The following is a 57,671-nucleotide window of genomic DNA, read 5'->3' as shown; positions in this document are numbered from 1 at the left end:
CGTTGTGTGGGATGCGGCATCGGACCGCCGTTGTAGCCCTGCAGCCATCCCTGATACTTCCACAGCATGCGGTTGAGCAAACCGTTGGCGGCGATAGGCAGACTCGCGAATGCCTTTCGCGCGGGGTCCATCTTGTACCAGAGCTGCGTCGCCTGATCGTATTCGCCCGCGCGGATCAGCTTGTGAATCTGCGGCAGCAGTGGGCCATAGTAGGCCGAATAGTTAGTGCCGCAAAAGGGGATGTCCATGACCTGCGCCAGAGGCACGTATTCGTATTCCAGCGGCGACGAGATGACGACTTCCTTGTGGAACTCGCGGTGCACCTCAATCGCGGACATGATGTAGGGCATGCCGCCTTCTGCCTTGATCGCGACGACATTGGGAATCTCGTCGACCATCCGGCGCAGCACCGACAGCGGAATGTCGGCGGGATGCAGGCGGGAAAAGCCCCACGCCGGCAAGGGAAACACGATGACGCCGAGGGTCGTCGCCTCGCAGATCGCCTTCGTGTACTCGAACACCTCGTCGTAGGACTTCGGGTAGAAGTACGGAGGATAGCCGAGCAGCACCAGGTCAGCGCCGCCCGCTTCTGCCAGCCTGATAGCCTCGATGTTGTCCTCAAGCGTATTGAAGACGGCGTGATGCACGATGACGAGGCGTCCCGCCGCCTGGTCGGCCATGATGCCGCAGAAATCCCCATACTGCTCATGCGTGATGGCCACTTCCGAGCAAGACAGCGAACCGACAAAGCCGTGCTGGATGGCCAACTCAACATCGTGGCGCACCGCTTTTTCGTTGATACGCTTGAAGTCCGACGTCATCGTCGGAATGGTCACGTTGGCGACGCCAACGAGATGCTCACGTGCCCATTCACGGGCTTCCTTTTTGGTGTAGCGGGCCATGTGCAGTGCTCCTTTAGTCTGCGTTGGTATTTAGTGTCGAGCGCATCAGCGCTTGGTTTCGAATTCCATTGGCAACGCCGTTGCAAGTCCAGCCTCAATCGCCTTCTTCAGGATCAGCTCGGCCACCACGATGTCCTGCAGCCCTCCTCCGACCGATTTGTACATCCGGGTTCGAGCGTCCTTCAGATGCTCGTCGAGCGCGCCCGTCATCAAATTTGCCAGGCTGAACGATTTGTCGTTAAAAGCGATGCCCGCCTTGTGGGCAGCGAGCATGTCGCCTGTTTCTTCCAGGACTTCGTCCAGCATGTCGCACACGATGATGTCGCTACGGGCAACGACGGAAACGTCGATCTCACGCTGCTCTGGAATCGTCGAACCGATTGATACAACCGTCGCGCCAGGCTTGAGCCAGTCGCCAAAGAGAATCGGCTGCTCATCCCGGGAGCGGGCTGCCGCAAGCACGAAATCAGAAGCTTCCACTGCCTCCTGCGCCGACGCGACACCGCGAGCGGGAACGCCCAGGTCGCGCGTCACGGCCTCGGCGAACGCGGCTCGCCGCTCGGGCGTCGGACTGAACACAAAGACCTCCGTCAACTCCCGCACGGCAGCGATGGCGCGCGTATGCATCGCGGCTTCAAGGCCACTGCCCAGCACGGCCAGACGTGCAGCCCGAGCGGGCGCCAGCCGGTCGAGAGCCGCTGCCGATGTGGCTGCCGTGCGGAAACCCGTCACGAGGTTGCCGTCGATGAACGCCGCAATCCGACTGGTTTCCTGATCGAACAGCACGATGACGTACTCAACACCGGGAGTTGAAGAACCCATCGCCATGCCCATCACCTTGGCGCCGTAGTAACGGCTGCCGACGGGCACGGCCGGCAACGTCCTCAGCCAGGTCTTGCCGGCAACTGCCACAGTTCGCGGCGGAGTGCTTTTGGGCGGAATGGGACGGGCGTACGCCGTCTGGAGCGCACGAATAGCGTCCTCCCAGACGAACACGGCACGGGCGGCCTCGCTAGAGACAAATACGGGGGCAAAGGCAGAGGTAGTCATGAGCAGAAACAGAGAGTGACTTGAAGGGCTCGATCAGTCGCACGTCATGTCGGACCAGATGGCGAGCGATTCGAGAGCGATAAGGCGGCCCGGGTTGTTGTCCGACCGTGCATGAGGAATCGGACCACATCCAGAATGAACCCAATGCTAACCGCACAAGTTACTCAATGCAAGCATTACTGCGCATCATTCTATCTATTGATATCTTCAAAGCCGATCTCGAAACGCGTCAATCGATGTAAACAATAAAGTCGGGCATAATGCTGGATTGATTGATGCGTTCAATCGCGCATCAATTGACCGGCGTCAGGTGCGATGCCATGCTGTTCCCATGAATGGCGCGTGGCATGCAGTCTGGCCGGTCGCGTTCATCAGCGGATGCCATACAGGCAAGAGAGCCTCCCGGCGTGAGAGGTCAGGGATATGTCGACACAAACAAACATGATCGATGACGATGTGCTGCGATTGCGTGAGTACATCGAGGGTCACGTGGTCAGCACTGGAGACCAGCGCCTTCCACCGGAACCGAAGCTCAGCGAGGCACTCGGCGTCTCGCGCGGACGGCTGCGTACGGTGCTCAAGAGGCTGGAAGACGAGGGACTCATCTGGCGACACGTCGGCAAGGGGACGTTTGTCGGTCCCCGGCACGTCAAGCTTGACGACGAGAGCTGGTCCTCGTCGATCAGCGTCGACGACATCATGGACGCCCGGCTCGTGCTGGAACCGCAGCTGGCCGCGCAGGCTGCCGTTCACGCCACGCCCGCCGACATCGCGGCGATGGACCAGTGCCTGGCCGACATGGCGGGCACGGAACCATTCATACCGTGGAAACGCCTGGACGAACACCTGCATCGGATCATTGCAGAATCGACCCACAATGCCCTGCTTCTTATGCTGTACGACACGATGCGTACGCAGGTGCGTCTGAATCTGGACACGAGGATGGAGGAGGTGTTCACGTCCCAGACGGCCCCACGACACGATACCGATGGTGAGCATCGACTACTGGTGGACGCAATCCGGACACATAACCCGGCGCGAGCCGAGCAGTTGATGCGCGAACATCTGCGCTCGGTGAGAACCAGACTGTTTGGTCTTCGCTAGACGACGGCAATTGGGCCAGTAGTAACGTCGTCGTCATGCGGAGGCAGCCGTTCGGGCGGGTCACAGGAGAAAGGCGTCGAGCCGAAGCTGGCTGCGCCCACACCACTACGACCGTCGCATCATGACGATGCCCTGCTTCAGGACAACCCATGCTGTAACGCCCCGCTGGCCCGGTCTGTGCGGCGCTCAGATCGTCGGCGTTACCGCAGACGCGGATGGACCAACTCCTGCTCCGCCTATCCCTGGAGGACCACCCGGAGCCTGTGCTGCAACCCGAAACACCGCCACGCTCGCACCGAGCTGGGACGCCTGATCTTCGAGCGCACTCGCCGCAGCAGCAGCCTGCTCAACCAGTGCGGCATTCCTTTGCGTCATCTCGTCCATATTCGTGACGGCCCGGCAGACCAGTTCAATACCACGACTCTGCTCGTCCGATGCCGTCATGATCTCGCTAACGATGGTGGAAACGTCACCAACCGCCTGCTTCACCTGTCCTATAGCCTGGCTCACCTGGACAGCCTGCTCGGCGCCGCCTCTGATCATAGAAACGGATGAACTGATCAGCTCCTTAATCTCGCGCGCGGCCGCAGCCGAGCGTTGCGCGAGCCCCCGAACCTCACTTGCAACCACTGCAAAGCCCCGCCCCTGATCGCCAGCACGCGCTGCCTCGACCGATGCATTCAGCGCCAGAATGTTCGTCTGGAACGCGATGTCTTCGATGACCCCAGTAATCTCGGAGATTCTGCCCGAGCTAGCGCTGATCTTGCCAATCGATTCAAGCATGCCCTGCACCGATTCGTTGCCCGTGTGCGCGAGGTTGCTCGCGTTCGTGGCAAGATGATTGGCGTGTCTCGCATTGTCGGCATTCTGCTTCACCGTCTCAGTCAGCTGAGTCATACTGGCCGCAGTCTCCTCGAGCGAAGCGGCCTGTCGCTCGGTGCGCATCGACAGGTCCTGGTTGCCTGCCGCGATTTCCCTGGATGCGACGGCGATCTGGTCGGAACCATCTCGTACAGCGCCCACCAGTTGTGCCAGATTTGAATTCATGCGGCCCAACGCCTTTATGACCTGTGCCGGCTCGTCGTTATGCGGAGTTGCGATGAGACTGGTAAGGTCGCCCGAGCCCACCGTTTCGGACACGCGAACGGCATCAGACAGCGGTCGCACGATCGAGCGTGTAACGATCCAAGCCAGGCCGATCCCGGAAAGAAGCGCACCCAGTCCGCATACCAGCAGCCACAACAGGCTTTGCTCGTATGCCCCGGCAATCTTCACGCGAGCCGCCGACATCTGAGACTCGGTATAGACAGCAAGCTTGTCCTGTGCAGACAGATACGCGTCTTGGAAGGTCGAGCCCGGTCCATAAAGCGCCGTCGCGGCCTCGGCTTTCCTGCCCTGCAAGGCAAGCTGAATGACCTTGCCGATATAACCGCCATAATGCTCACGTGCAGCGATAACGTTGCCGTAAAGCTGCCTCCCCTCCCCCGTGTCGAGCACCTTTGCGAGTTGCGCCAGTTGCGCGTCGGACTTTTTCCGATCGTCTTCAAGCCCCTTCAGATCGCCGGCCATCGACTGACTGTCCGTATGGAGGATCAGGTTGCGGACGAGACGCGCGCTATCGAGGTCGAGCAACGCATCGGCGTGGACAGCGGCCAAGGCCGCGTAGACCTGGCCAGTCGCATATTCGGCGCTGCGGCGCTGCGCATAGAGACCCGACAGGCCAATGCATACCGCAATGCTGTTCAGAACAAGCACAATACCGAACCCCACAGCGAGTCGGGCACCGATTCTGAAAGAATGCAGATTCATTTCTATTCGTAATCCTTATCACATAAGGTGGAATGACTTTTTCTCCACCGCACTCATCAGCCACGCGGCGTACGGCGCGATCAGGAGACTGGCGCGACGCTATAGAGGCCGAGCCTGGATCGGAACGAGGCAATACGATCTGAACGGTAGCCGCAACCGCTGCTGCGCCAAAACCTCCCGCGCCCAGCCTCAGTTAGCGCTTCTCATATCCGCTACGGTTCGTATTGTATATGATGAAGAGCGCTATAACAGGGGTATCGGTCGTGCCCGGCGCTGGTGATAACCCTGGGGATCTACGCTGTTTGAGCTAAATTCCAGCTTCGCTAATAGTAAAGAAGCTATGGGTGTAACCGCGTTTCGGCTTGATGGGAGTGGTCGATGTGATAAAGATCCTTGCGAGCATCACTCGCAAGGATCCTCATGGACACTGTGTGCGTCAACCGGTCGTCTCACACTTCTGTGCTGATGCTTTGCTCTCTTCCTCGAGTCGTTGGTTCACCGTCCAGCGAAACTGCGAAAGAGCCGCGTCGATCCCGAACGCCATCATCTCGAAGCTCGGATCGAGAGCAAGATTGCGGTGTTGCGCGCTTACCATTTCCCTGTCTTCGTCGAACGCATCTACGACTGCCTGATGGATCGAACGCGTCACTTCCGGCTTGTCGAGCGAAAAATTGTGAGGATGCGCAAAAAAGTAGTGTGTCGAGTTCTCTGTCTCCGGGGTAAGCGCCTGGCATCCATGGAACTCCGCCGCATCGACACGCGCACCCTCCGGTGCCCCGGTACCGACGGGCGCCATACCGGAATCCATACGCAGGATGGCAGGAATAGTAAAGTCGTAGATGTTCCAGCGATCCACCTTGCCCGGCCAGTCGCGGACCGCCTTCACGAACGGGGGTGGCTCAGTATTCAGCGTCCAGCGCGTGATGCGAACGCCATCCTTGATCCGCTCCACTTTCGGCCGCACTGCGGCGTAGTCCTCTCCACCGCCCAGTGTTGTGGGGTGTACATAGGGCAGATGCGAAAAATCCAGCAGGTTATCGCAGATGAGCAGATAGTTGACGTCGTAATGAATGTAGCCAGGCAGCGAACGCCATTGCGGATCGTCGACCCAGTGCGTATCGGGAATCGTCGATGGATCGGCGAGTTCAGGCGCACCCATCCAGATCCAGATCCAGCGGTGTTGTTCCACCACTGGGAACTGCTTCACCTTTGCCTGGGGCGGAATTCTGCCCTGTGCGGGTGCCTCGACACACGCCCCTTGACTGTCGAACTTAAGCCCGTGATACAGGCAACGCACGCAATCACCTTCGCGCCGCCCAAGCGAGAGCGGCGCACCGCGATGACAGCATCGATCCGCGAGTGCGACAACCTCGCCGGACTCCTTGCGGTACAGCATGACGGGCGTGTTAATGATGGTACGGGAGAACAGCTTCTCGCTTTCCACTTCGTGTGACCAGGCGGCCACGTACCACGTGTTCCGGATGAACATCGATTGTCTCCTGTTTAGTTCTACGATTTGCTTTCTCAATGCGTCATGCAACGATAGAATCGCACCGATGATGCGTCAATCTAATGGGATTAATTCGACGAATGCGTGCCATGCATATACGTGACCTCGACCTGAATCTGCTGGTCCTCTTTGACGCGATGTTGCGCGAGCGCAGTGTCACGCGCGCGGCAGCTGAAGTCGGGCTGTCGCAGGGCGCCATGAGCCACGCGCTCAATCGACTGAGAACGTTCTTCGACGATCCGCTGTTTGTAAAAACACCGGCCGGTATGGAGCCGACACAAAAGGCCGTACAGATGGGCACAACGATCACCGAAGTGATGACTGCATTGAGGGAGCGAGTTGTCTCGCAGGCGAGCTTCGATCCCGCGACGGCACGCCGTACATTCGTGATATGCATGACCGACATGGGAGAACTCGTCTTTCTGCCACCTCTTGTTAGTTGCCTGCGCAAAGTCGCGCCCCATTGCACGGTACGCTCTGTCCAGGTTCCCCTGGAGCACATTGAGGCGACGCTCGCCGCCGGAGAAGCCGATCTCGCGCTAGGCTCGGTTCGCACGGCCCCGGACGGCCTGTATCAGCAGCAACTCTTTCTGCATACGTTCGTCACGATGGTCAGCGTGCACAACAAGACTATCGGCACGACTATCAGCCGTGCTCAGTTTGAGCATGCGCCGCAGATCGTCGTCTCTTTGACGGGGCGAGCGAGCGCAGCCTACGACAGCGCGTTCGAAGAATACGGCATCAAACGGAAAGTCTTTCTGACCACACCACACTTTCTGGTGGTCCCGCATCTTATCCATGCACAGCCAGACCTGATCGCTACCGTCCCGCTCGAACTGGGAAACGTCTTCGCAAAACTGGGCACGGTCAGGATCATTCCTCCACCCGTACCCTTACCGCCCTTCGCACTTCGCCAGCATTGGCACCCACGGTTCCACGACGATCCCGCCAACATCTGGCTGCGCCAGCTGGTCAAACTGACGTTCGACCGCTACCCAGAGATAGACGACGACTCGTGAATTTGCGTTCATGCTGGCGGCCCGTGTCGCTTGCCGAATGACGATGACCGGCGCCCAATCCCCCCCCCCCGTGAACAGAGAGGTCAGAACATATGCATTATCCCGATGGTGGCCCCGGTTGTGGTCCCAGACGGAGCAAACAGGGAAGTCAGACCAACGGCAGGAGTCAAACCAAGGTTCGCCTTGCCATGATTGTTCACTATGCCTACCTGAGCGTAAAGGCCAGTTGCCTTCGACAGAAAATACGTTGCTCCCAGAGCGCCCATCAGCGAGTGACTCGATGTGTCATTGCGATCGCTGACATACCACACACCGCCATTTAGATCCAACTGTGGCAAAGCAAGGAAATCGAGACCACCACCGTAGACGTTATTGCTCGGTCCGCCTTCGACCTTGAAACTGGTAAATGACGCCTTTGCGGTAACCGAACCGAATTTGTACGCCGCGGCAAGCATCCGGCCTTCGAATCCAACGTTGCTCGGCGGCACGGTGTTTACCGATCCCCCGGGATTTCCGTCATAAAATGCAGCGCTCAGTGTCAGTCCGCTCCATTGATACCTCAGACTCGCCGAATACTGACGGCCAGACTGGAAGTTTCCGGCCACACCGCCGAACCCGAACATCGCGCTGGCTTGCAGTCCCGCGATGACCGGACTCGTATACGAAATCGCGTTTGAGTTGAATGCACCTGTTGCAGTGACATTATTTGCGTAGATCCCGATGATACTTCCGAACTCAGAAAAAGCTCGCGGATCAAGGTCCCAGATTGACTGAAAGAATGGAGAGAACTGGAGACCAGCCTTGACTTCGCCGAACCCTCCTTTCAATCCCACGTATGCTTCCCGGCCAAAAAGATTGCCGTTCGAATTGTTGAAGCCTCCATTGGTGAGGTCGATCCCACTTTGAAGATTGAACTCTGCCTGGAGCCCTCCGCCAAGATCCTCTGCTCCCCTGAGTCCAAATAGCGATGGAGCAATGCCTGCGTTCTGCAAGCCCACAAACTTCCCACCGTCGCCACCCGTAGCCAGATTTAAGGTCTTGCTCAAGTAGAGGAGACCAGTGTCCGCAATACCATATAGCGTGATGCTACTTTGCGCATGGGCCGATACCGCAAACATAAGGCTCGACGCTACTGCGGTCGCCGTCCCGACAACGCACCTCCGATGCATGACTGTCTCCTTGATATTTTCGTTGCAGATCGCAACATTAATTTGGATTACAAAATATTTATCACAATACTTAAAACCTTCAAACAACAACCGGCTACCACTCAGCCCCCCCTTGTCCCGCTTGAGATCAACCACTTCCAGCCACAATCGCAGGCCCTTTTTCAGCGCATGCGCCTCACCGCCTACTGCTGCTTCCGAGCAACAAACGATGCAGCCATTGTGTTAGTTTTACGCCTGCTGCGATTCATTGTTATCCCCTGTACAGCACACTGGCGTTTTACCGCAAAGACGTGCAGCGGCCAGCAACCACATCACGTCGGATCAATATCGATACGATGTGGATCATAATATGCCGATCAGGTTTTGCGGACAAGCCCAATTTGCTCGCTGAACGGCCTTATTCGCGTAGGAAAAACCCCACGTACTGAAACGATTCGGCTCGTATCTTAAAAACCGGAAACAAGTAAAAAGGCGAAGAAGCGATGTCGAGACGGGTGCAGCCGCGGCTTGTCGCGTCTTCAGTCAGCGCAACATGCGATGCGAGCGTCGTTGTGATGGATCAGCTGATCGAGGATAAGGGGAGCAGGCGCGCTTCCGTAGCCGCATGGGTGTGTGAAACGTGAAACGCCTGCGCTAGGTTCTGCATCGACATGATCGATCCGACGACATCAGTATTGCTCTTATATCGCCGGCCGTCTGTTCATTGGTAGCCTAAGAATATCGGGCGCAAAGAAAACGCTTGGTTCATTTCAGCGTTCGTGAACTAGTCAAGACCTCACAGCGCCCGCAGGACTCGGGCGTGATGCCGGATATGATCTTCGATGAAGCTCTGAATGAAGAAGAAGCCATGATCGTAGCCTTCGTGCCGGCGTAGTGTCAGAGGCTGGCGTGCAGCTTCGCATGCTACTTCGAACACTTCAGGATTCAGTTGCTGCGCGAGAAACTGGTCGGCCAGTCCTTGATCGACCAGGATTCCTTCCTGAAACTTGCGCGTTGACCTACCGACGAGTTCGCTCGCGTCGTACTGCTTCCACGCTTCGCGATCCGCGCCCAGATAGCCATTGAACGCCTTCTCGCCCCACGGACAGCGCATCGGTGCGGCAATCGGCGCGAACGCCGACACCGACCGAAAGATGTCCGGATTGCGCAGCGCGAGCATCAACGCACCATGGCCCCCCATCGAATGCCCAAAGATGCCGAGCCGCGCGCCGTCGACAGGTAATTCGTTGACGACAGTCTCTCGCAGTTCGTCCCGCACGTACGAGTACATCCGATAGTGCTTCGACCAGGGCGCCTGCGTCGCGTCGACATAGAAGCCCGCGCCGACGCCGAAGTCCCACGCATCCGTCTCGCCCTGCGCGCCCGCGCCACGCGGACTGGTATCCGGCGAGATCAGCGCGATGCCGCGTTGCGCGGCGAAGCGTTGCGCGCCTGCCTTGATGGGGAACGTCTCTTCGGTACAGGTCAACCCGGCAAGGAAAAACAGCGCCGGCACCTTCTTCTGCGGCGCCGCTTCAGGCATGAAGACCGAAAAGCGCATCGGCAAACCGATCGCCTTCGACTCATGCTTGTAGATACGCTGCGTGCCGCCGAACGACGCGTGCGATTCGATCAGTTCGAGCATCGCGCCACTCCTTTAGTAGATGACGACCGAGCGGATCGACTCGCCCTTCTTCATCAGATCGAAGCCTTCGTTGATCTGGTCGAGCTTCAGGTGGTGCGTGATCAGATTGTCGATATTGATCTTGCCTTCCATGTACCAGTCGACGATCTTCGGCACATCGGTGCGGCCGCGCGCGCCGCCGAACGCCGAGCCCTTCCACTGACGGCCCGTGACCAGCTGGAACGGCCGCGTGCTGATCTCTTCGCCCGCCGCCGCCACGCCGATGATGAACGACTGGCCCCAGCCCTTGTGCGTACACTCGAGCGCCTGGCGCATCAGCGTCGTATTACCGACGCACTCGAACGAATAGTCCGCGCCGCCCTCCGTCAGCTGCACGATGTGATCGACGACGTTCTCGACTTCCTTCGGGTTGATGAAGTGCGTCATGCCGAACTTCTTCGCGAGTTCGACGCGGCCCGGATTGATATCGACACCGATGATCTTGTCAGCACCTACCATTTTGGCGCCCTGGATCACATTCAGGCCGATGCCGCCCAGACCGAACACGACGACATTCGCGCCCGCCTCGACCTTGGCCGAATAGACGACAGCGCCGACACCCGTCGTCACACCGCAGCCGATCTAGCAGACCTTGTCGAACGGTGCGTCTTCGCGGATCTTCGCGACGGCGATCTCCGGCACCACGATGTAGTTCGAGAACGTGGACGTGCCCATGTAGTGGAACAAAGGCTTGCCGTCGAGCGAGAAGCGCGACGTCGCATCGGGCATCAGGCCCTTGCCTTGGGTCGAGCGGATCGCCTGACACAGGTTCGTCTTGCGCGACAGACAGAACTTGCATTGCCGGCACTCGGGCGTGTAGAGCGGAATCACGTGATCGCCCCTCTTCAGCGTGCCGACGCCCGGAGCGGTATCAACGACGACGCCCGCGCCTTCATGGCCGAGGATCGCCGGGAAGATGCCTTCCGGATCGGCACCCGACAGCGTGTAGTAGTCGGTGTGGCAGATGCCCGTTGCCTTCACTTCGATCAGCACTTCACCCGCGCGCGGACCTTCGAGGTCGACTTCTTCGATCGTCAACGGTGCGCCTGCCTTCCATGCGATTGCTGCTTTTGTTTTCATTTCAATCCTGTCTGAATCACAGATCAGATGAGCCCTGCGCTGTTGACAACGTATACGCGCCGGGCGGCGCGAAGATCAGTTCGTCACCTGAAGTTGCCGGTGCGTCAGTTCGGACTGGATCAGGTTATCCAGCAGGCGTCTCACCCGCACACCTGCGGCATCGCCAACCAGCAATACCGGCTTGAGCGACCAGAACTCATCGTCGCCGATAGACTCCTGCTGCCTCTCGAGCATCGGCGTGTCCTCCCGATCGAATGTGCTGGCGAACGTCTCGACGACACGCTCGGCGATTTCCCGGGCTTGTGCCCCACCCGCTTTCGGCTGACACATCGAAAACCAATAATGGGACGTACTCTGCGTCTCGGGAGTGAACAGGTGCGGGTTGGTAAAATTGAGGCCCACTGCTTGGATGCGAGGACGTCCGGTGGGCGTTCCACCGCCCAGCAGCAGCAGGTTCGAGGGCGCACTCCACCGTACATCAAGCCAGCGATCAACGCGCAGGCCACGCGGAACACCAAACTGATCGCAGGCCGAGTCGGGCAGCACTTCGTTCTCGATGAAGCGCATCGACCACACGTAGTCGCCCTCCTGGCGGACCTCCGTTTGTGCATGCCTCACCGACTGACTGCCCAGCGAATCGGGGTGGAGAAATTCGATATGGGACAGATCGAGGATATTGTCGACCTCGAGCCGGTAGTTTGCGCGAGGTCGTAGATATGCCTTACCGACGTACCAGTTCTCCGGATCCATACAGGAGAAGTCCGGGATGCTGGCCGGGTCAGCCCGCCCTGGATCTCCCATCCAGATCCACAACACACTGTACCGTTCGACGAGAGGGTACGAGCGTACCTTCGCAGCGGCAGGAATCTTCCCATCTCCGTGCGGATTGAGGACACACTGCCCGGCGCCATCAAACTCCAGCCCATGATATCCACATTGCACCGCACCTTTCTCTGCCAATAAACGACCACAAGACAGCGGCGCGAATCTGTGCGGGCATCGGTCATGCAGCGCATGAGCCACATTGGCGGCATCGCGGAACATCACGACTGGCTGGTCGAGCAGTTTTCTCGCCAGCATTACACCCTTTTCAAGCTCACTACCCCAGCCAGCCATGTACCATGTGTTGAGCAGATACTCCATGCTGTTGTCTCCTCGGGTTATTAGCGTGCCGATTCCGGCAGCGTCTGCCTGCGTCTAAACCGCTTTGCTTTGTAGTAGGCGCGACATCTGCGCGACGAGCGCACTCATTACACTTCGCGTTCCATCCAGCGCGCCACAATGCGGCGTGCCTGGATGCCCGCAGCGTCGGCCTTGACACTTCGCTCGCCAGTGCTTACACGACGCGGTCCACGGCTTGACTGCGCCTGGATTGCTTCAAGCACAACGCGGTCTTCGTCAAAGCCTGTACGGATCGCCCCGACCAGATGATCCATCGCTTCCGGCACAGTGGCGAAATCCCGGGCGATGACCCAGAAGTACAGCATGTGGGACTGATCAACCGGCGTTGTGGCATGTGCAACGCGGAAACGGGCTGGCGCGCGTTCGGGTTGCGACGGATCCTGGAAGTCCACACAACCTTCCTGTAGCGCCGGCGACAGGAATGATCCGCGGTGTTCGCGATTCCACGGTGTGCCGGGAGGCACGCCAAGCGACATCGCATAGCCCGGCGCAAGCGGCTTGTTCACGAAGCGCTGCCGGTAACCGACGGTTTCGCCGTCACCGCTTACTTCGGGTGGATTGGTCCAGTCTTCAATCTGGAATGTCGACGCATGTACATACCCGAAGTGCGTCAGATCCAGCACGTTTTCTTTCAGCAACATGTAGTTGGCTGAAATTTCCATCTGACCAGAACGGGTCGCAAACGTCGGGTCAGTCATCCAGGGCAGTTCGGGCGGCGGCGGCGCCGAACCAATCATCGATGCGTCCCCAAGCCAGACCCAAACAAACGGGCCAACCTCTTTCACCGGAAAGTGCCTGGCAGAGAAAGAAGGCGCGGCATCCGCAGATGGCACGCGCACGCAGCGACCCGTGGCATCAAAGCAGATACCGTGGTACCCGCATTCGACGGTGTCGCCGCGAAGCCGGCCGAGTGAAAGGGGGGCCTGGCGGTGCGGGCATCGGTCCTCAAGCGCTGCGACGGTGCCGTCCTGCTGCCGAAAGAGCACCACGGGCGTATCGAGAAGCCAGCGAGCCAGCAGCGAACGCCCCACCTCGTTTCCGAATCCGGCAACCCACCAGCAGTTGTAGGGATAGTTACGAGTTTCCGCGATGCTTTCCGCAATATTCAGCGTTGCCACGATGTCTCACTCCATTGTTAGAAGATTGATGTCTTTCCCTCTGATATCGCACCGGCCACAGACTCGGCATCCGACATCCCGCGCTCTGCGGCGCGATCATCTTTCAACACACACGACATCACTGCGTCAAATCAGCTGGCGGGGGCGAACCGCCATCAGTTGGGGAATATATTTATTAAACGATTCGTATCGTTTCACTTTAGCCTAAGGATTTTCTATGTGCAAGTGTGATTCCGGGACGATACGCTCCTGTGTTCTGACGCAGATTTGCCAAACGCGGCGATGCGCCGCCCCTACCTGAGATGGCAAAATTAACGTACATCCGTCAGACCGTTTCCGTGGCACATCCCAAGCTGATGCCGCCACCACCCGGGAGCCAGGGTAAATCCCGGTGACGCCAACAACGCGACTCACTTATATTGCGATACGTTTCGTTTCGTTTATAAAAATGACTTGCTGCGGAGATCAGTTGCACGGGATGCGGATAGCGGGAGCGCGTCATCTTCCGTCGGCCCAGCACGCGACTCCGTATGAGTGAAGCTCAGAGCAGTTCGTGACCCTACCTAGAGACTCGACCCGCCGGTCCTCCTTCACGGTACCGGGTTATCAATCAGGAGTTTTGACATGGACGCAGTAACACGCGCTGTGCGCGTCGTCTCCAAGGTGATGGAAGCTCTTGACATCTGCAGTTTCGAATTGACTGCCATTGACGGCGATACACTTCCTCCGTTTTCTGCCGGCGCACATATTGATGTGCAACTGCCCGCCGGGCTGACGCGTCAATATTCGCTGTGCAACAACCCGACTGAGACGCATCGCTACCAGATCGCCGTACTCCGCGACACACATTCGCGCGGTGGATCCGTCGCAATGCACGCACTTGAAGTTGGCCAGATCATTCGCGTCAGCGACCCGAAGAACCATTTTCCACTGGTACACGATGCGCATCACACCGTGTTGCTGGCAGGTGGCATCGGCATTACGCCGCTGCTTTGCATGGCAGAGCGGCTGGCGAGTGTCGGTTCCTCATTCGAACTCCACTACTGCACGCGCTCCGCGGAACGCACGGCCTTCTCTGAACGTATTTGCGCCTCCCCGTTTGCGGGGGTCGTGCACGTTCACTACGACGACGGTCCCCCGTCCCAGAAGCTCGATCTGACCGCAGTGCTCGAACGGACGCGTTCCCAAGCGCATCTCTATGTCTGCGGACCAACAGGTTTCATGGACTGGTCGCTCGGGATTGCGAGGGCGACGGGATGGCCGGAGGAACGTCTGCATCGCGAATATTTCGCGGCCGCGCCCCTTGATACGAGCGCCGATGGCAGCTTCGACGTACAGATAGCTTCGACGGGCAAAGTGATCCGTGTGGATGCGGACCAGACTGTGGTCGCGGCGCTTTCCGCCCACGGCGTTAGCGTGCCAACATCCTGCGAGCAGGGAGTCTGTGGCGCCTGCCTCACACGTGTGCTGGAAGGCACACCTGAGCACCGGGACATGTTCCTTACCGTCGAAGAGCAGGCGCTCGGCGAGCAGTTCACGCCGTGCTGCTCACGGTCAAGAAGCCCAAAACTCGTTTTGGATCTTTGACCAATAGCAGCGGAATGCACTCCGATGCAGCGCCAAGCGAAATGCACGCGGTGAGCGCCGGAGCGACGCCGCGCATGAGGGCGGCGTGATTCCCTTGTGCGGCTGCCCATCCTGAACGGTGGCGGGGGAAATCGCAGGGCCGGGAAAGACGCCGCGGACACGGATGTGCGGATCCGACCGGCGACGAGAAACCTACGGAGGGCCTTCTCGTTTCAAGACACCGGTCATCTCGAAGAGATACTTGCCCATCCTGGTGGTCATCCGCGAATCTTGTTCTTTCCACAAACGCGGCCTGCTTTACCTGGCGGCGGCATATGCAATGCGTAAAGGCATGTAATGCACCTCGCCCGGCACGGGATGATGCTTCCATGGATACACCTACAAACCTTTTCAAGAAACGCCTTTCCTCCAGTGAAACCCTGATTGGGCTCTGGCTCGCGCTTGCCGATCCGTACAGCGCTGAACTTTGTGCAGGAAGCGGATTCGACTGGCTGCTGATCGACGGTGAACACGCACCATTGGACCTGCGCACAACGCTCGCAACACTGCAAAGTGTCGCTCCCTACCCGTCCCACCCCGTAGTACGTCTGCCAGAGGGCAGTCCAACGCTGATCAAACAAGTACTCGACATTGGTGCAACCACGCTGTTAATTCCAATGGTCGAGTCAGCGGCGCAAGCGCAAGAGCTTGTCCGGGCAACACGCTACCCGCCGAAAGGAATCCGCGGAGTCGGAAGCGGTATCGCCCGTTCCTCCCGCTGGAGCCGATTTCCGAACTACCTGCATGAAGCAAACGATCGAATATGTCTGCTCATCCAGGTCGAGACGCTTGCGGCGTTGGAGCAACTCGATGAAATCTGCGCGGTTGCAGATGTGGACGGAGTATTCATCGGGCCGGCTGATCTGTCAGCATCGATGGGGTATCTCGGGCAAGCGACTCACCCAAACGTCGTTGCACGTATCGAAGCGGCGTTGGCTGTCATTCGTAAACACGGAAAGGCGCCTGGCATCCTGTGTGCCGACCCGGATCTGGCAAGGCGCTACATCGCCGCTGGCGCGCAGTTTGTCGCAGTCGGTGTCGACACATCGTTGCTCGGCACCGAGACCAGGCGACTCGCCGCCGCATTCGGAACTTCACCGGGCGAAAATGCCGAGCCCACCCGCGCAGGCTATTGACCTTGAATGGGCGCAGGCTCAGAACCCCAAAAACAGGAGGCAATACAGTGTGAAGATCATCGTGGCGGTGGAGGAACGCGCAATCCAGTCGTCGACGGACAACCCGGCCATTTCCTGGCCCAGCCCTTTTCATCCAGACACAGCTCGGCCGCGATGTAATCTCCATTCCCGGCGGATCGGAGTTGGTGGACGACCGCATCGTCGCACGCACACGCCATCCGGCAGTCGTGGATTTACAGCTTCTCTCGTCGACCAAATCCGGCCAGCCGATTTCGCAGATATCAAACCCGCACGTTTCGGGCCTCGGCGCCGGGTTCTTTCGTACCTTCAGTAGCTGCGTGACGTCACCGGTGTTGAATTAAGTCTCATCGAACTGCATGCTGAAAACCTCGTGTTCGCCATCAATTCCGATGGAGATCATTCAATCGGGAGGAAAGGAAATCTATGAAAGTACGAACCTTGGCGGAGAGGTACTTACGGCTCGGATAGACTGCATGCAGGGTTGTTCCGAACTGTACTTCGTCGACCAGAACATGCTCTAGAGTGCCTTTGGCGATATCAGATTGCGTCATCCATGCCGGCAAGAAAACTAGCCCCATGCCTTCCAAAGCAGCCAGGTGCAGCAGGGTTTCGTTCTCGCTGCGCATGACGGAACGAAACTTCACCGCTTCCTCGCCGTCCCGTCCCTTGAGGATCAAGCTCCCGCTGAAGTTGATGCCGCTATACATAAGCAACGAATGGCCGTTGAGATCGCTCAACGCTGCTGGCCGACCGGCTCGCTCCAGATAGGCGGGTGAAGCCACGAAATGAAAAGGAACGTCTATCAACGGGCGGGCGACAAGTCCAGGATCGAGGCGCGCGGACGTCATTGCCCGCAAGGCGAGATCAAAACCCTCATCCACCAGATTGACGATGCGGCCGCTCAAATCCACGTCCAAAGACACATCGGGATAGCGCTGATGATATTCGGCAAGTACGCGAGCAACGAGAGTGTTGGCAGCCCACACAGGCGCACTCAGTTTCAATGTTCCACGCGGGGTCACCGTCACATTGCTCACTGCCGCCTCGACCTCATCAAGCCCCTCTAGCATCGGTCGGATCTGGCTGAAATAGAGCCGGCCTGTTTCGGTCAGGCTGACATTGCGGCTGGTCCGGTTCAGGAGTCGGGCGCCGACCCGACTCTCCAGATGATGCAGGTGCTTGCTGGCCATCGCGGGTGATAAGCCAAGGCGACTGGCGGCAGCCGTAAAGCTCTTATGCTCTGCCACCGTGCAGAACACCCGCAAGCTCAGAAGTGTGTCCATTGATCATCAACTTTCAGGAAATCATGCTTCAATAAAATGCCGATTGTTTAACCACCGGGAAATGATAGTCTGCTGGCTAGATGTCGTCAGCAGCTTTCTCCGTTATTCCGTCGCAAAGTCTCCCGATGAATATCCACCGTCTTCCCACATACTTCATCAGTCATGGCGGTGGCCCGTGGCCCTGGATGACTGGAGATTTCCGTAGCTACTACGACAAGCTGGAACAATCGCTGGTCGAAATGCGTGCCGAATTGGGCGACATGCCGGAGGCAATACTCGTGGTTTCCGGCCACTGGGAAGAACAAGGCTTTTCAATTTCATCCGATGCCCGGCCCGGCATGGTCTACGACTATTACGGATTCCCCGAATACCTCTATCGCATCAGCTACGCCGCACCGGGCTCACCTGAGTTGGCACAACGCGTGCGCGACCTACTCATGGACGCCGGCATCCAGGCGAAGCTCGACCCGACGCGTGGATTCGATCATGGCACCTTTAGCATCATGAAGCCGCTCTGCCCGGATGAGAACATTCCGGTTGTGCAGCTTTCGCTCGATTCGCTGCTTGACCCTGAGCTCCACCTTGCGGTTGGGCGGGCGATCGCGTCGCTACGCGACGAGGGCGTTCTGATCGTCGGCAGCGGCCTCAGCTATCACAACCTCAGCGCCATGCGGGATTCCAGCGGATATGAACCGTCGCGCCTGTTCGATGCCTGGCTGCAGCAAACGCTAATCGACGCATCCCCTGATGAGCGGACAAAGCGATTGATCGGGTGGGCACGGGCCCCCTGCGCCCGTGCCGCTCACCCGCGGGAAGACCATCTAATCCCGCTGATGGTCGCAGTCGGTGCTGCCGCCAACGAACCGGGTGCAGTGACCTACCATCAGACTGACTTTGCCGGCGGGATCACCGCATCGAGTTTCCGCTTTGGGAATCTCGGTGCACCAGGGCTTTGCTGATGCCTCGTCGCTTTTAGCCCATCGGTTCCATCGCGCATCTAAGCTTGGTCTTACATGTTTATTAATTTTGTTTTCCTAACTACATTGAAAGGAACATCAACAATGCCACCCTCCTCCACCGTTGAGACTTCCCGTTCCGGCAGTCTCCTGAATATAGGCATCTGGATCGCCCAAGCCCTCATTTTTGTCGGTTTCGTAGTGATCGGATGGATCAAGTTGTCAAAACCGATTCCCGAACTTTCTGCCATGTGGCCATGGACCGGACAGTTGCCCGGAATCGTCGTACGCACGCTCGGTGTCGTCGACATCGCCGGTGGCGTTGGCATATTCCTGCCCGCCCTGCTGCGGATCCGTCCGGGGCTTACCGTATTGGCGGCGCTCGGCTGCGTCGTACTTCAGGTGTGTGCGCTAGTGTTTCATGCGGCGAGGGGCGAGATCGCCGTGACACCCGTTAACCTGATCTTCCTGGCACTTTCTGCATTTGTGCTGTGGGGGCGCCGCACGCGGCCCATAACCTCGCGCTGAAAGTTCACCACGGCTGATGTCTTCACACCTGCGGTAAGGCGCATGGTGCCGAGGCCATTCCGCTGCCATGTCGTCTCTCCACGCCCAACTCTTTACGGTGCCGCCTTCCGCTCGGCCGCGCGGCTGTCAATCAACCTGAGCGACGACCGTGAACTCACCAGCTCAATATACTGCTTCGACGGTCTATTCGACAGCAAGAAGCATTTTGCGCTGCGTTTCGGAGATGTCCCACTGGAGGCCCCGCTCGTGCGCGTACATTCCGAACGCATTACGTGAGATGTGTTTAGCTCGGCACACTGCGACAGCGGTCCGCACATAAACGAAGCCATTCGTCGACTTTCCGACGAAGGTGGTAAGCGGCCCATTGCCTGCAAGACTCCCACTGCTCCCACAATTCGAGCGCCACCGTATAAACCCCGCGCGCGAGCACCCAGTTGGCCTCGCATTGAGGTCACAGGTCATCTCCCCGAATTCCCGGACCGGCTAATCGGCCGTCCCTTTGGGCGCGGCCGCTCAGTGGCCCAAGCTGCCTACATCTATCCCCGGAGCGTTTGGAAACACCTCGACACTGTCTACGCGCGCACCGCCGTGGTTCACCTCATGATCGTGGCTGAACGGCAGCGGCATGTGAAGCGTCGGAATTGACTCAATCTCACGAACGGGATGCGGCTTGCGCTGCTCGCCACTGTCGTCGACAAATCCCGACCTCTCGCATCAACCGAAATGGCTAACCACGAGGTCTATGAACTCCCTCACCTTCCGTGGCACGAAGTCCCGACTCGGATACACGAGCGAAACGGCCACGTCCGTATTGCGGAGCGAAAATTCGTCAAGAACGTGGACAAGCGTCTTTGCACGAACCGCATCCGCAACCAGCTCGTAGGGCAGCAGGGCAATGCCCATGCCGTTGAGCGCTGACTGCATTTGCATCACGAGGCTGTTGACGGTCATCGACGGTCGAACAGTTACGACTTCTTCGTTTTCCTCACGGTCAACGAAGACCCACTCTTGCTGAGCGCCGTCGGTGGGTACTGAAATCACCCTGCATTTCCTCAGGTCCGCAGGCGTTTTCAGATTGCCCGCCTGGGCAAGATAATCGCGCGACGCTACCGGAATGGCGAACGAACTGATCAGCCGCCGCACGATCAATGTTTCGGAGCGGACCATCTGCTCGCTCACGATCCCCACGTCGAAGCCCCCTTCGAGCATGTCGACACGCCGCTCCGTCAGCGTGACGTTGGGGTTCACTCGCGGAAACCTTGCCTGGTAGTCCGCGAAGAGCGGGGTGAGCTGCAAAAGCGAAAAGCTGCCCAATGCAACGATGCGAATCTCACCGCTCAATTCCATTTGCTCCGTCGTCGCGCGGGATTCGGCTTCTTCGAGTTGTTTCAGGAGGTCCCGGCAGCCGTCAGCGTACTCAGCGCCCGCCTGGGTCAGCACGACTTTGCGCGTGGTGCGCTGAAAGAGACGGATGCCGAGATGTTTTTCCAGGCTCGATACATGGCGCGTGACGACGGACGTCGACGTGCAGAGCCGCTCCGCCGTCTGCACGAAGCTCCGGCAATCGGCGACCTGGACGAAGACCTGCATGGCTTGAAAGAGATTCATAGCTGGGGACGCACACGGGAGTCGGCTGTCAGCGTCGCTGGTTGTTCACCCGGCCGTCCCGCCAGGCAATGCGCATCGCGCATTCGAGGTCGTTCACGTACTCGTTCACCACCTTTTCGTATTCGGCGGTGTTTGCTTCGCAGTCGGACGGATTGCGTTTGCCCTGCGCCTTGCGAATCGCGCAGACGCTCGTGTGGAGCATCGTCATTTCGTCCCACATTGCGCGGGAACGTCCTGTGTCGTCGTCGTTCATCATGGCTGATCCGTCTGGTCGCGGCATGGCTGGCCGCTGCGCTAATGCGGGCAATGCGTCGTCAACTCAGCCTGATCTTCGGCTGGACCAGTCCGTTGATCTGCTCGGCTGTCCACATCAGCGCCGCCCTTCCGAAACCGTGAAGCGCCTGCTGATGGCGTCGATAAAGCATGGCGTGGCTCAGTTGCGCAAACCGCCCACGAATGAAGCCGCCGGGCAAAAGGCCAAATCGGCCCAGTGTGCCGAATGCGCCGTAGTCGCTCAGCGATACGAGCGAGCCGAAGTCCCGAAACGCGAATTCCGGCATCGGCACGCCAGCGAGCCAGGCAGGTAGATGACGTGCCAGATGCTCGGCCTGTTGCGTGGCCACTTGTGCGGTGGGCGGTAACGGACGCTCATGGTTATCAGGCGTCAAGCTCGCGCAATCGCCGAGCGCGAACACCCGGTCGTCGCGGGTCGACTGAAGCGTTGCATCGATCACGATCTGATTCGCGCGATTGGTCTCCAGCCCGGCCAGCTCGCTCATGAAGTCCGGCGCCTTAACGCCCGCGGCCCACACCATGAGATCCGCCTTCACCAGGCGGTCGTCGCCGTGCCGGAATCCTGCCTCCTGCGCCGCCGTGACGCGCGCCGAAGTCAGTACGCTAAAGCCGATGTGTTCGAGCTGCTGCTGGGTCGATGCGGAAATCGCCGGCGGAAACGAGGCGAGCACGCGCGGGCCGCTTTCGAGTAGCGTGAGACTCAGCCGGCTACGCAGCGTCAAATCGCCGTATCCTTGCGCGATTTCGAGCACCCGGCTCAATTCGGCGGCGAGCTCGACGCCGGTGGCGCCGGCGCCGACGATTGCAACGCGCAGTCTTTCGTCCCGGACCGCCGCACGCAGCATGCGCGCTCGCAACACGCCGTTGAAGGCTTCGGCCTGCTTCTGGCTGTCGATGAAATGACAGTGCTGCCTGACGCCGGGAACACCGAAGTCGTTTGCCCGACTGCCCAATGACAGCACCAGCACGTCGTACGGAACCGCTCGTGCCTCCAGCACCAGTTCGCCTTCGGGCGTCCTGACTTCATTGAGCAGGACTTCCTTGCGCTCCCGGTCCAGTCCGCACATCTCGCCTGGCTGCCAGGCGAAGCGGTGTGCACTCGCATGCGCGAGGTAGCTCACCTGTTGTTGTTTCACATCGCGCGTGCCGGCCGCGATGGTATGCAGCATCGGCTTCCAGATGTGCGTGTGGCTGCTATCGATCAGCGTCACGGACACCTCGTGCGAATGCGCAAAATGGTTGCCAAGCCGCGTGGCGAGCAGAATGCCGGCGATGCCGCCGCCGACGATGACAATGCGTGTTGCGTTGGACATAACCGTTCCCTGTTGATGACGGCTTGCGAATTCCGCGCGAGGACGAAGAAAGCACGCGGCTTCCGTGCGCCCGTAGTGCATCCTCATGCACCTCACCTTCAGTGCGCCTGTGACGTATCCGCGACCCGCGTCGGTTTCGGCGCCAGCCAGACCGCCAGCGCGGCGAAAATGAAGCACGCCCCTGCAATCGTGAAGAGCTGATTGGTCGCGAGCATCACGGCCTGCGACTGCACCACGTCGCTGATCTGTGCCTGTGCCTGACTCGCGCTCCAGCCGGAATTCTTCAGCATGGTCGAGAAGTGGCCGGCCTGATCGACGAGTCCCGACAATTCCGCACGGTTATACTTGGTCCGGTCTTCCCAACCCGTATTGACCAGCGACGTCGCAATCGCGCCGCCAAAGGTCCGGCAAAAATTCATGAGCCCCGCCGCCGATGCGGTTTCAGGTTCCTCGACGCTGCTCAGCGCAAGACCCGTGAGCGGCACGAAGAAGAAGGGCAAGCCGACGCCTTGCAGCAGCAGCGGCAACGCCACCTGCCAGAAAGTCATGTCGGTGTTCGCATGCGTGCGCAACAACGTGATCGCGCCGAGCCACATCACGCCGGCGAACACCAGCCAGCGGCCGTCGAATCTGGACGACAGGTTGGCCGCGAGCGGCGCCGAGAGCACGGCGAGGATGCCGGTCATCGCCGTGGCGCACCCCGCCCACGTCGCCGTGTAGCCCATGTAGTTCTGCAACCACAACGGCGTCAGCACTGTCGCGCCGAAAAACGCGCCGAACGCCAGCGTGATCGTGACCACGCTAGCGCTAAAGCCACGATGACGGAACACCCGTAGATCGACGACGGGGTGACGGTCCGTCAGCTCCCAGATCAGGAACGACGCAAAGCCGATCACCGCCGTGATCGCGAGCACGCGGATTTCCGTCGATGCGAACCAGTCGTGATCCTTGCCTTCGTCGAGCAAAATTTGCAGCGCACCGACCCACACGACCAGCAGCGCGAGACCCACGGCGTCGATTGGAACGCGCATCAGGCTCGTCTCGTAGCGCTTGAGCAAACGCCATCCGAGATATCCGCAGATCAGCGCGACTGGAACGTTGATGTAGAAGATGTACGCCCAGTGCATCCGGTCGCAGATCACGCCGCCGAGGATCGGGCCCATGACCGGCGCGACCAATGTCGTCATGCTCCACAAGCCGATCGCCGCGGCCGCTTTCTCTTTCGGGAAAATGCGCAGCAGCAGCGTTTGCGACAGCGGCATCAGCGGCCCGCCGGCGAGTCCCTGGAACACGCGGAACAGCACCAGCATGTCGAGCGAAGTCGCCATGCCGCACAGCGCCGAACACAGGCCGAACATGATGAGCGACGTAATGAACACGCGCACCGTGCCGAAGCGGCTTGCCAGCCAGCCGGTCAACGGCACGGTGATCGCTTCGGCCACCGCGTACGACGTAATGACGTAAGTGCCCTGGCTGGACGACGCGCCAAGTGCGCCGGAGATGGTCGGCACCGACACGTTGGCGATCGTCGTGTCCAGCACCGCGACGAAGTTGGCCGCGGCCAGCAGCAGGGCCGCGCCGATCAGCATGCCGCCGCTGAGTGGCGGCAACGGGATATCCCGCGTTTGGCTGGAAGACATGGTCGGCGCGGCCTCAGCTTGCGGGCGTGGCGTTGTCAACGCCGCCGTGGCGCGTATCGACGGTCGCTTCCATCGACAGGCCGACTCCCAGCGGATGCGCGCGCAGATCGGCCGCGTCGATGGCCACCCGCACCGGCAGGCGCTGGACCACCTTGATCCAGTTGCCGGTCGCATTCTGCGCGGGAATCATCGCGAACGCCGAGCCCGCGCCGCCGGCCAGTCCCGCGACCTTGCCGTGGTAGACGACCTTGCCGCCGTACAGGTCGGACGTCAGCTCTACGGGCTGACCGATCCGCACCTTGTCGAGCTGAACTTCCTTGAAATTCGCGTCGACGTGCAGCGAATCCACCGGCACGACGGACAGCAGCGACGCGCCCGGCTCGACCCGCTGACCCACCTGTACCTGGCGGCGCGCGACGACGCCGTCGACCGGCGCGCGCAACACCGTGCGCTCGAGATCGACGCGGGCCTGATCCCGCTTTGCACGCGCGAGCAGCACTTCAGGATTGGTGTCGACGGTGGTGTCCACGAAGAGCACCTTGTTGGCGCCCTGTGAACCAATCGCCGCCGCACGGCTCGCCTGCGCCTGCAATGCGGCGGCTCGGGCCGCCATCAACGCCGCCTGGGCGCTCGTGAACGAAGTCTGCGCGTTGCTGAGTTCCTCGCCCGAGACCGAACCTGAATGCGCAAGCGCTTCGCGGCGCTTCAGGTCGATCGCCGCGCGGTCGAAGTCGGCCTTGGCCGACGCGATCTGCGCGTTCATGCGCGCTTCGTCGGCCGCGCGCGCGTCCACCTGGGCGGCGAGACCCGCGTCGGTCGCGAGGTAGCCGCGCACCCTGCGCTCGGCGCGTCCGACTTCAGCTTCAGCCTGCTCGAGCGCGAGCTTAGCATCCGTGTCGTCGATCACGACGAGCACGTCGCCTTTGCGGACATGCTGCGTATCGACCGCGGCGACGCTCTGCACGATGCCGCTCACCGACGGCGTGATCGACGCGATTTCAGCAGCGGTGTAAGCGTTATCAGTCGACACGTAACGCGAGCCGACGAAGTACCAGTAGCCGCTGTAAGCGAGGCCGACCAGGACGATAACCACGCCCAGCAAGCCGAACATTTTCTGGCGGCGAGCAACTGGCGGGGCAGCCGTCGCCGTCTTGTCGCCGGCAAATGTGGAACGGTCGGTGGCCGGTACGGACGGCGCGTCGGCGGCGGAAGAATGGCTTTGAGACATGTTCTGGTCCTTGGGATCAGCTTTGATTTTTCGGGTTCGTTTCCGGGTTCGTGGTGGCGGCGGGCGGGGTGGCGGCCGATGCATTGGCAGAGCCGGCGGCGTTCGCCTGATAGCCGCCGCCGAGCGCGCGCACGAGCGCGACATCGAGCGTGAAGGTGCGCGAGCGCATGTCGGCGAGCTGACGTTGCGCGCTAACCAGCGTGTCGGCGGCACTCAATACGTCGAGATAGCCGGACAGACCACCCTGATAGCGCTGAAGCGCAACATGGTGCGATTGCGCGGCCGCGTCGTAGGACGCCTGCGTTGCCTGCAAGCGGTCGTTGAGCGCGCGTTTGCTGACGGCGACGTCGGCGACGTCGCGCAGCGATTTGGTCAGCGTTTCGTCGTAGTCGGCGACGGCTTCCTCGTAAGTCGCTCGCGCACCGCGCAACTGGCCGCGCAACCGGCCCCCGTTGAAGATCGGCAGCGTGATAGCCGGGCCGACATTGCCGACCGCCGAACCCGCTTGCGTCAGCATGTTCAATCCGAGCGACTGGAAGCCGATCATCGCGGAGAGATTTACGTTCGGATAGAAGCCGGCCTTCGCGACGTCGATCCTCTTGCTCGCCGCTTCCGCGCGCAAGCGTGCCATCACGACGTCGGGACGGCGGCCCAGCAGGCCGAGCGCAAGATCAGCGGGCATGCCTACCGGCTGCGTCAGATCCACGGCCGGACGGCCGATGCCGAGGCCTCGATCGGGACCATCGCCCATCAGGGCGGCAATCCGGTTGCGGGTGAGCGCGATCGATTCGTCGAGTTCGAAAAGGTCGGCGCGCGCGCTTTGCTGCCTCGATTCAGCCTGCTTGACGCCGGCCTGCGTCTCCAGTCCGTTGGCGAAACGTTCGGCGAACAGTTGCGCGGACTGCGTGCGGACCTTGACCGCCACTTGTGCGCTGTCTCGTTCGGCGAACAGACGCGCGAGATCCGCGTACGCGTCGGCGATCGACGCCGCCAGCACCATGCGGGCCTGGGCGACATCGGCGCGCGCCGCGTCGAGTTCCGACGTGGCGGCGGCAAGCGACGCGCGGTTCTTGCCCCAAAAGTCAATCTCGTAGCTGAAGTTAAGTTCAGCGGAGCCGTACGGACGCCATCCGTGCGGTACCAGCGCAGGCGGGAAGCCGTTGTTGTAGCTCTGCTTCTCCTTTTCGACAGACCCTTGTGCACTGACTTCAGGCAACAGCGCGGCGCCCGCTTCCTGCGCCGACGCTTCCGCATTGTGCAGACGCGCTTGCGCGGTCGCCAACGTCGGCTCGCCCTTGAGTGCTTCCGCGATCAGCCCGTTCAACTGCGGATCGTTGTAACGCAGCCACCACTGTTCCGCGGGCCATGCCGATTGCGCGTTCGCGCCCGCGCTGAAACTGTGCTCGGTCTCGTAGGTGCTGACATCCTTCGGCGACGGCTTTGGCGGCATGTCAGGCAGTGGCGCGCATGCGCTCGCCAGCACGGCCACGGCAAGCCCCACAGCAAACCTCATGACCGACTTCGTCGTTCGTACCGGACGCGCCCGCCCCCCGATCAATACTGCGTCTGCCACGATCCACACCTCTTTCTTTTATAACCATACCGTACAGTCTATTTAATGACAGCGTACAACGTCAATGAAAATAAACTCATCCGTACAGTTTTGGTACTATCCCGCTCTACGATATTGAATAGACGTTGCTCGTCAAAGCGCAGGGAAATCCCGTAATGAGAAAGAAAACAGAAGAGAAGCGGCAGGCCATCATCGACGTTGCTTTCGAGGTATTCAGCGAAGTTGGCTTCGAGCAGGCGTCGATGTCCTTGATTGCCGCGCGAGTCGGAGGGTCGAAGGCAACGCTTTATAGCTACTTCGAATCGAAGGAAGATATGTTCGCCGAGGTCATGGTCGGCTCCGCTTCGCAGGAAATCAAGGCAGCATTCGCCTCACTCAAGCTATCCGTGCCGCTGCGCGATGCGCTGACAAGCTTCGGCAAGAACTATCTGGCTGCCATGCTTACGCCACGAATGCTGGCCATTCGCAGGCTGGCCAACAACGAAGGCGGCCGTTCGCGCGTGGGGGCCCTGTTCCACGAAAGAGGACCGAAGTTTGGCTGGCAGATGGTGACGGACTTTCTGCAGAAGTCAAGCGAGGCCGGACAGCTACGCAAATGCAATCTGACAGTTGCGACTGCGCACCTTCGCGCGCTCTATGAGGCTGAATTGCTCGAGCTTTGCCTGCTGGGAGTGCCGACGGACACATCGCCGCGCAACATCGCAAAAGTAGTCACGCGGGCGCTCGACGTTTTTATAGCCGCCTATGGTGGTAACACCGATAAAAGCCGCTAGGTCAGGACGCACGCGCGTCGATATGTGACTGAGAGGGCCCTCGTCCTGCTCGAGCCTGCCGGCCGTTCGGCACGTCGTAGCGGCCACGCCGTCCACATGGCGCTGACCTCCAACACACTCCAGTCGGGTCTCACAAATCGTCGTCACGCCAACTTTTTTGAGGCGGCGTTTGCGTCCCAAGCCATATTAACCTGAGATTGCATTCGACATCTGTCCGGCTTCGCCGAATTGCGCAGGCAGGTCCAGGAAAACTCAGATTCCCGGCCCCCACGGATGTCCGCGAAGCGTTCCGCAGTCGCGTGCCCCAACTGACGGGCAAGTCGTACTTGAGGCCGCACAGGCGTGGTTGGGGGCAGCCGTATGTGGTTTGCCGCTGCATCTCCATACACCGCCTTACACTATGTTGATGAATCGGTCCTGCGCCTGAACTCGTGTGGCGAGCAGCACCTCATCACCTCATGAGGATACTCCTCGCTGCAATACTTGAATGCAACGGCGAGCTCAGTCACGTGCAGCGGTCACGGCATCGGGTTTAGCCACAAAAAGCGACGTAGTCGCGTTTCATCGTCGTCGCAAAGCTCTCCGCCATTCCGTTACTTTGCGGGCGGCAAACTGGCGCGGTCAATGGCGTTAGTGCAATGGATGCAGCAAAGCTTCGGGTCTTATCCGCCTTGCACCCCGAACCGCTGTCCGTCAGCACCCGATTTCAGACGGCCCCTTCAAGACGTTGAAAGATCGCTCCTTGATGGCTGCGAGCATTATGTTATCCGGGGGACCTCTCAAGATCTCGGGGCAGACGTTGCGATTCGCCCTCGCATGACGCCATGCATCCATGCGACGCTGTGGAGACTCGCCTGCATCACACGAAACCATGCGTCGTCGGTACCCTCACCTGGTGGGACGACGGCCCCCCGGATGCCCGCATCGCAAACCAGTGCATCGATACGCCCATTGTGCTGCAACGCCTGATCGACCAACGCTGCGATTCGGCCGCGCTCGGATACGTCGCAGGCAATGCCGGACGGCATTTTCTCCGTCCCCCGAAAAAGGCGCATTGCCGTCCCGGAACATGCCTCATCATCCAATCCCGTTACGGCAACAGCGGCGCCGTGAGTCGCCAGCCCATGAGCGCTGGTCAGACCCAAGTAGCCTGTCGCGCCAGCGATCGATACCACATTTCCGGACAACCAAGGAGGTTTGCCAGCCAGCTATTCAAACAGGTCTTCTTTCCAAACGATCCTGCACCATCCAGGCATTGCGGTTCAATCGTCGGCCAGCGCGCGCATAATCAGCGCATCGATAGTGCCATCGTGCTGGAAACCGGCCTCGATTGCGCGACGGTCGACCAGCGACGGCTGACGCCCAAACAGCCGCTCGATCGCTTCCTGGGGGGCATAGTCGATCGGCGCTGACCCGAATCGATTAACCAGCGCATCGACAATCGCTCCAACTTCCAGTCGCAGCGTAGGCGGCGCCCAGACACGCTCGGTGTGCAGGCCATCGGAAGGGATACGCGCGGCATGCAGCAGGTTGTCGACGCAACAGGCACGCGACATCCACCAGGCGGTCGCCGACGGCGATACTGGGCACGTATAAGGCCGACCGAGTTGTGCCGACCGAAAGATCGCGCTCATGAAGGCCGAGCCGTGCCCGGTCGACAGACCCGGCCGCGCCACAATCCCCGGCAGGCGCAGTGAACGGCCATCCAGCTTGCCGCGGCGCGTCCAGTCGTAGAGGATCTGCTCGCCGATCAGTTTGTGCACGCCGTAACTGGTCGTAGGCCTCGGAAGCGTATGTTCGTTCATCTGCAACGGTAGCGACGCGCCGTATACGCCCACACTGCTAGCGAAGACGACTCGCGCCACTCTTGCATGCGCTTCTGCCTGTTGCGCGAGCCGCTCGAACAGCGCCAGTGTGGCGTATAGATTGATGCGGTCGCCTTGCACATGATCGGCTTCAGCCTGAGCACCGGGCATGCTCGCCAGATGAAAGACAATATCGATGGCTTCCGACAGCAATGAGTCGAGCGTGCATGGCGCACCGATATCACCTGTGATGACCCTGACGCGAGCGTCCGCGGGAACCGCGTCGACTTTCTGGTCGACGAGCAGCAGTTCCGTCACATCGCCGGCGCAAGCGATACCTTCGCGCAATAGCCGGCGAACCAGCGCGACACCGACGAAGCCGTTGGCGCCCGTTACCAGGACTCTCATCGTTGGGCCTCGCCGTTGCTCGCAATTGCCGCCGGCACAACACGCTGATCGATTGCCCCGAAGGGCGCCCCTCCCTCCTCGTCACGCGCTATCATCCTGACCCGATCGCCGAAACACATAAAGCCAGTTTTGGCTTGTCCTTCATCGAGGATCTCGATCACCCGTCGCTCGGCAATACACGTCGACCCCGCCGCGCGGTCGACATTCGATACAGTGCCTGAACCGATAATTGTCCCCGCCGACAAGCGGCGCGTTCGAGCCGCGTGTGCAATGAGTTCACCGAAGCCAAAGTTCATCTCGCTGCCGCAAGGGTAGCCAAACCATTCTCCGTTCCACTCGACATGTAATCGCAGGTGCACGCGGCCATCGCGCCACGTCGCTCCTAGCTCATCAGGCGTGAGCGCGACGGGCGCGAAACTCGTCGAAGGTTTTGCCTGCAGAAACCCGAAGCCAGTCCTCATTTCCCGCGGCCCGAACCCGCGCAGGCTCCAGTCGTTGATCTGCACGACGAGACGAACATGGGCCAGTGCGGCTGTCGCCGACACACCCATCGGTACCCCGTCAACTATCACGCCGAACTCGCCTTCGAAGTCGATGCCGTCGTGCTCGTCCGGTAATGGGACGTCGTCTGTCGGACCCAGGAAGTCGTCGCTCGCGCCCTGGTACATGACCGGCACCGTTTCGAATTCGGGAATAGGCGCCGTGTTGAATGCACGCTCCATCAAGCGGCCGTGGTTCAGGAACGCAGAACCGTCACACCATTGAGGACCGCGCGGCAGTGGCGCGGCGCATGCTGCCGGGTCGAACGGGAAGGCCTCGGCCGCACGGCCATCGTTCAACTCTTCGTATAGCGTTTGCAACAGCGGCGCCACTTCCGCCCACTGTTCGATCGCATCGAGCAAGGTGTCCGCAATTCCACGCGCCTTCACGACATGACGAAGGTCGCGCGAGACCACCAGCAGCGCGCCGTCGCGATGACCGCGCAAAGTGGCAAGTTTCATCGTGTTTCCGCCCCCACGGTCGTGTTGAGAGCCGTAGCAATGGCACTGTGATACGCCCCGTCGACAAGGACGAACAACATGCGGCACACCCGGTTCGAGCGGTTAGCCCACGCGTGATTGGTCCCGCGTTGTATCACAACGCTGCCGGGCGCAAGCGTCACTTCCCCTTCGTCGAGAATCAACGTCACTTCGCCGTCGATCACGACCCCGTAGTCGAGCGTCTCGGTGCGATGCATGAGCGGATGTGGAGAATCCCCTTGCACCGTCGACACATTGGCGTCTCCCGTCTCGCTAAACGCGGCGTGCATCTTCGATGCGCCCTGTGCGAGAAACTCCTGCGTATCCGGTGGTATGTCAACGAAACGGAAGCGCGTACCACGTTTTGGAGGCGGCAGCATCAGGGGACCGGCGCTCGGGTCCGGCCCGTTGTCCAAGCAAGCTGGACTGTCCGCAGTCGACCAGACTTCATGGAATACCGTGCCCGGAATGGCCTGGATTTCGACCACAGTCTGCAATGGGCCATCCGACGCGACGACGGCGCGTCCTCGCGCGTCGTGGGCGGTGACGATCCGGCGTATGGGTGGCAAGCTCATGTCGTTCCCTCATGGAATATTGCAACGGCGCGCGTCCAGCCGGCCGACGCGCCACGAATCTTGTGCGGAAAGCAGCTGATGGTGAACCCATGTGACGGCAGCGCTTCGAGGTTGTGCAGCTTTTCGAGATGGCAATAGCCGATGTCGCGCCCTGCCTTGTGGCCCTCCCAGATCAGCGAGACATCGCCGGTCTCGGCGATCTTCTTCGCCGTGTAGGAAAAAGGCGCATCCCAGCTCCATGCATCAGTGCCTGTCAGCCGTACGCCGCGCTCCAGCAGATACATGGTGGCCTCGTAACCCATCCCGCAACCGGCGTTAACGTAGTCACGATGTCCGTAGCGCGAACCCGCGTGCGTGTTCACGACGACGATGTCGAGAGGTTCCAGCTCATGGCCGATCCGGGCTAGTTCCCTCTCGACATCGGCGGCGGTAGCGACATAGCCATCCGGGAAATGTCGAAAGTCCAGCTTCACGCCCGGCTGAAAGCACCACTCGAGCGGGACCTCGTCGATGGTCGTGGACGCCTTCGGGCTCCCGAGGCTCGCGTCCATCGTGGAATGGAAATGCCACGGCGCGTCGAGGTGCGTGCCGCTATGCGTCGTCAACGTGACCCATTCGGCAGCGGCGGCTTCGCCGTCCGGGAAGTCTTCGACCTTCGTTCCCGGCAGCATGGCCAGGAATTCGCCCACGGTATCCGCATGTCCCTGGTAGGTGATTTTCGGCGCGAGCGGCGGCGGGTCGGACAACACGTCGTTTTCGAGGTAAATCGAAAGATCAATAAATCGGCGATTCGGTTTCATGCGGAAACTCCCGTGTTCCGTACATCGTGTGAAAGCCGGGAAAAGCAGAAGGTCGCGATCGCGGCAACCGCCACCGCCGCCGTGCCGAGACTTCCGTAGCCGAATTGCTTGACGAGGGTGCCTCCAAGAATCGGCCCGATGGCGGCGCCTGTCATTAGCATGGCGGGCGTAGCCGCAACGGCGCGGCCGGTCCTGTCGAGGCGCGCGAGGATGCCGAACGCGAAGGTGTGGGTGAAGATCATCACCGCGGCGAACACCGAAGCGCAAACCGCATACGGCGCAAAGGTGCTGCTCTGCGTAAGCGTCACCGCGATAACGGCCTGCGCCAGCGGCCCACATTGCACGACTCGCACCCCGCGCAGGCGCGATTCGAGGAAGCCCGCGAGCGGTGCGGGTAGCAGGTTCACGAGACCCAGAGCGATGAGCACACCTGTGACCGCGGAGAAACCGAAGCCGCGATCCAGTCCGATGCGCTGCATAAAAGCAAACACCATGGCCTGCGTCAGTCCCATGCAGGCAACGCCGATCATGCCAAACCAGACAGCCCGGTCAAGCCGCGAGCCGGCGCTCGCCGCGCCGATATCGCGTGAGCGGGTCGTCGGAAACGCCACCGCGCAGATGAACGCGGTGACGGCCATCACGCCAGCGAACACGTTGAAAAGCGCCCTGCCGCCGTGAGCCGCGATCAGGCCCGGCGTGATGCCAAGAAATGCGATGGCGAAACAGCCTAACGACAAGCCGGCTACCGCGAAGAGCCGGTGCGGGTTAAGACTGCGGCCCATGGTTCCGTGCGTGACGCTCAGACTGCTTCCAACAGAGAGCCCGGCCACGAGATGCAGGCCGGCCATCAACTCATAGCGGTCGATCGCCGCTGCCACGGCGAATGCGGCCGCGGCAACCGCGAAGCCCGCCGGTGCAATGAAGCGTGCCTGCAGGCGGTTCAGGCGCGGTGAGAGGAACACGCTGCTCGCGACCGCGCCGACGAGAAACAGTGTGACCAGCGCGCCGGCGCGCTGCGGGTCAAGATGGTAGTCGCCTATCAGCGTGCCCACCCAGACGGGCAGAGCGACCAGGTCGACCATGCCGGCGCAGTGCGCGGCGAGCAGCGCCAACACGCCAAGGCTGCCGTATCGCACTACCACGGGAGCGTCGGCTTGCGCGGCCGGCTTTTGCACAACGTCTGCTGTGATGTTCTGTACCATTGCTTGCTCCTTCGCCTCAGATCGGTTGTGCCAGGCTCATGAGCGTCTCGCGCATGATCTGGGCGTGTTCTGCCTTGTCGCATCCGCAGATCTCAATGTCGCCAAGCCGACCGGAGTTTTCCACGACGATGCGACATCGTTCCCAACGGCGTGACTGGAACGCATGCAAGGCCGCGTCGAGCGTCGCGCCGCGCCCTAGTTCCTCGGCGAGCACGATGCCATCCTCGACGCCGATGCCTGCTCCGGCAGCCATATGAGGCGTCGTGGCATGCACCGCATCGCCGATAAGCACCACGCGACCCGCAAACCACGGTTGGGGCACAAGCAGCCGTTCCAGCGGCCGGTAGATAACGCTCGAATGCGGGCCGATCTGGTCACGGATGGACTGAACGAGCGGGGCGCTGAAAGACGCCAGCAGATCGCACAGCATCTGCGGCCAGCGCTGCGGGTCGACGCGCTCGTTGGTCGGACGGTCCTCGGTGACGAAGACATACATCTCGTCGTGCGAAACGGGATTCACGCCTGCCTTTACCTTGTGGCCCATCCACATCGTTGCGCATGTGATCTGCGCCGGGCGCGGCACGACCGCACGCCAGATGCCCTGGCCGGTATAGCGGGGCTCAGGCGCGTCAGGAAACACGGCCTGCCGGACTTTCGAGTAAAGGCCATCAGCGCCGACGACGAGGTCATACGTGGCCTGCGTACCGTCGGTCAGCGTCACCTCGACGCAGTCGTTCCGTTGCACGATTTGAGAGAAGGTGCATCCCAGGCGTACGTGCACACCCGCCGCTCTCGTCGCCTCGGCAAGAATGTCGGCCAGAATCGGTCGCATGATCGCGCCGCCGCCCGGAATGTCCGGTCCCGCCACGCGAGGCGTCGGCAGTTGCCCCAACGGAGCGCCGCTCGACGCAAAGAGGTTGACGCCGTCGCCGCAGTAGCCGCGCGCCATCACCGCTTCGACCGCGCCGATCGTCTTCAGCGCGCGCAGCGTCGGACCGCCAATGCTGATGCCGGCGCCATAGGCGCGCCACTCGCGATCGATCTCCACGAGATCGACCTTCAGCCCCTGCTTTGCGCACTGAATCGCAGTGGCCATGCCGGAAAAGCCGCCTCCAACTATGAGGACATGCCGAATGGAAGTCATGCTGACCGTCTCCTGATTTCATCTGGCGCCCGCCTTCGTCATACGCGTGCGCGCTTTCTGTGTTCGAATGTTGTGCGGCTGTTGTGCGAATATGCTCTTACCGCCGCACTTTTTCGTCCCCAGCTTCGTCGCACGTTGGTGCAGAGTCCGGGGACATGAATATGCATACGTTGCCGTCTTCTGTCACAGCCGCGTCGAGCCTCGTCAACCGCTGCCCGATGCACGGCCCGGCCAGGCACTCACCGGTCGCAATATCGAACTGCGCCCCGTGCGCGTGGCAGACGATCCGCGTGCCGTCGCCGTTCAGATAGGCGTCCTTGCGCCACGCCATAGGCGTACCACCGTAGTGCGGACACGCGTCGAGATACGCAAACACCTCATCGCCGCGGCGAACAAGCAGCAACGTATCGCGCCCCTGTCCGCCGGGATCGAAGCCTCGCGACCCGGAGTCCTCGAGGTCATCGAATCGGGCGAGGCGAACCGGCAAAGCAGCAACTGACATGACGGCGCCTCGTGCTAACCGGTGACCTTCGCAGCGGCGTTCGCCGTTGCCGCGGCAGGCGCGCCGGGCGCCCACTTCTCGCGATGCTGGAACAGGAACAGTTGCGAAGCGTCCGCCCCCATCGGCGCAGTTCTCGCAGTCCAGCCATCGTCGTGCAGGTCCATGTCCGCGTCGTACTCGACGTGGCAGCCCAACGGGCTGTTGAAGTACCAGAACCAGTTCGATCCGAACCGGTGACGCCCCGGACCCCAGAACGACTGGTAGCCCTTCTCGACGAAACGCGTACCGGCTTGCAAGACCTCGGTGGGTCCACCCATATGGAAAGTGAAGTGCTCACAGCCTTTCATGAACGACGGCGTCTGGATCATGAACAGCGTGTGATGATCGAGCGTGCCTGCTGGCCGCAGGAATGGCCCAACACCGGTGAAGCGGTCCGAGCAGCGAAAGCCCAGACGTTCGACATAGAACGCTTCGGCCTTTTCAGCGTCGGGCACGAAATAAACAACGTGGGACAGCGAGCGAGGCGTGAGCTCGACGTTGTCGTCAACGCCAACCACGTTCGGTCCTCGCTGCGCGGGCGCGCCGGGGGCATTGACGGGCTCCGCAGGCAATGTAAGCGAACGCCTTGCCGTAATCTGAAAACCGAGTGCAAAACCCATGTCGTCGACCGATTCTATCGAGCCGTCCGTAAGCTGTCTTACTTCACGGTCCCGCCGCAGTTCCACCTCGATGGCGTTCAGCGTTGCGGCATCGGCCACACCATAGGTTGTCTTGCGCAGCATGCTCCCCGTGGCGAGCGCGGGCGGTAAAGCCGGGTCGTCGGCACGACTTATTTCGATGGCAGTTCCATCGAGCGCTTCGAAGCGGCCGCCGGCCTCATCCGCACGGACGGGCACGAGACCGTAGTCGAGAAGGTACTGGTTACAGCTTGCCACGTCGTCCACGCCGAAGACGAGCGTGTCGGGTCCGATGATGTTCATGAGCGCGAGTTCAAGTTAAAGGAATGGGTCAGAGAGCGGTACGCCCGCCCAGCGTTTCGGCCACCCAGTCGGCGATGTAGTGGCCTGCGTTGATCGAGTTGTCGAAGCTGGAGTGCTGGACGCCGCCTTCGCGATCGGTAAAGATCTTGAGCTCGCGCTTCGGACTATTGACGAGTTGCTCGTAAGTGCGGTGCGCCCACGTCACGGGGATCTGCGAATCTTTCTCCCCGTGTGTCACGAGAAACGGAACCTTGATGCGATCGAGCACCCCGTCGAGGTGAACGTTTTCCGCGATTCGCATGAACTCATCGACATCCCTCGCGCCCCACACCCAGCAAACGTGGCTCCAGTAATGTGGCACCGGAAAATCTCCTTCGCGTTGCAGGCGCTTTTTCTGAACGTCGCGCCAGTCGTGATTCGCGCCCCACACGACACCGCAGGCAAAGCGCGACTCGAACGCGACGGCGCGCGGACAGTAATAGCCGCCGAGTGACACGCCTTCCATGCCGATGCGCGTGGGATCAACGTCGTCGCGCGTCTCCAACCAGTCCACGATGGCGCTCGCCCACACCTCGGTGTTGTACACGGCGTGCAGGCCGTCGAGGCGCAGCGCTTCGCCCGTGCCGGGCTGGTCCACGATCAGCGACGACACGCCGCGTGCCGCCAACCATGCGGGCAGTCCTACGAGGTATTTCATTTCCTTCGTGGAATCGAGTCCGTTGACCTGAACCAGCAAGGGACTACGCGCGCTGGCGTCCTTCGTCTTCACCAGCAGACCGGAAAGGTGGCCGCTGCCGTACGGAATCGTCACCCGTTCGCAGTTCTCGCCGAGGAGCCTCACGCCCCTCGCGAATGTCTCGAGCGAGCGTCGATACAGATCGATGCGCGCCGGAGCATCATGCGCCAGCAATCGTTCGGCGGTAATCAGGTAGATCGCAGCCCGCTTGAACTTTTCGCCAGCCGATAACCTCCGGCCATGGGCCTCGTCTTCGCTCGCGAGGTCACAGAGGCGATCGGCCATGTTCGACCATACCTGTCTGAAGGCGCTGGTTCCTTCAGCATCGGGCTGCTTCGAGGCCTCCTGCAAGGGCGCACACATCTGTTCGATTTCGCCGATACGCGCCCCCATCTCGATGGCGAGGTCGACAGACAGGTTCCAGACGTAGTTGGTGGGAAAGTAGCGAAACATGTAAGTCCTTCGGAGTTCTATCAGTATCCCGCAGCAGCTTCCGGCGGTTTGGCCCACAACGGAATCGCGACGTTCAGCCAGATCGCGTTGCTCTTCGAGGTGTTGGCCGCATAAAGGCCCTGCTGATAGTTGAGGTTGATATTGAATTTGCCCGCGTCGAAGACGATTGAAGGACCGAGCGCGAGTGTCTTCGCTCGATTGGCGGCAATTACTGAACCGTTCTGCCGGTCGTCCGTATACTGGTTCAGGTACGCTCCGACAAGGCCCAGTTTCCATTTGCCGATGTTCCATCCGGCCTCGAATTCGCCCACGTATGCCGTGCCGGACCGGTAGCCCGTTTCGCCGTTTTCGCGATTGATCAGCAGGCGGTTGGCGACGCCCAAGTCGATACCACTGGGATCGTTGTAGCGCAGCGAGACGACCGGTTGCAGCGACATGTACCCCACCGCCACGCTGGGCTTCGAGGGGCTGTACGAACCCGTCTCGAAAGCAAAGTCGAAACCGCTGGTGAACGTCAGATGCCGCGCCAGGCTCCAGCTCAGAAGCACGGGAGTCAGCGTGATGTTGGAGAGGCCGTTCTGGGTGCCCTGCTGACCGGCGATATTCGTATGCAGCGATACGACCGGCAGGACAAGCTGCGAATACACGTTGGCGCCGAGCACGGTGAACGGGTACGAAGCAAGCAGGCGCGTCGTCGCTGAAAACGCAGACGTATGAAACGGAAGCGGCAGCTTCTCGCCGTTGTTGCCGTAAAGCCCGTTGGAAAAGCTGTAACTGAGCTGTTCCAGAGCGAAAAGTCCGGGGATGGGCGGCATCTCCGCGATGTTCGTTCCCACCGCGCCCGCCGGATAGGGAGAAACCCCGCCTTCGAGAGCACAGGCGTTCTTCGAGCCGAGCGCGACAAACATCATGCAGCCTGCGGAAGCGGTGACGACCGCGGCGAATCCTCTACGCAATTTCCGTCTCCTCATTGCCGACGCCTCATGGGCAGGTCGGACATGTCTTTTATCGATCAATGGGTGCAGCGAAACTCAACTACGGCGGCGTGAAACACTGCAGCGGCATCCCGACGTGCAACCGCGATCTGGTCGTATCAGGACAGGCTTTAGATTAAGATGCACTCGCGTAGCACTCAAATGGATTGCATCCATTCGCTATATGGGTGGCCTGAATACTTTTGGGAGAAACCCTTATGCCGGACCACGTTGCTGGATGCCGGCACTGGGAGACGATATTGAACGGAGATGGCGCGCATGCGCTTTAACAAACTCGATCTGAATCTGCTCGTGGCACTCGATGCTTTATTGACGGAAGAAAGCATCAGCCGGGCAGCCGAGAAAATCCACCTAAGCCAATCCGCCATGAGCAACGCGCTGGCGCGGCTGCGCGAATACTTCGACGACGAGTTGCTCGTGCAGGTTGGGCGCAGGATGGAGTCGACGTCACGCGCCGACGCCCTGAAAGACGCCGTGCGCGACATCCTCGTTCGGATCGACGCGACAGTCGCCGCTCAGCCAGAGTTCGTTCCCTCGCAATCGAACCGGCTTTTCCGGATTCTGGTTTCCGACTACACGATGATGACGCTCATGCCGCACGTACTGGAGCTCGCCTATCGGCAGGCACCAGGCATGCGCTTCGATTTGCGGCCTCAGGTCTCCAACCCGCAACGCGTGCTCGAGCGTGGCGAAGCTGACCTGCTGATCATTCCCAAGGACTTCTGCTCGACCGAGCATCCGTCGGAAATGTTGTTTGAAGAATCGTTCTGCTGCGTGTTGTGGAATGAAAGCAACCTGGCGAGCGATGACATGACAGCCGCACGATATACGGCATCCGGTCACGTGGTCGTCCATCCCGGTGACGGCATTGCGCTCGAAGATACGTTCATGCAACGACTCGGCATCATACGGCGCGTCGAGGCGAGCACATTCAGCTTTCTGTCCCCGGCGCACCTCGTGGTCGGCACGCACCGTATCGCGACGATGCACACCCGGCTCGCGAGGCAAGCCGCGCGATCCTTACCGGTCACCATACGCGCCATGCCAGTTGCAATGCCGAAGATGGAGCAATGCGTCCAGTGGCATAAGCATCGCACGTCGGATCAGGGAATCGCGTGGGTACGCTCGCTGCTGAAAGAGGCGGTTCTCGCCATGGACAACGCGTCGGCCAAAGTGTTATGAAAGCGGTCTCCAGCAGAAAGCGCGCGGCGAGCACGAAAGTCGACGTGCTCGCCGCTCCCGATGCGCCCTCCCTTCTCGACCCGCGATGGCTGGTGTTTGCGCGCGTGGCGAATCTGTGCGGTCTCAGCAAGGCCGCCATTGCGCTCGACATGCCCCAGTCAGTCGTCAGCCCCGTGCATGGAAAAGGATTGTTTGCTCTCCAGCCTGTTGAAGCAGGCGAACGCCTCATTGAGTACAAGGGAGAAGTCACCAGCTGGCGACGCGCGGCCGCGCGTCAGCGATCGGAGGCCGGACACACGTTTGTTTTCGGCCTCTCGGACGGACGGGTCATTGACGGAAGCCGAGGCGGCAACAGCCCGCGGTTTCTGAATCACGCGTGCGAACCCAACTGCGAGGTAGTCGAGGTCGGCGAAGAGCTGTTTATCGACTACACACTCGTCATTGACGGCGAGATCACCGACGAAGTCAGCGCACAGTATGCCTGCCACTGCGGCGCTGCGTTTTGCCGTCACTCGATGCTGGCCGGGACGACAGCTGTCTGACTCTTGCTTTCAACCAGCCTCCGAGATCGCCAATTGCGCGCCAAGGAGGCCGGGCGAAGGCTTAAGCAGCTCCGCCGTCGACGGGCATCAAGTCGACATAGTGATCATTGGGTTTGAGATGAACGTATAGGATCGATTCCGCCATTTAATTCGGTATACATATCATGTCAAAGCCAGATCCAGATGTCCGCCTCCCGGCCAGATAGAGATGCCCGGGTTTAAGGGGTTAGGATTTGCTTTTCATGGGTTAAAGATCACGCAGTGTCGAAGGATGGCGTTTGAATGGGCAGGGCGCTTACGCCTGTTCCACTGTCCCTTGCAGACCGCCGGCCAGGTTTGCGGGATTGCGGTTGCGCCTGTCTTTGCTGGGCAAGATCCACAATCGCATGTTCGACGTCGGCCTGAGTGAACTCGCGTTGTTTCTTCTTGCCTGGTGAACGACTTTGGACTTTGGTTGGGGCGCCCAGATGAGTCCGGGAAGGCGCCTTACCGATCCGGCTGTTATCGCGTTGTGCCTGAATCGCCTGCGAAACCTGGAGCACGTGGCCCAATCGCTTGTGTTCAACGATCGCGCCCTGATCGATCTCGGCCAGCCGGTCGTACTGCCTGCACGTCAGAACGCGGCCGTCCGCCCGAAGTTCGATACGCCCATCGGGGTACTCCCAGATCTCGATATATCGATCGATCAGCCTGCGGTGCTCCGGCGTGTCCTCCAGCAGATACATCACCCGGTCGTACTGTACGGTCAGCGACTTTGTCACCTTGCGCGACTCGCGCCACATCATCACCAGTTCAAGGCTCTCATCCGCACGCAGCGGCCGGTGCGCGTCGAAATCGCTCTTCGGCGGCTTTGCGAACCGCGCGTTATAGGAGGCCATGAAGGCAGGGGCATACGCGTTGGCATCGGCGATCGTGCTGATGCCACGCAGTCGCAATTCCTTCACGAGACGGTCCTGCAGCGTCAGATGTGCGCGCTCCACGCGCCCCTTGGCCGGACTGCTGTTCGCGCAAAACGTGTCGATGTTCAGCTCGTACATCGCACGCCCAAAGTGGGTCACGCTATTGCCATCCTTGTTCGCGCCCGTCTTGCGAAACACGCTGTACTTGTCGCTATAGAGCGCGCCGGGTTTGCCGTGGCGCTCGATGTACGCGCGCGTCGCCTCGAAATAACTGAAGGTCGATTCCGTGGCCGTGAAGTGCAGCGCCATCAGCCGGCTCGTCGCATCGTCCACATACACCAGCAGCGTGCAGGCCGGCGCCCGGTCCTCGAACCAGCGATGATCGCTGCCGTCGATCTGGATCAGTTCGCCCAGGCACGCGCGCCGGGCCCGCGGCTGGTAGATCTTCGGCGGGCGCTGTCGGCGAGGTATCCACAGCCCGGCTTGCGTCATCAGATTCCGCACGGTTTCCTTCGCGAGCCGGATGCCATGACATTCGCGCCACTTCTCGCACGCCAGCGTCGGACCGAAATCGGCGTATCGCTCACGGACGATGGCCAGAGCACGTTGGGCCAGTTCGCCGTCCAGTCTCCGATTCCCGGGCATACCGCGCTTTCGAGAGATCAGTCCAGGCGCGCCAGACTCGCGGTATCGGGCCACCAACCGTCGTATTTGCCTCGTCGTCAGACCCAGGCGTTCGGCGGCACGCCATGGCTTGAGCCGTCCCTCCGTTACGTCCTGAATGATCTTGAATCTGTCCAGTTCCCGCATCGTCATTGTTATCCGTTCTGTCACAGCCATCGATGTCTAGAGCGCCCGAATACGGCGGGTGGCTAGCATACGACGGCATCAAAAGCGGACATTACAACTTGGCCTCTACATATCAAAACGGTGCTAAATTGATTTATGTTAAATTCCGAAGCGACATTTTGTCATGGAATCCACAACGATCGTTAAATGCTCGCTCGAGATTGGTCCGCGCGTGTGGCTCTCAATCGGCCGGAAAAATCCAGGTTAACGTTACGACAATTGAAGTTTGAGCACGTGATCGTCCATCGCGAACTCCCCGCAAAGCGCGATTTGGTCACGAGGTTATGAGCTCACGGAATGCCCGATGAGCGGCGCATTCGATCACACGTTTCGATAAGCCAAGGATTTCCTTACGCTAAACTCAGCGGACGTAACGTCATCTACACGGTATTCCCTGAGTGCTTTGGATTTGCTTCAGGTTCACTATCCGTATGCAGGACGTTCCAATCTCGACTTGCCATTGTGTGACGGACGCGGCAGTGGCTTGACTTCGATTGTTGCGGCAAGACGCTAGGCCCCTGTTTGCACATCCAGATCGCCATCGTCCTTATGAAGTTCATACCCGACCAAATCGAGGATATGACCTCTGTTCCGCAGATAGAGTTCTCGTTCTGCTTTCCACCGCCAAGTTGCCCGCTCTTTCGCTCACAGAGCAAAATCACTACACGGTACGAGCCTTGGCAACCGGAGACCACTCAAGATATCAGCCAACTCGTACTAGTGAACGCGGACCACACTAGCGATCGCTCTATATCTCACGCAAGTCATCCCACGTGTGGCGCGAGGAGCAAACCATCATCATTAGGTTGATCGACGTTTATTGACAAGCATGATTGATGTGGAGGAAGGTATGCAATTCGAGGAGCTTTCCAACGAGGAATGGTCGCGCGTCGGCCCTATGCTCAATGACAAACCTGCTACGGGCATTCTGCAAGCCGGCCGCCCGCGCGCTCAGACACAGGTGGTGGCCAATGCAATCCTTTGGTGCTGACGACGGGGGAAACATGGTCAAAGCTGCCAAGGCGGTATCCATCGCTGCCGACCTGTCGATGCCGGTTCAAAGAATGGCGTCAGGATGGCAGACTATCGAAAATGGTCCAGACGCTGACGAAGATTGGGCGGCGGTTTCAATACGTTCCCGATTGTAAGTGGTCCGAAGGAGACCGAGACAAAACAAGATATGTGTCCGTTACCGAGCGATTCTCTACACCTGATCTGGCGCAGCCAAGGATCTTGGCATGGGCCCAGTGCGGACGAAACGCAGACTCGCCGACAGTAAACCACGCAACGTCACGCGTCGATATTCGTGTTCTATCGTGGAGAACCGATGTGCTGCTTGGCCATGCTTCGAGCGCGATAAATAGCGCACTGATTTCGGGTCGATAATGCCGCAGAATTCCTGAGTTATGGAATTCAGGTGGATGTCGCAACGATCGAGAAAGGAGGTAACATGCGCTGCCAATTCGGGGCGGCATCTGTAATCGTGCATCGCGATTGCGATAAATTCTGGCTTCACTGGCAGGAAAGCGTTACGAGGGTGCCTTGATTTTGGCGCGAGCGAACTGCAGCCCGTTGCATTGTGGTTCGCGAGTTCCCGCATGGTGTGACGTGCAGTTGTTGATGAGTAAAGAGGTTGGACCTGTGCCGACGAATGCTCGCTCATGTTGTTGGGATGAACGGGACTGTGAAGTCCGGATGCCCCCTGTACGACTGGAGCCTTTGGCGCGCGTCTTTCATCAGTGACCACTGTCACTATGACAGCAATGATGTCCGTTTGTAGACACGCCGTCCATATACCTCGAACTCGTAGCAACCTCGGTAACAGCCACGGGCGTTTGGATCACCACTGTCTAACCGCGCCGCGATAACGTGAGTCGGGGCCGATGGGACGGCGCTTGCTAAAAATGTGGAAGTCCTTGTAGACAACATGAAGACAGTGATCCTGAAGCGCGATGCGTTTGGCAAGAAGCAGCACCGATATCATCCGGGGTTAGCTGACTTCGCCAAACACCATGGGTTCGTGCCTCGCGTCTGCAAGCCATACCACGCGAAGACGAAGGGCAAGGTCGAGCGTATGAACGGATATTTGCGCTACAGCTTCTGGGTCCCGTTGGTTAACTCAAACAGGCAGGGCTGACGGCGGAGTGCGGCCTCTGCAACGAGCGCGTCAGGCTGTGGCTGCGCGACGTCGCCAACGTCCGTGTGCACGGTACGACCAAACGTGTACCTGCCGAAGTGTTGCTCGAAGAGCGGCCACATCTTCTGCCACTGCCGGAACCATACGTAGGCCGTTCGGTTAGAACCGTAGCGACACCGTATCAGCAACCGAAACCGGCGTCGCGGTATCAAAATCCGATAACTCAGGAGACCGGCGCGCATCACAACGGCCATTGAGATAGCGCTACGTAGCGTACGGATCTCTCGCTGAAACTCCACCTTTCTCAAGTAGTCGCACAGGAATTGCGTGCCCAGGGTCGGCGAGCTTGAAAACCGATACTGCGTCTTTCAGGTTCATCGCCTGCTCTTCTAGAGAGTGTGCTGCAGCGGCAGCCTGTTCGACTAGCGCCGCATTCTGCTGCGTCACCTCGTCCATTTGCGAAACAGCCCTACTCACCTCTTTGATGCCGCGACTCTGCTCCTCGGAAGCCGCCGCAATTTCGCCGATGATGTCGGAAAGCTGCTTGATCGCCCGCTTCACCTCGCTTATTGTGATGCTGACTTCCGTTGCCCGCTCCGCGCCGTCTTTGATCATCGCCACTGAAGACCCTATCAAATCCTTGATCTCCTTTGCCGCAGCGGCCGATCGCTGTGCAAGGCTGCGTACTTCGCCAGCCACCACAGCGAAGCCGCGCCCTTCTTCGCCTGCGCGTGCCGCCTCCACAGCGGCGTTCAGTGCCAAAATGTTTGTTTGAAACGCGATGCCTTCAATTACCCCAGTGATCTCGGAAATCTCGACCGAACTCCCGCTAACTTTTTCGATCACGCTGACCATACCCTGCACGGCCTCGTTGCCTGCTGCGGCTATGTCTGTCGCTCGTACCGCCAACGCAGTCGCCACACGTGCGCTATCGGAATTATGCTTCACCGTTTCCGTCAACTGCATCATGCTAGATGCAGTCTCCTCCAGCGACGCGGCCTGCTCTGCGGTTCGGGCGGAAAGATCGCTGTTTCCGGCCGCAATCTGCTGAGAGGCACTGGCAACGGAAGAGCTTGCAACTTGTATCCGCGATACCGCTTCTGCTAAATTTTTGACCGTTTCATGAAGTGCATGAAGCAAGCTCGAGCGATCCCGAGGCATCAACCTCACATCGCCCGTCAGATCGTTGCTGGCGAGGAGCTTAGCAATCTTTGCCGCGTATGTTGGCTCGCCACCAAGGGTTTTCATAATACTTCCGGTGATTTTCCAACTGACTGCAAGAAGAACAAGCAATACAGCGCTGGTCGCGCCCCCGAGCTTTGCGATGTCTGTATAGAACTCGGCGTCAACGTCATCAATGTATACGCCCGTAGCCAGCACCCATCCCCAGGGTGGGAACATTGCGGCGTAAGCCACTTTCGCCTTTGGTATTTGTTCCCCGGCCTTGGGGTACCAGTAACTGGCAAATCCACCCCCATCTTGCGCTACCTTCATCAGCTCGCGAATTATGAGCGTCCCTCTCGAGTCTCTTAGATCCGATCGATCCTTTCCCAATTCTTGTGGAAACTCAGGCGCAAGAATGTAAACCCCGTCGCGAGTGAAACCAAAAAAAGCATTTCCCCTGCTATAAGGTAAGGATGCAAGCTCCTCCAGAGCGGCTTTCTTTGCATCGGCCTCAGATATTTTTCCGACTCGTGCAAGTTCATACTGATGATTCATAATTCCAACACCAACGCTGACCACATCATGAAGCTTTTCTTCACGCCCTTCGATTACCCTCTGCTTCACGCGAATGAGTGCTGATCCGATCAATATTGCTATCCCCATTAGCGATACTATAGTCAGTGTCGAAATACGCGCTCTCACCGAGAGTTGAGGGAACTTCTTCATCTTTTATCTCATATAAAAAATATTTGCAAAATTAAAGACCGAGTTTTCAAGTTTGAAGTGCAACACCCTGACTCGTTTAAGGTGTTGCCATGGAAAGACGATACCAACAACTCCAGCCTGAAGAGCGGCTAACGATCGCCAGCCTGCGTCTGCAGGGTTCAAGCATACGGGCTATGGCCCGTATGCTTGGGCGCTCACCTTCAACTGTGAGCCGCGAGCTGGCTCGCAACCGTGTGCCTGAGCATTACGCTTCGATTCCGGCCCAGGCGCTAAGCGTCGCACGACGTGTCGCTGCTCGACGCCCTGTGAAGCTTGAGCCACAAGGGGTGACATGGCGCATCGTCCTCACGCTGCTGGACTGGACATGGTCGCGATACTACTACTGCTTGATCTGTCTACATTGCGGCACCAATATCTACCGAATGCTCTTTGGTAAGCTTGGCCAAGTTCGTGCAGCTGTCCCTTAACTTTTCTTGATCTCACGTATCGAATGTAGTGCTACAAGCAAAAAAGCACCGATGACGGTGAGATGTTCCCAAACGGCGTACTTCTCCATGACCGCGTTTAACCCGGTCATGTTCCAAAAATCGTGCGCCACCGGAATCGTCGACATTGTGAAGACCGCGAGCATTAGTGCCCCGAGGCTCACATAGCGTCCACCGATCACCAGCAGCGATCCGACCAGTGAAACCCCGATAACCAAAGCCGCAATCGGTGCTGCCGGACTTAGTCCGAAATGTTGCATCTCCTCGATTGCATCGTGGAAGGATAGAAGTTTGCTTAAGCCGCTTAGCCAGAACATACTCGTAAGCAATACCCGCAACGCTATGCCTGTCAACCGATAACGAGACTTGACGTTCTGCAAAGATGTTAATGCCATTTTGTACTCCCATATCCGAAGGGCTGCGTTTTAGTAAGACGTGGTCCGTAATGTGGTTAGAGATTTGTGAAAACCGAGCACCTGTTGCGGGATCGACACTGTCATCGAGACTCGCTTGCTTGACGAAAGAGACGTCATACAACGCACCAGACAACATGTAAACGTTCGAGAACGTGCTTCCTAACGCAGATACCAACATGAAAGTAGCTGCGCAGAGCATGAAATTCGATGTGATTGAGCGCACGAAGACAGAATTGCTTTGACCGTACGCCGACAATGACCACCCAGAGAATGACGCGATCCACTTTATGTGAGTCCCTCCCCGGAAGTCCTAGACGCCTAGCCTATTGCGACGACAGAGCTGGACAGGAGAATTGAGCCAGCTGTATTGGATTCGATGTTTCATCTCAGGTATGCATGCAATCGATTGCATCACTATATACGCCTTGCATTGTTTTGAACCTAGGTGTTTACCAACAATAGAGAGCCGCGTTCCTGCCATTGAAGAGTATCTTTCCGTGCTGCTTGACGAAGCGCAAAAGTTTTCTATAATGCAATCGATTGCATGGACCGTACACGATAATCGTGCCGAACGCATCGGCACACTTGCCCACCTCGTGCAATTTTGAAGTCGATCTGCCCGCGAGCAGACCTTCGAACGATTGTCGGCAAACAGAACGAAGCGGTCCTACTACAGCACAAACTTGACAACAGTTACTCGGCAAGGAGCCTTGATGAAAAGTATTGGAGGGGACAATGGCCAGAAACCACGGTGTGGATCGCAAAAGGGTTCACTAACGCGTTGGGTGCAACTTGCACTTGGCATGACGGCAATGCTGGCCATCTCAAGTCCGCAGTACGTGTGGACCCTCTTTGTAAGCCCCATCAGGAGCGAGCTGAAAGCAAGCCTTTCTGCACTTCAGGTGACCATTGCTTTGTTTAGCGTATTCCAAGCTGGACTCGGACCGATTTATGGCTGGATTGCCGTGCGAATGAGCACCCGATGGCTCGGCGTGGCCGGTGGCTTGCTGGTCGGTTTAAGCTGGGTGATTTCGGGCTACGCTGCTTCCGTCCCGGCACTCTACGTTAGCTATGGGGCAATGGCAGGAATCGGAACAGGACTTGTGTATGTAGCTGTGATTGAACTCATGATCCTCTGGTTCCCTGACCGGCGAGGCTTGGCTGTTGGAATGGCTGCGGGGAGCTATGGCTTTGGGGCGATCATTACAACGTTTCCGATCGCATTTTCGATCGGCGCGTCCGGATACCGGAGCACACTGGTTACTTTTGGCGTTGGCTTGGCTGCCATCATCTCACTGGCGTCGCTTTGGATGAGGCGGCCTACGCAGAAGGAAGCGCTTGAGTTCGGGCCTTCCATCGAAAGCGGCGGCCGAGCGCTGGTCGGAGCGACCACTAGGCAAATGGTACGAACGCCGGCATTCTGGTGGATGTACGTGGCCATGGCGATGATGGCGACTGGCGGCCTTATGGCTATATCTCAGCTCAGCGCATTTGCGAAAGACTTTGGCATTACAGATGGCGTACGCGTATTCGGGATGGCGGCCCTACCGCTCGCGATGACAATTGATCGCATCGCAAACGGAATCACACGTCCGTTCTTTGGATGGTTGTCCGACCTTATCGGTCGGGAAAACACGATGTGTGCCGCCTTTGTCCTAGAAGGCATTGCGATCACACTACTACTCACGTTCGGCAGAGACCCTCTGACTTTTACGGTGCTGACAGGAATGGTCTTTTTTGGCTGGGGCGAGATTTATTCGCTCTTTCCGTCACTACAGGCCGATGTGTTTGGGACCGCCCACGCTGCAAAAAACTTCGGGGTGTTGCTGACCGCTACCGCAGTGGGCTCGATATTGGGCGGCCCCATGGCCGCTGCGGTCTACGAAACGACAAGGTCATGGGATTTCGTGTTTTACGCGGTAATAGGCTTGGATCTTTGCGCGGCATTCATTGTTATGTTCATAATCAAGCCCATGCTGCGCAACGCGGGAGCGGTCATATTGAACGCGGGCGAAACCTGAGCGCGGTGCTTGCCGGGCAGATCACGTCCGCGGCAGTAACACCGACGTGAACAAGGGCACTGCGCGACGTCGTCTCTTAGTCGTAATGCCGCGTTGCCGAGGCGATAGCTGAACCCTCCGCAGATCGCGCTGGATGGACGCGGAAGCATCAGGCGTTCGCGCGCCGTACAACTGGATAACGACATGCAGACCAATCCTCAAATTGGCCCGCCCGGTCGCGACTCCAGAGTAGCAACGACTTCTCGCACTTGACCTCGCGGAAGGGGTGCAAGAAAGATGAGCAAGCTTCTAGGTATTGAAGCCTTCGTGCAGGTTGCGCAAGCTCGAAGTTTTTCCGATGCCGCGCGAACACTGGGTATATCCAAGTCATTGGTGAGCACACGTATCCGGCAACTCGAAGAGCTGATTGGAGTGCCATTATTGCAGCGGAATACGCGTAACGTCTCAGTTACGGAAGCCGGGCGAAGTTTCTACGATGAATGTATTCACGTGGTAGGTCGTGCGACCGAAGTCATCGACCATATGCGAGAACAAAGCAGCACGCCCTACGGGGTGCTCCGGGTCCACGCACTGCCCGGCTTCGTACTCGGCTTTTTCGGAGAGGTAATCGGTCGCTTCCAGGAGCGGTATCCAGAAATAACACTCGACCTGGTGATCAGTGACGCAATCGTTGATCCGGTTCGAGAGGGATACGACTGCGTACTTCAGCTTTTCGAACCGGTATCTGAAACGCTTGTGGCCCGCAAACTACTGAACTGGAGAGGTGTGTTCTGCGCCTCACCACGGTATCTCGATGTTCATGACGATCCTCAGCGGCCGAACGACCTCATGCATCATAGACTGGGGCTTTACTCACGTTATCCGACACGCGACAGATTCACTTTCCTTAGCGAGGGGCCTCCGGAAGAGTTACAGCTGCCTGCGAAACTTCGAACCAATAGCGTTCACCTGTTGCGCGAATATGCGTGTGGAGGCCACGGTATAGTCTGTATTCCAACCTTTGTCGCTGCAAATGATCTGCTACAGGGTAATCTGAAGGTCGTCCTGCCTCGCTACGTCACCCCGCCATTCGGGTTATCTGCCGTCTACCCGGCCTCCCAGCGAGGTCAGCTGAAGCTAAAGCTGTTTTTGGAAGCATTGGCGCTTGACCCGGGCCAGGATCCCCCATGGGACAAAGCCTTGCTCGAACGTCGGCTCATTCTACGCTCCGATGGAAGCGCCGCTACCGGTGAAAGCCATTCCGTGTGAACAGACTGTTCTCGACGTCGGGGATTGGCATTTGCCAGTGGAATTTCTAATATTGCCCGGCGACAGATACCTTCGCCGGAAGCCACCAAGGGGATGGTAACGAGGCCGTCCTATACCCACGCATTCCTAGACGTCCATGATTGACGGAGACAAAATGACTAAATCTGATATCACTATTCATCGCCACCACCACATTACGCTATGCGTAGGCGGAGCGCAGGAAGACTACGATTTTCACACCAAGGTGCTATCGCTAAAGAGCGTCAAGAAGACAGCGCTCTACGACGGGACCTTTCCAATCTATCACTTGTATTACGGTAACGACACGGGCGAGGAGAGCACCCTTGTAACGACGTTCCCGATGCGCCAGTCGGGTCGCAAGGCACGCCCCGGTGCTGGACAGATCAGCACGCTGAGCCTCTCGGTGCCTGTATCCGCTCTCGGATTCTGGCGTAAGCGCTTGTCGGACCATGGTTTCGCATCCACCTATAGCGAACGCTTCGGCGAAGAAATCGTGTCATTCAGTCATCCGTGCGGGATCGAGTACGAGTTGATCGGTATTGCGGACGACTCACGCACCGCCTATTCCAACGGAGAAGTTCCGGCAGACCTTGGTATTCGTGGTACGCACGGTATAACTCTTAAGGTACGCGAACTTGAACCTTCCGAGGAATTCATGGCGTCCGCATGGAGCGGCCGCGAAGTAGCGCGAGACGGCAAGTACGTGCGTTTTTCGCTCGGCGACGGCGGCCCCGGCGCCTTCGTCGAATTTGCCCTTGAACCCGATTTGCCTCAATCGAGCTGGACATACGGTGAAGGCATTGTGCACCACTGCGCCTTCCAGGTCGCCGACTTCGCGGCACAAGACGCTGTCAAAGCAAGGCTGGAAGGTCTTGGCTTCACCGACACATCGGAACGAAAGGACCGGGGCTATTTCGATTCAATCTACGTGCGTACGCCTGGCGGCGGCATGTTTGAAGCAACGGTGTCCAAACCGCAAGGCTTCGCGATTGACGAGCCGATCGAATCGCTAGGCACGAGCTTTAAAGTGCCTCCCGTGTTCGCCAGTAGACGCGAAGAGATCATGGGTTTTCTCGAACCGCTCAACTACTAATTCTCGCATGGACCTATTCGACCCAGAAGCGGGTGAGCAACTGTGCATTTTTGGCGCCCCCCTCCAAGTATCCCGCGCCGCAGTCATTCTGCTGCACGGACGCACGCAGACCCCGGCAGACATGCTCGACTGGATTGTTCGCAGGATAGCGTTGACCGACTTGACCTTTTTTGCGCCTGCCGCGCCAGGCCGCAGCTGGTATCCCGAACGCTTCATGGCGCCGCTCGAGGCAAATCAACCGGCGCTTGACGATGCGATAACACGGATAGGCGATCTCAGCACCGAACTTGCCGGCCGAGGCTTTGGCGCGAGCCGCCAGATCGTCATGGGCTTCTCGCAAGGCGCTTGCCTCGCTTGTGAGTTCGTCTGGCGCAGCGGGCACCGACATCAGGCACTGATCGGTTTCACCGGCGGGCTAATTGGGCCTCAAGGTCATAGCTGGTCCGTCCGGCAGGACGTGTTTGCGGGTATGCCGGTGCTCCTATCAAATCGGGAGAATGATCCATGGGTTCCTGCCGCTCGCAGCCGGGCGACTGTCGCCGCATATCGCGCTGCTGGGGCCAGCGTGTCGGAACTGCTGTATCCGGGCGAATGTCATGAGATTAACGACCAAGAGATTGATTGCGCCCGCTCGTTGATACAGTCCGTAATATCGGACGATCACCACCTCGCCCGTTCTCAAGGAATTTTCTGATGCAAGCGTTTCTTTATCAAAGTCACGCAACCCGCGTCCGATTCGGTAACGGCGTACTCGAGAAGCTACGCTCTGAAATTCAGACGCTCGGCCTGAAACGCGTGCTTGTTCTCACCACTCCACAACAGCGGCCGCTCGGCGAACGGATTCAAGCGCTAGCGGGAAATCTGTGTGTCGGAATGTTTTCGGGCGCCGAAATGCATGTGCCAGTCGCAAGCGTCGAGACGGCCTGCGAAACAGCCCGTCATCTTGATGCGGATGGCTACATTGCGGTCGGCGGTGGTTCAACGATTGGCCTAGCGAAAGCCATCGCCCTCAGACTGACGATGCCAATCATTGCCATTCCTACTACGTATGCCGGTTCGGAGATGACATCTATTTTCGGCATCACGGCAGCGGGTCGGAAGACGACCGGTCGGGATGTCCGTGTGCTGCCCAAGACTGTCATTTACGATCCCCTGTTAACCACGTCCCTTCCCCTATCAGTTTCTGTCACAAGCGGCATCAACGCAATTGCGCACGCTGCCGAGGGACTCTATGCACAGGATTCCAATCCCATCATTGGTCTCATCGCTGAAGAAGGTATCCGTGCAATGGGAAGCGGCCTCCCGCTCACGGCTCACGACCCTGATGACGTCGACGCACGTGCGCAATGCCTGTACGGTGCGTGGCTGTGCGGAACGGTACTCGGCAGCGCCGGGATGGCGCTTCACCATAAGCTATGCCACACCCTCGGCGGATCGTTAAATCTACCTCACGGAGAAACCCATACGATCGTGTTGCCACATGTGCTCGCCTATAACGGCAATGCCGCACCGCAGGCAATGGAGCGCATCGCGCGCGCGCTTGGTGTGGAGAAAGCTGCATCTGGTATTTACGACCTCGCCAAGAACCTTGGCGCGCCGATGGCTCTGAATTCCATCGGAATGAAAGTCGATGATATCCAAAAAGTGGTTGATGCGGCGTTGCAGAATCCATATTGGAATCCCCGACAAATTGACCGAGCTCCGCTGCAGGAATTAATCGAGGCCGCGTTTCAGGGACGCCGCCCATCATAAGACCGGGCATCGGAAAGGGCGAGCTCGGGTCGGCCTTCCTCGCCCTGTCCGACGCCAGAATCTTTGCACGGCGACGTCGGCTCACAAGACCCCGGACATCGACTTAGTCGACCTCCGATCAAATATGGCCAATATCGTTAATTAAGTAACGACAATATTACGCATAGTATTCCTAATGGAGACAAAATGAAGGAGTTTGTAATCGCCTGTCTTGCAGTTTCTTCCTGCATAGCAGGTCAGGCACACGCTGAGGAAGGCCAACCCGGAGGGAGAGTTTCTCTTTTCGGGCTGGCCGACGCAGGCGTGAGTTACGTGAGCAACGAGGGCGGTAACCGAAACATAAAATTCGACGACGGCATCGTTACGCCAAATCTTTTCGGCCTGCGCGGCACCGAAGATCTTGGTAACGGTTCGTACGTACTTTTTCAACTCTTCAATCAGTTTTCTGTTGGCACCGGCAATATCGTTGGTAGCGGACTATTCGCGAGAACTGCGTATCTTGGACTGGAAAACGACGGGGCCGGCAGGTTGACGCTAGGCAACCAGTATGACTTCATGTCCGACATGCTGTTCGCCAGCGGGTGCGATGCCGCACGCGACGTCGGCGGCCTGTACAACTTCAGAAATGGCCCATTCCAGAAGCTGGCCCTGCCAGCAAATCCGACGGGTGCATTTGATTGGGATCGGTTGGCGGGGAGTCCGGTAGCTAACTCGGTGAAGTACGTTGCGCCCGCCTTCAACGGGCTCCGTGTCGGCGCGATGTATGGATTTGGGGGGGGACCTGGCTCACTTGGCGTCGGCAGTACGGAAAGCTTCGGTGCGCAATACGCAGCGGGACCTTTCGGGGCGGCGGCCGCCTACACCAATGAAAAGTACCCGGTTTCCGGCGGAGTTCCAGCCGCAAGCGTACGAAACTGGGGCGTCGGCGCCCACTATGTCATCGGCAGCCTGAACACCAGTGCGTTGATTACCACCGTACGCAATTCTGCTTCGGATGGCGCGGTATGGATGAGCGAGTTCGGAGGTACATGGCATTTCGACGCCGCTTTGTCCCTCGGCATTGCCTATATGTACATGAAAGGAAATGTCTCGCTTGATAACAATCACGCTCATCAAGTAACCGCGTCCCTTCAGTACTGGTTGTCGAAACGTACGCTGGTGTACGCAAGCGGCGCGTGGCAGCGCGCGAACAACGGTGCTCAGGCGCAGATCAACGGCGTTCTTGATCCAAACGGAATGTCCAGCAACGCCGTTCAGTCTATCGCGCGTATCGGTGTACAGACGGCTTTCTAATTTACCAAGAGCAGCAGCGCCAGCAAAACCGAACGTCGGTTCGTCGACTTATCACTATCCCGAGCCGATGCAACATGAACAAACCAAGGAGACTCAACGTATGAAACACCAACCTGCGTCGGAGTGGGATACGAGGTACGAATGGAAAATCCTGGCACTATTGTCAATTGGCTTCGGCCTTGTCGGCGTTGATCGGTTCATGATCATGCCGTTGTTTCCGGTGATGATGCGCGACTTGAATCTTGACTATCAGGACCTCGGTCACATTACTGCGGCACTGTCGGTGGCGTGGGGCCTGTCCGCGATATTTTCCGGTAATCTTTCCGATCGTTTCGGCCATCGCAAGGTGATTATTCCCGCGATGCTGGCTTTTTCGGTGCTTGCGTGCGCCAGTGGCCTTGCATGGGGAGTGAGTAGCCTGATTTTGATCCGCGCCATGATGGGCTTCGCCGAAGGAGCCTTTACGCCGTCGAGCATCATAGCCACGCTCGAAGCGTCCGAGCCTTCGCGGCACGGAAGGAACGCCGGAATACAACAGGCGGCGTGCCCGCTGCTCGGCCTTGGACTCGCTCCAATCGCCGTGACGCAACTACTAAAGTTCATGCCGTGGCAGTGGATCTTCGCGGTGGTGGCGGTTCCTGGACTCATCGTGTGCGCGTTGACCTGGCGGGTCCTCCGCGACAGCAGCGCAACCGCTACTGCGGCTCACACGGTGACACACGACGCGGAGAGCCATCGTTGGTATGAAGTGCTGCGCTACCGCAATGTCACGCTTAGCTTTGTGGGCATGCTGTGTTGGCTGACGTGCCTGATTGTCTTGAGCGCGTTGATGCCTAACTATCTGACCGACTATCTGCATCTGACGCTCGAACAGATGGGTTTTGTGCTCTCTGCTATCGGCGCAGGCGGTACATTGGGCGGCCTCACGATGCCGGCACTCTCCGACCGCATTGGGCGAAAACCCGTGATGGTTGTCTCGGTCGTGGGCGCCTTCGCCGGCCTTTGGTTTCTGTCGCGAACTGGCGCTGATCCGGCAGCGCTGTTCTGCGAACTATTGATCACAATCTTCTTCGTGTTCAGCATGATCATGCTTACTGTCGGACCGATCTGTGCTGAAGCCGCACCGGCAACGCTAATGACGACGGCATCCGGTCTCGTAATCGGCGTCGGAGAGGTATTCGGAGGAGGCGTCGCGCCATCGCTCGCCGGTTACGTTGCAAAGCACTTTGGTATTCAGTACATCATGGCGCTCGGTATGGGCGCGCTGGTCGTAGGACTGATGGTTGTGCTTTCACTGAAGGAAACCGCACCCTCGCGGCTGGCGAACAGAAAGCTCTCAGCGGCGTCATAACGGCCGAATCATCGGCTAGCTGGAAATCTGAGCTTATATCTGACACGCAAATTGGGACCGGCTCGGGTGACCGGATCCGGGTGTAGATGGTCCGCCGCGTGAACTCCCCGAGAGATTCAGTCCTACCCCGATTCTCCGCTTCTATTGTAAGGCGAAGAAAATGCGAACGCTTATTGCGAGCACGACGTACTATGAAATTTCAGTCGATACCCAACGAAACAGATTGTATTTAGTTTTAGAAGGTATTTGGCCGTCTGTTGCCACGGTCCCACACTATCTCGATGACATCAGGTCCGCTCTGTCTTCCGTTAAGGCATGGTTCACCGTGCTCGCAGATCTGACAGCGATGAAAGACGAACAGGCCCAAAAGCTGTGCATAGCACGAGGCTCGAAAACGAACGCGGAGGTTTTGACCAGCGCGACCGCGAAATTGAGCGCCGATCAACTCTCGCGTCGGTCTGGAATGAATAAAACCGTCTTCCGCGACATCGTTGAAGCCGAGCGGTGGCTCGACATGCAATAAGCGTGGTTGTGACAAAGAAGAAGCTGAGCCATGCGGGCGACTGCGGTTGGCTGAACGTCTTGAGTCGCGTGTGAAATGGCTTCCGCTTCTCGTCTCTCACCTTGAGGCGTTCGGTAGCAGCACGGAGTTGGTCAGATTTCATCCCGGTTGAATGAGCGGTCCGCCGAGCTGGCTACTGGCACTTAAGGCGAATGCGGCCTCTGCGGTCGCCGCAAGCGCAGCTGGCCTTGGAGCTGACTCTGCCCCCACGCCATGAACACCGCAGCGGGATAGCCGCGGGAGCGGGAGACTAGCTGCCCAGGCACTTCTCGCTTACAGAAAATTGCTCACATACCTAGTGTTAAGATGACCGGTCCCATCCGTCTTGCATGGTCGCGCTCGATGGAGCTGAGCTCGCGAATAAGTGCGTATACGGTGCGTCGCTGTATATAAGTCAGGTCCGGAGTGGCGAGAAGCCGGTTAAGTCGAGCGCGCCAGTAGTCGTAGAGAATCATTTCCGGAGCACATTGGACGATGTTGGCCCGCATTACGCGGCCGACGTGCATGATGTCATGTTCGATAACCGGATTCATTTCACTTTCATACGGTAGACAAACTGCGATTGCCACGGCGGGGGCTCCACTGCGCCCTCCGGATAGCGACGCATCGGGGCGCAAGACCGCTCCCGGCGGGTTTGCAGCAATCAAAATGTGTGAAGGAACAGTCACGAGCAAAAAGGTGGCTGAATACATCCAATGCCCCGACACATGGATGGACCGAGAGAGTTGTGCGGATAGCTTGGATAGCTGTCAGGGTACGCGGATACAACAGGGAAGCGCGCTAGGCGAGCAGATGGGATAGCAGTATCGCTCGCTTGTACGCGAAACAGCACTGCTGATATGCGTCGCCGATTGCCCGGCCATGCATACGCCTTGTCCGGAACCGGCAACGGTGATCCACCGCTGCTCACGAAGCAGGATTGTGAGCAGCGGTCGAATCGGGCAAGGAACCGCTACTGCTCCAGACGCGGCATCGCCAGCAGGATCAACGCCGGACGGTCAGTATGATTGAACAGCGCGCGACGCTCGCTCGCCGCGAGGCGACAGGAATCGTAACGTTCTAGCAGTTCGTCACCATCGTCCGTTTGAACAGTCACAGCCCCGTCAAGCACGACGTAGTGCTTTTCGGCGGGCGAGCCAGCAAGTGTCGTGAATCCACCCGGCTCAATAATCGACACGCCAAGCCACAGCACATCCGACGGCCCTGCTTCGTATCCTTGCAGCCGAACGCAGCGCATGTTGAAGTGATTTGGCGGCGAGTACTCCGGTGCCTCGCTGAAACGGGTGACATTCATGGTTTGAGTAGCACCCGCTGGCGCGCTCCGTTGAAAACGGTCCGGTAGGCCTCGGCTGCCCGTTCCAGCGGAAACACATGGTCGTCAACGATCGGGAACGGCTGGAGCACGCCTTCTTCGAACGAACCGGAGAGGCTATCCAGAATCCGGGCGCCTTCGTCGCTGCCGAGCGCCAGAGTGTCGACGCCAACGTAGGTCCGTTGGCCACGATAAAACTCGAGAATGTCGAACGGCACCGCGCGGTCGATCGTCGATATGAAGATTTGCACACCCCGCATTGCCGTGGAACGGTTCGCCTGATCGAAATACGGACTACCCACTGTATTGAAAATAATGTCAGCACCATGGCCAGCAGTCAGCTCGTGCACCGCTTCATACACGTTGTCGCCTGGCGCAACCATCGTGATCGGACCGCTCGAATGTCCGATATAG

At 59.1% G+C, this 57,671-nt stretch carries 50 protein-coding genes and 4 pseudogenes (2 of these 54 cut by a window edge); 20 read left to right on the top strand and 34 right to left on the bottom strand.

Going from position 1 to position 57,671, the window contains the following annotated elements; translation table 11 throughout:
* Together BLT65_RS28745 and BLT65_RS28740 are read right to left on the bottom strand one after the other, a co-directional pair.
* Positions 1 to 902, bottom strand: the 5' portion of a protein-coding gene (locus BLT65_RS28745; RefSeq protein ID WP_091783958.1) for a dihydrodipicolinate synthase family protein. It extends 109 nt beyond the left edge of the window; 902 of the gene's 1,011 nt are visible here — the first part of the coding sequence; its start codon is at positions 900 to 902; the stop codon falls past the left edge of the window.
* Positions 903 to 947: 45 nt separating this feature from the next.
* Complete coding sequence (locus BLT65_RS28740; protein ID WP_091783956.1) at positions 948 to 1,952, bottom strand: ornithine cyclodeaminase family protein; 1,005 nt, start codon at positions 1,950 to 1,952, stop codon at positions 948 to 950.
* Positions 1,953 to 2,393: 441 nt separating this feature from the next.
* On the opposite strand from BLT65_RS28740, the gene BLT65_RS28735 reads away from it, so the two are divergent.
* Positions 2,394 to 3,056, top strand: a complete 663-nt coding sequence (locus BLT65_RS28735) for a FadR/GntR family transcriptional regulator (RefSeq protein WP_244186677.1) — start codon at positions 2,394 to 2,396, stop codon at positions 3,054 to 3,056.
* Positions 3,057 to 3,242: 186 nt separating this feature from the next.
* On the opposite strand, the gene BLT65_RS28730 is transcribed toward BLT65_RS28735, so the two are convergent.
* Positions 3,243 to 4,865, bottom strand: coding sequence for a methyl-accepting chemotaxis protein (locus BLT65_RS28730; RefSeq protein WP_091783951.1), 1,623 nt, complete (start codon positions 4,863 to 4,865; stop codon positions 3,243 to 3,245).
* Between the two features lie 436 nt (positions 4,866 to 5,301).
* Entirely contained in the window at positions 5,302 to 6,354 is a 1,053-nt protein-coding gene (locus tag BLT65_RS28725) for an aromatic ring-hydroxylating dioxygenase subunit alpha (RefSeq protein WP_091783949.1), read from the bottom strand.
* A 110-nt stretch (positions 6,355 to 6,464) separates the two neighbouring features.
* On the opposite strand from BLT65_RS28725, the gene BLT65_RS28720 reads away from it, so the two are divergent.
* The gene (locus BLT65_RS28720) at positions 6,465 to 7,394 is read left to right on the top strand and encodes a LysR family transcriptional regulator (RefSeq protein ID WP_244186676.1); all 930 of its coding nucleotides are present in this window, start codon (positions 6,465 to 6,467) and stop codon (positions 7,392 to 7,394) included.
* Positions 7,395 to 7,477: 83 nt separating this feature from the next.
* Here the strand turns inward: BLT65_RS28720 and BLT65_RS28715 are convergent, their stop codons facing one another.
* The 5 genes and pseudogenes from BLT65_RS28715 to BLT65_RS28695 form a co-directional block, all read right to left on the bottom strand.
* A complete protein-coding gene (locus BLT65_RS28715) occupies positions 7,478 to 8,563 on the bottom strand; it encodes a porin (protein ID WP_091784167.1) in 1,086 nt (361 codons plus the stop codon).
* A 775-nt stretch (positions 8,564 to 9,338) separates the two neighbouring features.
* Positions 9,339 to 10,187 (bottom strand): S-formylglutathione hydrolase, encoded by an 849-nt coding sequence (gene fghA / locus BLT65_RS28710; RefSeq protein ID WP_091783946.1) that lies wholly within the window; start codon positions 10,185 to 10,187, stop codon positions 9,339 to 9,341.
* 12 nt (positions 10,188 to 10,199) lie between these two features.
* Positions 10,200 to 11,306, bottom strand: a pseudogene (locus tag BLT65_RS28705) (S-(hydroxymethyl)glutathione dehydrogenase/class III alcohol dehydrogenase).
* Positions 11,307 to 11,381: 75 nt separating this feature from the next.
* A complete protein-coding gene (locus BLT65_RS28700; RefSeq protein ID WP_091783944.1) occupies positions 11,382 to 12,449 on the bottom strand; it encodes an aromatic ring-hydroxylating oxygenase subunit alpha in 1,068 nt (355 codons plus the stop codon).
* Positions 12,450 to 12,556: 107 nt separating this feature from the next.
* The gene (locus tag BLT65_RS28695) at positions 12,557 to 13,606 is read right to left on the bottom strand and encodes an aromatic ring-hydroxylating oxygenase subunit alpha (RefSeq protein ID WP_208545814.1); all 1,050 of its coding nucleotides are present in this window, start codon (positions 13,604 to 13,606) and stop codon (positions 12,557 to 12,559) included.
* A 624-nt stretch (positions 13,607 to 14,230) separates the two neighbouring features.
* On the opposite strand from BLT65_RS28695, the gene BLT65_RS28690 reads away from it, so the two are divergent.
* The gene (locus BLT65_RS28690) at positions 14,231 to 15,193 is read left to right on the top strand and encodes a PDR/VanB family oxidoreductase (RefSeq protein WP_091783939.1); all 963 of its coding nucleotides are present in this window, start codon (positions 14,231 to 14,233) and stop codon (positions 15,191 to 15,193) included.
* 368 nt (positions 15,194 to 15,561) lie between these two features.
* Complete coding sequence (hpaI, locus tag BLT65_RS28685) at positions 15,562 to 16,368, top strand: 4-hydroxy-2-oxoheptanedioate aldolase (RefSeq protein WP_091783936.1); 807 nt, start codon at positions 15,562 to 15,564, stop codon at positions 16,366 to 16,368.
* 401 nt (positions 16,369 to 16,769) lie between these two features.
* On the opposite strand, the gene BLT65_RS28680 is transcribed toward hpaI, so the two are convergent.
* Complete coding sequence (locus BLT65_RS28680) at positions 16,770 to 17,672, bottom strand: LysR family transcriptional regulator (protein ID WP_091783934.1); 903 nt, start codon at positions 17,670 to 17,672, stop codon at positions 16,770 to 16,772.
* A gap of 125 nt (positions 17,673 to 17,797) precedes the next feature.
* Here BLT65_RS28680 and BLT65_RS28675 point away from each other — a divergent pair, with 125 nt between their 5' ends.
* On the top strand, positions 17,798 to 18,631 hold the full coding sequence (locus BLT65_RS28675) for a DODA-type extradiol aromatic ring-opening family dioxygenase (protein WP_091783932.1): 834 nt from the start codon (positions 17,798 to 17,800) through the stop codon (positions 18,629 to 18,631).
* A 102-nt stretch (positions 18,632 to 18,733) separates the two neighbouring features.
* Positions 18,734 to 19,156, top strand: a complete 423-nt coding sequence (locus BLT65_RS28670) for a DoxX family protein (RefSeq protein ID WP_091783929.1) — start codon at positions 18,734 to 18,736, stop codon at positions 19,154 to 19,156.
* A 714-nt stretch (positions 19,157 to 19,870) separates the two neighbouring features.
* On the opposite strand, the gene BLT65_RS28665 is transcribed toward BLT65_RS28670, so the two are convergent.
* From BLT65_RS28665 to BLT65_RS28640, 6 genes are all read right to left on the bottom strand, one after another.
* Entirely contained in the window at positions 19,871 to 20,764 is an 894-nt protein-coding gene (locus BLT65_RS28665) for a LysR family transcriptional regulator (protein WP_091783927.1), read from the bottom strand.
* Positions 20,765 to 20,792: 28 nt separating this feature from the next.
* Positions 20,793 to 21,020 (bottom strand): hypothetical protein, encoded by a 228-nt coding sequence (locus tag BLT65_RS28660; RefSeq protein ID WP_091783924.1) that lies wholly within the window; start codon positions 21,018 to 21,020, stop codon positions 20,793 to 20,795.
* Between the two features lie 58 nt (positions 21,021 to 21,078).
* Complete coding sequence (locus BLT65_RS28655; protein ID WP_091783921.1) at positions 21,079 to 22,371, bottom strand: NAD(P)/FAD-dependent oxidoreductase; 1,293 nt, start codon at positions 22,369 to 22,371, stop codon at positions 21,079 to 21,081.
* 98 nt (positions 22,372 to 22,469) lie between these two features.
* Positions 22,470 to 24,011 (bottom strand): DHA2 family efflux MFS transporter permease subunit, encoded by a 1,542-nt coding sequence (locus BLT65_RS28650; RefSeq protein WP_091783918.1) that lies wholly within the window; start codon positions 24,009 to 24,011, stop codon positions 22,470 to 22,472.
* A 13-nt stretch (positions 24,012 to 24,024) separates the two neighbouring features.
* A complete protein-coding gene (locus tag BLT65_RS28645; protein ID WP_091783915.1) occupies positions 24,025 to 25,239 on the bottom strand; it encodes an HlyD family secretion protein in 1,215 nt (404 codons plus the stop codon).
* A gap of 16 nt (positions 25,240 to 25,255) precedes the next feature.
* Complete coding sequence (locus BLT65_RS28640; RefSeq protein WP_091783912.1) at positions 25,256 to 26,752, bottom strand: efflux transporter outer membrane subunit; 1,497 nt, start codon at positions 26,750 to 26,752, stop codon at positions 25,256 to 25,258.
* Between the two features lie 215 nt (positions 26,753 to 26,967).
* On the opposite strand from BLT65_RS28640, the gene BLT65_RS28635 reads away from it, so the two are divergent.
* Positions 26,968 to 27,585, top strand: coding sequence for a TetR/AcrR family transcriptional regulator (locus tag BLT65_RS28635; protein ID WP_091783909.1), 618 nt, complete (start codon positions 26,968 to 26,970; stop codon positions 27,583 to 27,585).
* A 398-nt stretch (positions 27,586 to 27,983) separates the two neighbouring features.
* Here BLT65_RS28635 and BLT65_RS48050 read toward each other — a convergent pair.
* The 12 genes and pseudogenes from BLT65_RS48050 to BLT65_RS28575 all read right to left on the bottom strand — a co-directional run.
* A pseudogene (locus BLT65_RS48050) lies at positions 27,984 to 28,350 on the bottom strand (transposase); the annotation flags it as partial.
* A gap of 14 nt (positions 28,351 to 28,364) precedes the next feature.
* Entirely contained in the window at positions 28,365 to 28,760 is a 396-nt protein-coding gene (locus tag BLT65_RS48790) for an SDR family oxidoreductase (protein ID WP_425273159.1), read from the bottom strand.
* Between the two features lie 87 nt (positions 28,761 to 28,847).
* Positions 28,848 to 29,798: an NAD-dependent epimerase/dehydratase family protein gene (locus BLT65_RS28620; protein WP_091783899.1), complete on the bottom strand. Its 951-nt coding sequence runs from the start codon at positions 29,796 to 29,798 to the stop codon at positions 28,848 to 28,850.
* Positions 29,795 to 30,799: a fumarylacetoacetate hydrolase family protein gene (locus BLT65_RS28615; protein ID WP_091783896.1), complete on the bottom strand. Its 1,005-nt coding sequence runs from the start codon at positions 30,797 to 30,799 to the stop codon at positions 29,795 to 29,797. Before BLT65_RS28615 ends, BLT65_RS28620 begins: the two co-directional genes overlap by 4 nt.
* Complete coding sequence (locus BLT65_RS28610; protein ID WP_091783893.1) at positions 30,796 to 31,392, bottom strand: cupin domain-containing protein; 597 nt, start codon at positions 31,390 to 31,392, stop codon at positions 30,796 to 30,798. The genes BLT65_RS28615 and BLT65_RS28610 overlap by 4 nt, the downstream gene beginning before the upstream one ends.
* Positions 31,389 to 32,192, bottom strand: a complete 804-nt coding sequence (locus tag BLT65_RS28605) for a cyclase family protein (RefSeq protein ID WP_091783889.1) — start codon at positions 32,190 to 32,192, stop codon at positions 31,389 to 31,391. The genes BLT65_RS28610 and BLT65_RS28605 overlap by 4 nt, the downstream gene beginning before the upstream one ends.
* A complete protein-coding gene (locus BLT65_RS28600; RefSeq protein ID WP_279634489.1) occupies positions 32,189 to 33,334 on the bottom strand; it encodes an MFS transporter in 1,146 nt (381 codons plus the stop codon). Before BLT65_RS28600 ends, BLT65_RS28605 begins: the two co-directional genes overlap by 4 nt.
* Before the next feature lie 76 nt (positions 33,335 to 33,410).
* A complete protein-coding gene (locus tag BLT65_RS28595; RefSeq protein WP_091783883.1) occupies positions 33,411 to 34,538 on the bottom strand; it encodes an FAD-dependent oxidoreductase in 1,128 nt (375 codons plus the stop codon).
* Between the two features lie 97 nt (positions 34,539 to 34,635).
* Positions 34,636 to 35,040 (bottom strand): Rieske (2Fe-2S) protein, encoded by a 405-nt coding sequence (locus tag BLT65_RS28590; protein ID WP_091783881.1) that lies wholly within the window; start codon positions 35,038 to 35,040, stop codon positions 34,636 to 34,638.
* Positions 35,041 to 35,054: 14 nt separating this feature from the next.
* Positions 35,055 to 36,020 (bottom strand): VOC family protein, encoded by a 966-nt coding sequence (locus BLT65_RS28585; RefSeq protein WP_091783879.1) that lies wholly within the window; start codon positions 36,018 to 36,020, stop codon positions 35,055 to 35,057.
* A gap of 28 nt (positions 36,021 to 36,048) precedes the next feature.
* Positions 36,049 to 37,209, bottom strand: coding sequence for an alpha/beta hydrolase family protein (locus tag BLT65_RS28580; RefSeq protein ID WP_091783876.1), 1,161 nt, complete (start codon positions 37,207 to 37,209; stop codon positions 36,049 to 36,051).
* 20 nt (positions 37,210 to 37,229) lie between these two features.
* Entirely contained in the window at positions 37,230 to 38,120 is an 891-nt protein-coding gene (locus BLT65_RS28575; protein WP_091783873.1) for a SphA family protein, read from the bottom strand.
* A gap of 342 nt (positions 38,121 to 38,462) precedes the next feature.
* Here BLT65_RS28575 and BLT65_RS28570 point away from each other — a divergent pair, with 342 nt between their 5' ends.
* On the top strand, positions 38,463 to 39,386 hold the full coding sequence (locus BLT65_RS28570; protein WP_091784164.1) for a LysR family transcriptional regulator: 924 nt from the start codon (positions 38,463 to 38,465) through the stop codon (positions 39,384 to 39,386).
* 149 nt (positions 39,387 to 39,535) lie between these two features.
* A complete protein-coding gene (locus BLT65_RS28565; protein ID WP_091784161.1) occupies positions 39,536 to 39,928 on the top strand; it encodes an SET domain-containing protein in 393 nt (130 codons plus the stop codon).
* A gap of 254 nt (positions 39,929 to 40,182) precedes the next feature.
* On the opposite strand, the gene BLT65_RS28560 is transcribed toward BLT65_RS28565, so the two are convergent.
* Positions 40,183 to 41,667, bottom strand: coding sequence for an ISNCY family transposase (locus tag BLT65_RS28560; protein WP_091783870.1), 1,485 nt, complete (start codon positions 41,665 to 41,667; stop codon positions 40,183 to 40,185).
* Between the two features lie 838 nt (positions 41,668 to 42,505).
* Here BLT65_RS28560 and BLT65_RS46630 point away from each other — a divergent pair.
* Together BLT65_RS46630 and BLT65_RS28550 are read left to right on the top strand one after the other, a co-directional pair.
* Positions 42,506 to 42,667 (top strand): transposase, encoded by a 162-nt coding sequence (locus tag BLT65_RS46630; protein WP_167306555.1) that lies wholly within the window; start codon positions 42,506 to 42,508, stop codon positions 42,665 to 42,667.
* 918 nt (positions 42,668 to 43,585) lie between these two features.
* Positions 43,586 to 44,031: pseudogene (locus tag BLT65_RS28550) on the top strand (IS21 family transposase); the annotation flags it as partial.
* Between the two features lie 46 nt (positions 44,032 to 44,077).
* On the opposite strand, the gene BLT65_RS28545 reads toward BLT65_RS28550, so the two are convergent.
* Positions 44,078 to 45,703, bottom strand: a complete 1,626-nt coding sequence (locus tag BLT65_RS28545) for a methyl-accepting chemotaxis protein (RefSeq protein WP_091783864.1) — start codon at positions 45,701 to 45,703, stop codon at positions 44,078 to 44,080.
* Between the two features lie 89 nt (positions 45,704 to 45,792).
* On the opposite strand from BLT65_RS28545, the pseudogene BLT65_RS48785 reads away from it, so the two are divergent.
* A pseudogene (locus BLT65_RS48785) lies at positions 45,793 to 46,074 on the top strand (transposase); the annotation flags it as partial.
* A 92-nt stretch (positions 46,075 to 46,166) separates the two neighbouring features.
* Here BLT65_RS48785 and BLT65_RS28535 read toward each other — a convergent pair.
* Entirely contained in the window at positions 46,167 to 46,583 is a 417-nt protein-coding gene (locus BLT65_RS28535; RefSeq protein ID WP_091783858.1) for a DoxX family protein, read from the bottom strand.
* Positions 46,584 to 47,317: 734 nt separating this feature from the next.
* Here BLT65_RS28535 and oxlT point away from each other — a divergent pair.
* From oxlT to BLT65_RS28495, 8 genes are all read left to right on the top strand, one after another.
* Entirely contained in the window at positions 47,318 to 48,625 is a 1,308-nt protein-coding gene (oxlT, locus tag BLT65_RS28530) for an oxalate/formate MFS antiporter (protein ID WP_091783855.1), read from the top strand.
* Between the two features lie 276 nt (positions 48,626 to 48,901).
* On the top strand, positions 48,902 to 49,873 hold the full coding sequence (locus BLT65_RS28525) for a LysR family transcriptional regulator (protein WP_091783852.1): 972 nt from the start codon (positions 48,902 to 48,904) through the stop codon (positions 49,871 to 49,873).
* A 154-nt stretch (positions 49,874 to 50,027) separates the two neighbouring features.
* Positions 50,028 to 50,987: a VOC family protein gene (locus BLT65_RS28520; protein WP_091783849.1), complete on the top strand. Its 960-nt coding sequence runs from the start codon at positions 50,028 to 50,030 to the stop codon at positions 50,985 to 50,987.
* A gap of 7 nt (positions 50,988 to 50,994) precedes the next feature.
* The gene (locus BLT65_RS28515) at positions 50,995 to 51,681 is read left to right on the top strand and encodes an alpha/beta hydrolase (RefSeq protein WP_091783847.1); all 687 of its coding nucleotides are present in this window, start codon (positions 50,995 to 50,997) and stop codon (positions 51,679 to 51,681) included.
* Positions 51,681 to 52,739, top strand: a complete 1,059-nt coding sequence (locus BLT65_RS28510; protein ID WP_091783845.1) for a maleylacetate reductase — start codon at positions 51,681 to 51,683, stop codon at positions 52,737 to 52,739. The genes BLT65_RS28515 and BLT65_RS28510 overlap by 1 nt, the downstream gene beginning before the upstream one ends.
* A gap of 186 nt (positions 52,740 to 52,925) precedes the next feature.
* On the top strand, positions 52,926 to 54,032 hold the full coding sequence (locus tag BLT65_RS28505) for a porin (protein WP_091783842.1): 1,107 nt from the start codon (positions 52,926 to 52,928) through the stop codon (positions 54,030 to 54,032).
* 100 nt (positions 54,033 to 54,132) lie between these two features.
* Complete coding sequence (locus BLT65_RS28500) at positions 54,133 to 55,383, top strand: MFS transporter (protein ID WP_091783839.1); 1,251 nt, start codon at positions 54,133 to 54,135, stop codon at positions 55,381 to 55,383.
* A gap of 160 nt (positions 55,384 to 55,543) precedes the next feature.
* Positions 55,544 to 55,906: a hypothetical protein gene (locus BLT65_RS28495; RefSeq protein WP_091783836.1), complete on the top strand. Its 363-nt coding sequence runs from the start codon at positions 55,544 to 55,546 to the stop codon at positions 55,904 to 55,906.
* Positions 55,907 to 56,232: 326 nt separating this feature from the next.
* Here the strand turns inward: BLT65_RS28495 and BLT65_RS47320 are convergent, their stop codons facing one another.
* The 3 genes from BLT65_RS47320 to BLT65_RS28480 form a co-directional block, all read right to left on the bottom strand.
* Positions 56,233 to 56,637, bottom strand: coding sequence for a hypothetical protein (locus BLT65_RS47320; RefSeq protein ID WP_167306554.1), 405 nt, complete (start codon positions 56,635 to 56,637; stop codon positions 56,233 to 56,235).
* 260 nt (positions 56,638 to 56,897) lie between these two features.
* A complete protein-coding gene (locus BLT65_RS28485; protein ID WP_091783830.1) occupies positions 56,898 to 57,239 on the bottom strand; it encodes a cupin domain-containing protein in 342 nt (113 codons plus the stop codon).
* Positions 57,236 to 57,671, bottom strand: the 3' end of a protein-coding gene (locus tag BLT65_RS28480) for a quinone oxidoreductase family protein (RefSeq protein ID WP_091783827.1). It continues 542 nt past the right edge of the window; only the last 436 of its 978 coding nucleotides appear in the window; its start codon lies beyond the right edge, outside the window; it ends in the stop codon at positions 57,236 to 57,238. The genes BLT65_RS28485 and BLT65_RS28480 overlap by 4 nt, the downstream gene beginning before the upstream one ends.

Source organism: Paraburkholderia steynii (genome assembly GCF_900100565.1).
In the GTDB taxonomy this organism is placed as follows: Bacteria; Pseudomonadota; Gammaproteobacteria; order Burkholderiales; family Burkholderiaceae; genus Paraburkholderia; species Paraburkholderia terrae.
This window is presented reverse-complemented; position numbering and strand designations above follow the sequence as displayed.

Bases quoted from the DNA above. Each gene is read 5' to 3' on its own strand.
- BLT65_RS28605 (WP_091783889.1), bottom strand. From the start codon at position 32,192: ATGAAACCGAATCGCCGATTTATTGATCTTTCGATTTACCTCGAAAAC.
- BLT65_RS28560 (WP_091783870.1), bottom strand. From the start codon at position 41,667: ATGGCTGTGACAGAACGGATAACAATGACGATGCGGGAACTGGACAGA.
- BLT65_RS28505 (WP_091783842.1), top strand. From the start codon at position 52,926: ATGAAGGAGTTTGTAATCGCCTGTCTTGCAGTTTCTTCCTGCATAGCA.
- BLT65_RS28665 (WP_091783927.1), bottom strand. From the start codon at position 20,764: ATGAATCTCTTTCAAGCCATGCAGGTCTTCGTCCAGGTCGCCGATTGC.
- BLT65_RS28565 (WP_091784161.1), top strand. From the start codon at position 39,536: ATGCCCCAGTCAGTCGTCAGCCCCGTGCATGGAAAAGGATTGTTTGCT.
- hpaI (WP_091783936.1), top strand. From the start codon at position 15,562: ATGGATACACCTACAAACCTTTTCAAGAAACGCCTTTCCTCCAGTGAA.
- BLT65_RS28610 (WP_091783893.1), bottom strand. From the start codon at position 31,392: ATGAGCTTGCCACCCATACGCCGGATCGTCACCGCCCACGACGCGCGA.
- BLT65_RS28730 (WP_091783951.1), bottom strand. From the start codon at position 4,865: ATGAATCTGCATTCTTTCAGAATCGGTGCCCGACTCGCTGTGGGGTTC.
- fghA (WP_091783946.1), bottom strand. From the start codon at position 10,187: ATGCTCGAACTGATCGAATCGCACGCGTCGTTCGGCGGCACGCAGCGT.
- BLT65_RS28520 (WP_091783849.1), top strand. From the start codon at position 50,028: ATGACTAAATCTGATATCACTATTCATCGCCACCACCACATTACGCTA.
- BLT65_RS28660 (WP_091783924.1), bottom strand. From the start codon at position 21,020: ATGATGAACGACGACGACACAGGACGTTCCCGCGCAATGTGGGACGAA.
- BLT65_RS28720 (WP_244186676.1), top strand. From the start codon at position 6,465: ATGCATATACGTGACCTCGACCTGAATCTGCTGGTCCTCTTTGACGCG.
- BLT65_RS28700 (WP_091783944.1), bottom strand. From the start codon at position 12,449: ATGGAGTATCTGCTCAACACATGGTACATGGCTGGCTGGGGTAGTGAG.
- BLT65_RS28715 (WP_091784167.1), bottom strand. From the start codon at position 8,563: ATGCATCGGAGGTGCGTTGTCGGGACGGCGACCGCAGTAGCGTCGAGC.
- BLT65_RS28675 (WP_091783932.1), top strand. From the start codon at position 17,798: ATGAATATCCACCGTCTTCCCACATACTTCATCAGTCATGGCGGTGGC.
- BLT65_RS28570 (WP_091784164.1), top strand. From the start codon at position 38,463: ATGCGCTTTAACAAACTCGATCTGAATCTGCTCGTGGCACTCGATGCT.
- BLT65_RS28690 (WP_091783939.1), top strand. From the start codon at position 14,231: ATGGACGCAGTAACACGCGCTGTGCGCGTCGTCTCCAAGGTGATGGAA.
- BLT65_RS46630 (WP_167306555.1), top strand. From the start codon at position 42,506: ATGATTGATGTGGAGGAAGGTATGCAATTCGAGGAGCTTTCCAACGAG.
- BLT65_RS28535 (WP_091783858.1), bottom strand. From the start codon at position 46,583: ATGGCATTAACATCTTTGCAGAACGTCAAGTCTCGTTATCGGTTGACA.
- BLT65_RS28590 (WP_091783881.1), bottom strand. From the start codon at position 35,040: ATGTCAGTTGCTGCTTTGCCGGTTCGCCTCGCCCGATTCGATGACCTC.
- BLT65_RS28515 (WP_091783847.1), top strand. From the start codon at position 50,995: ATGGACCTATTCGACCCAGAAGCGGGTGAGCAACTGTGCATTTTTGGC.
- BLT65_RS28525 (WP_091783852.1), top strand. From the start codon at position 48,902: ATGAGCAAGCTTCTAGGTATTGAAGCCTTCGTGCAGGTTGCGCAAGCT.
- BLT65_RS47320 (WP_167306554.1), bottom strand. From the start codon at position 56,637: ATGTATTCAGCCACCTTTTTGCTCGTGACTGTTCCTTCACACATTTTG.
- BLT65_RS28740 (WP_091783956.1), bottom strand. From the start codon at position 1,952: ATGACTACCTCTGCCTTTGCCCCCGTATTTGTCTCTAGCGAGGCCGCC.
- BLT65_RS28640 (WP_091783912.1), bottom strand. From the start codon at position 26,752: ATGAGGTTTGCTGTGGGGCTTGCCGTGGCCGTGCTGGCGAGCGCATGC.
- BLT65_RS28670 (WP_091783929.1), top strand. From the start codon at position 18,734: ATGCCACCCTCCTCCACCGTTGAGACTTCCCGTTCCGGCAGTCTCCTG.
- BLT65_RS28655 (WP_091783921.1), bottom strand. From the start codon at position 22,371: ATGTCCAACGCAACACGCATTGTCATCGTCGGCGGCGGCATCGCCGGC.
- BLT65_RS28645 (WP_091783915.1), bottom strand. From the start codon at position 25,239: ATGTCTCAAAGCCATTCTTCCGCCGCCGACGCGCCGTCCGTACCGGCC.
- BLT65_RS28725 (WP_091783949.1), bottom strand. From the start codon at position 6,354: ATGTTCATCCGGAACACGTGGTACGTGGCCGCCTGGTCACACGAAGTG.
- BLT65_RS28580 (WP_091783876.1), bottom strand. From the start codon at position 37,209: ATGTTTCGCTACTTTCCCACCAACTACGTCTGGAACCTGTCTGTCGAC.
- BLT65_RS28650 (WP_091783918.1), bottom strand. From the start codon at position 24,011: ATGTCTTCCAGCCAAACGCGGGATATCCCGTTGCCGCCACTCAGCGGC.
- BLT65_RS28510 (WP_091783845.1), top strand. From the start codon at position 51,681: ATGCAAGCGTTTCTTTATCAAAGTCACGCAACCCGCGTCCGATTCGGT.
- BLT65_RS28575 (WP_091783873.1), bottom strand. From the start codon at position 38,120: ATGATGTTTGTCGCGCTCGGCTCGAAGAACGCCTGTGCTCTCGAAGGC.
- BLT65_RS28615 (WP_091783896.1), bottom strand. From the start codon at position 30,799: ATGAAACTTGCCACTTTGCGCGGTCATCGCGACGGCGCGCTGCTGGTG.
- oxlT (WP_091783855.1), top strand. From the start codon at position 47,318: ATGAAAAGTATTGGAGGGGACAATGGCCAGAAACCACGGTGTGGATCG.
- BLT65_RS28680 (WP_091783934.1), bottom strand. From the start codon at position 17,672: ATGGACACACTTCTGAGCTTGCGGGTGTTCTGCACGGTGGCAGAGCAT.
- BLT65_RS28735 (WP_244186677.1), top strand. From the start codon at position 2,394: ATGATCGATGACGATGTGCTGCGATTGCGTGAGTACATCGAGGGTCAC.
- BLT65_RS28495 (WP_091783836.1), top strand. From the start codon at position 55,544: ATGCGAACGCTTATTGCGAGCACGACGTACTATGAAATTTCAGTCGAT.
- BLT65_RS28485 (WP_091783830.1), bottom strand. From the start codon at position 57,239: ATGAATGTCACCCGTTTCAGCGAGGCACCGGAGTACTCGCCGCCAAAT.
- BLT65_RS28635 (WP_091783909.1), top strand. From the start codon at position 26,968: ATGAGAAAGAAAACAGAAGAGAAGCGGCAGGCCATCATCGACGTTGCT.
- BLT65_RS28595 (WP_091783883.1), bottom strand. From the start codon at position 34,538: ATGACTTCCATTCGGCATGTCCTCATAGTTGGAGGCGGCTTTTCCGGC.
- BLT65_RS28585 (WP_091783879.1), bottom strand. From the start codon at position 36,020: ATGAACATCATCGGACCCGACACGCTCGTCTTCGGCGTGGACGACGTG.
- BLT65_RS28620 (WP_091783899.1), bottom strand. From the start codon at position 29,798: ATGAGAGTCCTGGTAACGGGCGCCAACGGCTTCGTCGGTGTCGCGCTG.
- BLT65_RS28545 (WP_091783864.1), bottom strand. From the start codon at position 45,703: ATGAAGAAGTTCCCTCAACTCTCGGTGAGAGCGCGTATTTCGACACTG.
- BLT65_RS28500 (WP_091783839.1), top strand. From the start codon at position 54,133: ATGAAACACCAACCTGCGTCGGAGTGGGATACGAGGTACGAATGGAAA.